This is a genomic window from Primorskyibacter sedentarius, from assembly GCF_004342065.1.
GTDB lineage: Bacteria > Pseudomonadota > Alphaproteobacteria > Rhodobacterales > Rhodobacteraceae > Primorskyibacter > Primorskyibacter sedentarius.
The window spans coordinates 1-57,671 of the sequence record NZ_SLZU01000013.1 but is presented as its reverse complement, the minus strand read 5'-3'; the positions used below and the strand labels follow the sequence as shown (position 1 = coordinate 57,671).

At 59.4% G+C, this 57,671-nt stretch carries 38 protein-coding genes and 1 tRNA gene (1 of these 39 running past the window's edge); 15 read left to right on the top strand and 24 right to left on the bottom strand.

Annotated elements, in window-relative coordinates; genetic code table 11:
* The 9 genes from EDD52_RS16240 to EDD52_RS16200 form a co-directional block, all read right to left on the bottom strand.
* A protein-coding gene (locus EDD52_RS16240) for a LacI family DNA-binding transcriptional regulator (RefSeq protein ID WP_132246890.1) crosses the window boundary here: on the bottom strand, positions 1-891 show its 5' portion. 123 nt of this gene lie to the left of the window's left edge; the window shows 891 of its 1,014 coding nt (coding positions 1-891); the start codon lies at positions 889-891; its stop codon lies beyond the left edge, outside the window.
* On the bottom strand, positions 888-1,652 hold the full coding sequence (locus tag EDD52_RS16235; protein ID WP_132246888.1) for an SDR family NAD(P)-dependent oxidoreductase: 765 nt from the start codon (positions 1,650-1,652) through the stop codon (positions 888-890). Before EDD52_RS16235 ends, EDD52_RS16240 begins: the two co-directional genes overlap by 4 nt.
* A gap of 1 nt (position 1,653) precedes the next feature.
* Positions 1,654-2,700, bottom strand: coding sequence for an ester cyclase (locus EDD52_RS16230; protein WP_243651973.1), 1,047 nt, complete (start codon positions 2,698-2,700; stop codon positions 1,654-1,656).
* On the bottom strand, positions 2,700-4,010 hold the full coding sequence (gene hisD / locus EDD52_RS16225; protein WP_132246886.1) for a histidinol dehydrogenase: 1,311 nt from the start codon (positions 4,008-4,010) through the stop codon (positions 2,700-2,702). The genes EDD52_RS16230 and hisD overlap by 1 nt, the downstream gene beginning before the upstream one ends.
* A gap of 10 nt (positions 4,011-4,020) precedes the next feature.
* Positions 4,021-4,551 carry an ester cyclase gene (locus EDD52_RS16220; protein WP_132246884.1) on the bottom strand — a complete coding sequence of 177 codons (531 nt, stop codon included), beginning with the start codon at positions 4,549-4,551 and terminating at the stop codon, positions 4,021-4,023.
* Between the two features lie 3 nt (positions 4,552-4,554).
* Positions 4,555-5,436 carry a carbohydrate ABC transporter permease gene (locus tag EDD52_RS16215; protein WP_132246882.1) on the bottom strand — a complete coding sequence of 294 codons (882 nt, stop codon included), beginning with the start codon at positions 5,434-5,436 and terminating at the stop codon, positions 4,555-4,557.
* A gap of 3 nt (positions 5,437-5,439) precedes the next feature.
* Positions 5,440-6,465 carry a carbohydrate ABC transporter permease gene (locus EDD52_RS16210; RefSeq protein ID WP_132246880.1) on the bottom strand — a complete coding sequence of 342 codons (1,026 nt, stop codon included), beginning with the start codon at positions 6,463-6,465 and terminating at the stop codon, positions 5,440-5,442.
* A 77-nt stretch (positions 6,466-6,542) separates the two neighbouring features.
* On the bottom strand, positions 6,543-7,769 hold the full coding sequence (locus tag EDD52_RS16205) for an ABC transporter substrate-binding protein (protein WP_132246878.1): 1,227 nt from the start codon (positions 7,767-7,769) through the stop codon (positions 6,543-6,545).
* Between the two features lie 81 nt (positions 7,770-7,850).
* Complete coding sequence (locus tag EDD52_RS16200; RefSeq protein ID WP_132246876.1) at positions 7,851-8,900, bottom strand: ABC transporter ATP-binding protein; 1,050 nt, start codon at positions 8,898-8,900, stop codon at positions 7,851-7,853.
* 137 nt (positions 8,901-9,037) lie between these two features.
* Between EDD52_RS16200 and EDD52_RS16195 the strand changes: the two genes are divergently transcribed.
* Positions 9,038-10,030 carry a nuclear transport factor 2 family protein gene (locus tag EDD52_RS16195; RefSeq protein WP_132246874.1) on the top strand — a complete coding sequence of 331 codons (993 nt, stop codon included), beginning with the start codon at positions 9,038-9,040 and terminating at the stop codon, positions 10,028-10,030.
* A gap of 26 nt (positions 10,031-10,056) precedes the next feature.
* Here EDD52_RS16195 and EDD52_RS16190 read toward each other — a convergent pair whose 3' ends face one another.
* From EDD52_RS16190 to EDD52_RS16170, 5 genes are all read right to left on the bottom strand, one after another.
* On the bottom strand, positions 10,057-11,754 hold the full coding sequence (locus EDD52_RS16190) for a dipeptide ABC transporter ATP-binding protein (protein WP_132246872.1): 1,698 nt from the start codon (positions 11,752-11,754) through the stop codon (positions 10,057-10,059).
* Positions 11,754-12,656: an ABC transporter permease gene (locus EDD52_RS16185; RefSeq protein WP_132246870.1), complete on the bottom strand. Its 903-nt coding sequence runs from the start codon at positions 12,654-12,656 to the stop codon at positions 11,754-11,756. Before EDD52_RS16185 ends, EDD52_RS16190 begins: the two co-directional genes overlap by 1 nt.
* Positions 12,656-13,630 (bottom strand): ABC transporter permease, encoded by a 975-nt coding sequence (locus EDD52_RS16180; RefSeq protein WP_132246868.1) that lies wholly within the window; start codon positions 13,628-13,630, stop codon positions 12,656-12,658. The genes EDD52_RS16185 and EDD52_RS16180 overlap by 1 nt, the downstream gene beginning before the upstream one ends.
* 22 nt (positions 13,631-13,652) lie before the next feature.
* On the bottom strand, positions 13,653-15,233 hold the full coding sequence (locus EDD52_RS16175) for an ABC transporter substrate-binding protein (RefSeq protein WP_132246866.1): 1,581 nt from the start codon (positions 15,231-15,233) through the stop codon (positions 13,653-13,655).
* A 178-nt stretch (positions 15,234-15,411) separates the two neighbouring features.
* A complete protein-coding gene (locus EDD52_RS16170; protein WP_165907569.1) occupies positions 15,412-16,017 on the bottom strand; it encodes a TetR/AcrR family transcriptional regulator in 606 nt (201 codons plus the stop codon).
* Between the two features lie 604 nt (positions 16,018-16,621).
* Here EDD52_RS16170 and EDD52_RS16165 point away from each other — a divergent pair.
* Entirely contained in the window at positions 16,622-17,395 is a 774-nt protein-coding gene (locus EDD52_RS16165) for a lysophospholipid acyltransferase family protein (RefSeq protein ID WP_165907568.1), read from the top strand.
* Positions 17,396-17,589: 194 nt separating this feature from the next.
* Here the strand turns inward: EDD52_RS16165 and EDD52_RS16160 are convergent, their stop codons facing one another.
* The 4 genes from EDD52_RS16160 to dgcN all read right to left on the bottom strand — a co-directional run bounded on the left by EDD52_RS16160 (position 17,590) and on the right by dgcN (position 21,575).
* On the bottom strand, positions 17,590-18,330 hold the full coding sequence (locus tag EDD52_RS16160; RefSeq protein WP_132246860.1) for an MIP family channel protein: 741 nt from the start codon (positions 18,328-18,330) through the stop codon (positions 17,590-17,592).
* 301 nt (positions 18,331-18,631) lie between these two features.
* Positions 18,632-19,495, bottom strand: coding sequence for a D-amino-acid transaminase (locus EDD52_RS16155; RefSeq protein WP_132246858.1), 864 nt, complete (start codon positions 19,493-19,495; stop codon positions 18,632-18,634).
* A 57-nt stretch (positions 19,496-19,552) separates the two neighbouring features.
* The gene (dgcA, locus tag EDD52_RS16150) at positions 19,553-20,518 is read right to left on the bottom strand and encodes an N-acetyl-D-Glu racemase DgcA (protein ID WP_132246856.1); all 966 of its coding nucleotides are present in this window, start codon (positions 20,516-20,518) and stop codon (positions 19,553-19,555) included.
* A 55-nt stretch (positions 20,519-20,573) separates the two neighbouring features.
* Complete coding sequence (dgcN, locus tag EDD52_RS16145; protein ID WP_132246854.1) at positions 20,574-21,575, bottom strand: N-acetyltransferase DgcN; 1,002 nt, start codon at positions 21,573-21,575, stop codon at positions 20,574-20,576.
* A 384-nt stretch (positions 21,576-21,959) separates the two neighbouring features.
* On the opposite strand from dgcN, the gene EDD52_RS16140 reads away from it, so the two are divergent.
* Entirely contained in the window at positions 21,960-22,922 is a 963-nt protein-coding gene (locus EDD52_RS16140; protein ID WP_132246852.1) for an L-malyl-CoA/beta-methylmalyl-CoA lyase, read from the top strand.
* 76 nt (positions 22,923-22,998) lie between these two features.
* Complete coding sequence (locus tag EDD52_RS16135; protein ID WP_132246850.1) at positions 22,999-24,186, top strand: LytS/YhcK type 5TM receptor domain-containing protein; 1,188 nt, start codon at positions 22,999-23,001, stop codon at positions 24,184-24,186.
* A gap of 15 nt (positions 24,187-24,201) precedes the next feature.
* Here EDD52_RS16135 and EDD52_RS16130 read toward each other — a convergent pair whose 3' ends face one another.
* Positions 24,202-24,645 (bottom strand): Lrp/AsnC family transcriptional regulator, encoded by a 444-nt coding sequence (locus EDD52_RS16130; RefSeq protein ID WP_424449925.1) that lies wholly within the window; start codon positions 24,643-24,645, stop codon positions 24,202-24,204.
* A gap of 82 nt (positions 24,646-24,727) precedes the next feature.
* Here EDD52_RS16130 and EDD52_RS16125 point away from each other — a divergent pair, with 82 nt between their 5' ends.
* The 4 genes from EDD52_RS16125 to EDD52_RS16110 all read left to right on the top strand — a co-directional run bounded on the left by EDD52_RS16125 (position 24,728) and on the right by EDD52_RS16110 (position 27,661).
* Positions 24,728-25,321: a LysE family translocator gene (locus EDD52_RS16125; RefSeq protein ID WP_132246846.1), complete on the top strand. Its 594-nt coding sequence runs from the start codon at positions 24,728-24,730 to the stop codon at positions 25,319-25,321.
* A gap of 111 nt (positions 25,322-25,432) precedes the next feature.
* Positions 25,433-26,395 carry an acetyl-CoA carboxylase carboxyltransferase subunit alpha gene (locus EDD52_RS16120; protein WP_132246844.1) on the top strand — a complete coding sequence of 321 codons (963 nt, stop codon included), beginning with the start codon at positions 25,433-25,435 and terminating at the stop codon, positions 26,393-26,395.
* A gap of 118 nt (positions 26,396-26,513) precedes the next feature.
* On the top strand, positions 26,514-27,227 hold the full coding sequence (locus tag EDD52_RS16115; RefSeq protein ID WP_132246842.1) for a cytochrome c biogenesis CcdA family protein: 714 nt from the start codon (positions 26,514-26,516) through the stop codon (positions 27,225-27,227).
* A 20-nt stretch (positions 27,228-27,247) separates the two neighbouring features.
* Positions 27,248-27,661, top strand: coding sequence for a thioredoxin family protein (locus tag EDD52_RS16110; RefSeq protein ID WP_132246840.1), 414 nt, complete (start codon positions 27,248-27,250; stop codon positions 27,659-27,661).
* Positions 27,662-27,743: 82 nt separating this feature from the next.
* Here EDD52_RS16110 and EDD52_RS16105 read toward each other — a convergent pair whose 3' ends face one another.
* The 3 genes from EDD52_RS16105 to EDD52_RS16095 are packed head-to-tail and all read right to left on the bottom strand — an operon-like array spanning position 27,744 to position 30,345.
* Entirely contained in the window at positions 27,744-28,955 is a 1,212-nt protein-coding gene (locus EDD52_RS16105; RefSeq protein WP_243651972.1) for a cation:proton antiporter, read from the bottom strand.
* A 9-nt stretch (positions 28,956-28,964) separates the two neighbouring features.
* Positions 28,965-29,618, bottom strand: a complete 654-nt coding sequence (locus EDD52_RS16100) for a GntR family transcriptional regulator (protein WP_132246838.1) — start codon at positions 29,616-29,618, stop codon at positions 28,965-28,967.
* Between the two features lie 34 nt (positions 29,619-29,652).
* A complete protein-coding gene (locus EDD52_RS16095; protein ID WP_132246836.1) occupies positions 29,653-30,345 on the bottom strand; it encodes a M48 family metallopeptidase in 693 nt (230 codons plus the stop codon).
* A 106-nt stretch (positions 30,346-30,451) separates the two neighbouring features.
* Here EDD52_RS16095 and EDD52_RS16090 point away from each other — a divergent pair, with 106 nt between their 5' ends.
* From EDD52_RS16090 to EDD52_RS16060, 7 genes are all read left to right on the top strand, one after another.
* Positions 30,452-30,778, top strand: a complete 327-nt coding sequence (locus EDD52_RS16090; protein ID WP_132246834.1) for a TIGR02300 family protein — start codon at positions 30,452-30,454, stop codon at positions 30,776-30,778.
* 97 nt (positions 30,779-30,875) lie between these two features.
* Positions 30,876-30,951: transfer RNA gene (locus tag EDD52_RS16085), tRNA-Ala, on the top strand.
* Between the two features lie 427 nt (positions 30,952-31,378).
* Positions 31,379-32,497, top strand: coding sequence for a glycosyltransferase (locus EDD52_RS16080; RefSeq protein ID WP_132246832.1), 1,119 nt, complete (start codon positions 31,379-31,381; stop codon positions 32,495-32,497).
* On the top strand, positions 32,494-33,843 hold the full coding sequence (locus EDD52_RS16075) for a lipopolysaccharide biosynthesis protein (protein ID WP_132246830.1): 1,350 nt from the start codon (positions 32,494-32,496) through the stop codon (positions 33,841-33,843). The genes EDD52_RS16080 and EDD52_RS16075 overlap by 4 nt, the downstream gene beginning before the upstream one ends.
* Positions 33,840-34,691, top strand: a complete 852-nt coding sequence (locus EDD52_RS16070) for a sulfotransferase family protein (RefSeq protein ID WP_132246828.1) — start codon at positions 33,840-33,842, stop codon at positions 34,689-34,691. The genes EDD52_RS16075 and EDD52_RS16070 overlap by 4 nt, the downstream gene beginning before the upstream one ends.
* On the top strand, positions 34,679-35,875 hold the full coding sequence (locus EDD52_RS16065; protein ID WP_132246826.1) for a polysaccharide pyruvyl transferase family protein: 1,197 nt from the start codon (positions 34,679-34,681) through the stop codon (positions 35,873-35,875). Before EDD52_RS16070 ends, EDD52_RS16065 begins: the two co-directional genes overlap by 13 nt.
* Positions 35,876-36,184: 309 nt before the next feature.
* The gene (locus EDD52_RS16060) at positions 36,185-36,850 is read left to right on the top strand and encodes a sugar transferase (RefSeq protein ID WP_132246824.1); all 666 of its coding nucleotides are present in this window, start codon (positions 36,185-36,187) and stop codon (positions 36,848-36,850) included.
* Positions 36,851-37,472: 622 nt separating this feature from the next.
* Here the strand turns inward: EDD52_RS16060 and EDD52_RS16055 are convergent.
* Together EDD52_RS16055 and EDD52_RS16050 are read right to left on the bottom strand one after the other, a co-directional pair.
* Positions 37,473-56,537, bottom strand: a complete 19,065-nt coding sequence (locus EDD52_RS16055; RefSeq protein WP_132246822.1) for a cadherin-like domain-containing protein — start codon at positions 56,535-56,537, stop codon at positions 37,473-37,475.
* A gap of 598 nt (positions 56,538-57,135) precedes the next feature.
* A partial coding sequence (locus tag EDD52_RS16050; protein ID WP_207906043.1) for a transposase occupies positions 57,136-57,671 on the bottom strand: 536 nt, incomplete at its 5' end.

The window sequence follows — 57,671 nt, the reverse complement described above, 5'->3', positions numbered from 1 at the left end:
CGCCACCATCCGGTTGGCAGGCTGGCGGACGGTTGTGAGGTCATAGGCAGGCCAGGCAGCGGTCGGCACATCGTCATAAGCCACGACAGAGACATCGTCGGGCACGTTCAGCCCAAGCTCTGAACGCAACACATCCATCACCGCAAAGGCCATGTGATCATTGGCGACAAAGACAGCATCTGGCGGGTCTTCGGCGAACATCGTGCGGGTGACCTCGGCCGCGGTTTGCATCTGAAAATTACCGACACCGCGGGCATGCAGTGCGACACCTGCCGCCTGCAACCGGGCAACGAATCCGCTTTCGCGATCGCGCTGCGTGGATGCACCTTCCCACCCGGCAATATAGGCGATCTTGCGGTGGCCACCGGCCAGCAGGAACTCTGCCACCTTGCGGCCCCCGGCGACATTGGCAGAGGCGACGGAAGAAACTTCTTCGGTATCCTGCGACCGGTTGAACAAGACGATGGGCACGCCTGCCTTGTGGCATCTTTCCGTCAGCTCCGACGACATGGCGACCGAAGCGGCGATGATCCCGTCGACCTGGTAATCAAGGATTTCCTCGACCACGCCACTCACATCCCCAGCCGTTTGGGATGCCATGAAAACCAGCAGGTGATACCCACGCTCCTGCAGGGCATTGGACAGCTTTTCGACCGCTTCGGGATAGAAATGATTTTCCAGATAGGCCACCACCAGCCCGATGATCCGGGATTTTCCAGACACCATCGCGCGGGCAAGAACGTTGGGCCGATACCCCAACTCCTCGGCTGCCTTGCGCACTTTTTCAGCCGTCTGTTTCGAAGCAGAGGCACCGGGCGTGAAAACCCGGCTGACGGCTGATTGCGACACACCCGCCCGCGCTGCCACTTCGGCTGAGGTGACCTTGCTCATTCTGCGGTCCACCCACCATCTACCAGCAGGGCGCTGCCGGTGATCATCGCTGACGCGTCCGATGCAAGAAAGACGACGGGGCCCATGATATCCTCGACCTCGCCCACGCGGGGCAGCTTGATCTTTTCCTCGATCCAGGCACGCTTTTCCGGCTGGTCGAATGTGACTTGCGTCAGCGCGGTCAGGATGAAGGTCGGGCAGATCGTGTTGACGCGAATGCCCTGCTTGCCCCATTCGATCGCCATCGCCTTGGTGAAGCCTTCGACCGCATGTTTGGTGGCGCAATAGACGGCACGGTCTATCCCGCCGACATGGGCCATTTGGGACGAGATATTGATGAGTGATCCGGGTTTGCCGGCCGCCACCAGACCCTTGGCCACGGCCTGCGTCAGGAAATAGGCCCCTTTCAGGTTCAGGTCTGAAACGAATTCGAAATCGGGCTCGCGCGTCTCAAGGGCGGGCGAGTGACGCGCAGCGCCAGCGGAATTGACAAGCACATCGAACGGCCCGTGCTTTGCCACATCCGCCTGCGTCTGTCCCACGTCAGAGACATCCATCGCCAGCGCGGTCGCCTTCAAGCCCCGTGCGGTCATCCCGGCCACCAGCGTGTCCAGCGCGTCCGCACGGCGCGCCGCGACCGTGACCTCTGCCCCCGCTTCGCCCAAAGCCACCGCAGCCGCCAACCCGATACCGGAGGAGGCCCCGGCGACAAGCGCGCGTTTTCCATCAAGGCGAAGGCTGGGTGTGGTGGGAAGGGTCATGTCATCTGTCTCCGACGGGAAAGGGTATCGCACCCGGCACACGCGACTTGTTCATCTCGCGAAGGCGGGCAAACACATCCAGCCCCAATTGCGCGCAAACGTCCAGCAGGTCGACCAGCACCCAGTTTTCGCGGATCTTGCCGCTTTCGACCCGCCAGAAATCGAGACTGCGCAGGGTGATCGTCTGACCCGTTGCAGGCAGGCCAAGCCACCCGCCCCCGGTCAGCGCCTGTTTCATATTCGGCCAACCCGTGACAGCGGCGTAATCGCCATCGGCGAAGAAATGGAAGGTAACCTCGTCATCGTGCTGACCACGGTCGGGCATGGCGTTGAGGAACGGGATCTGGTGCCAGTTGCGAAATCCCGAAATGCCCCGGCAAGTGCCGATGCCCGCAGGACCGTACCACGTCATGCGCTCGTGCCAGAAGCGATCCATCTCCATGACCTCGGGGCCGCCTTGCGAAGGGTGGCGGGTCATATGCGCCAGCATGTCGATAATCAGGCCGCAGGTCGCGGCCGATGATGCCTCGTCTCGCGGGCCCCTCAAAATCCCGTCTTGCGAAGACGGGCCGGGCACCAGCCCTTCGCGCCCAAGTGATGGGGCCAGCGGCCAGGCACCCGCCTGCATCATCAGCTCCGGGATGTCCCAGATCGCCTGCACTTCGATGACGCGGTCGTCTTCGATCCGGTAGAACTCGTGAAAGCGCATGTGACAGAACTGACCCGTGGGCGGGATATCCAGAAAAGGTGCAGCAAAGGTTCCGACATAGGTGCCGCCGCATCCGACCCACTGAACACCGTCGCCGTCAGTCCCTTCCATGACGATCCAGTCGCGCCGTTCAAGATCAGGGATGGCCGACAGAAGGGGGCTGTAGCAGGTGTCATACCAGTCTGCGCCGTCCAGATCACCGAACGGGTGGCACATCCGCACGACCGTGTCGCGGGTCAACAGCGTGGCAATGGCGTCGCGCACGGGCGTTTCGGAAAAATCCGCCATCGCACCGCGCAGCTGCGCCAGAAGCTTGCTGTTACGGATGCCAGCCTCCATTACTCGGCGGCCTCTCCATAGGCCACGTTTTGCCCGCCATAACGGCGGACGCGCAGGTTGCATTGCTCGGCATGGCCGACAAAGCCTTCGAGCAGGCACAGCCGAGAGCCGTAGGCGCCGATCCGGGTCGCCGCCTCATCCGTCGTGATCTTCTGGTAACTGTGCGTTTTCAGATATTTACCGACCCAGAGACCGCCCGTGTAGCGGCCCGCCTTCTTGGTGGGCAGCGTGTGGTTGGTGCCGATGACCTTGTCGCCATTGGCCACATTGGTGCGCGGACCAAGGAACAGCGCGCCGTAGCAGGTCATGTTTTGAAGGAACCAATCGTCGCGATCCGTCATGACCTGCACATGTTCGGACGCAATCTCGTCGGCGACCTGCAACATCTCGTCATAGCTGTCGCAAAGGATGACCTCGCCGTATTCTTCCCAGCTGACCCTCGCGGTGCCAGCGGTCGGCAGGATTTCCAGAATGCGGTCGATCTCGGACAGGGTCTCCATTGCCAGTTTGCGAGAGTTCGTCACCAGTACCGCGGGCGAGTTGTAGCCATGTTCGGCCTGTCCCAGCAGGTCGGTGGCACACATCTCGGCGTCAACGGTCTCGTCGGCAATAACCATCGTCTCGGTCGGGCCCGCGAAAAGGTCGATGCCGACGCGGCCGAAAAGCTGCCGCTTTGCCTCTGCGACGAATGCGTTTCCGGGACCGACCAGCAAATGCACGGGATCAATGGTCTCCGTCCCGATGGCCATGGCGCCAACGGCCTGAATGCCGCCCAGCACATAGATTTCATGCGCCCCACCCAGATGCATCGCGGCGATCACGGCCGGGTTCGGCTCACCGTTGAAGGGCGGCGTGCAGGCGATGATGCGCGGCACGCCTGCGACCTTCGCCGTGGCCACCGACATATGCGCCGAGGCGACCATCGGGAACTTGCCACCGGGCACGTAGCAGCCCACGGATTGCACCGGGATATTCTTGTGGCCAAGGATCACGCCGGGCAGCGTTTCCACCTCGATATCGCGCATGCTGTCGCGCTGCGCCTGGGCGAAGTTGACCACCTGTTCCTGCGCGAACTTGATGTCCTGCAGGTCGCGCGGGCTGACCTTGGCGATCAGCGCGTCAATCTCGTCCTGCGTCAGGCGATAGGATGTGCGATCATAGCCGTCAAATTTCACCGCCAACTCGCGGACGGCGGCATCGCCCCGCGTCTCAATTTCCTTGAGCGTTGAAGCGACCACGTTGGCTGTTTTCACGTCATCCTCTGCCCGGTCAGCATCAGGTTTGCCACGTTTGAGATATTCGATGGTCATGAGGAGGTCCTTATTGTTCAGGTCGTGGGGCGGGACGCTCGCCCCGATCGAAAGCTTCCCAGCCTTCGCCATTGAAAAGATCCACGCCAAGCTGCGCCGCGACATGGGCGAAATCGACATTCACCCAGTTGTCCACGATCTTGCCATCGACGACTTTCCAGAAATCCATGTAGCGGATCTCGACCCGCTTGCCGGTCGGCGCGATGCCAAGGAATGTCCCGGAATGGGTGGCCTCCTGCCGCCCGAAGGCTGCCGCCCACTCGCCCATGTAAAGCCGGGCTTCGTCGATGCAGGTCTTGTCTGAAAACGCGGCCTGAAACGGGCGCTGCCAATTGTCCTGGAATTCCTTCAGACCGGTCTTTGTGCCGCACCCCTGATTGCCCATCCAGCGAAACCCTCCGCTGAAGAACTCGCCGATATCTGCGATACGGTGATCGTTGAGCCCGTCCACCATCCCCTCGATCACCCGGCGGGTTTCGTCGGTTTTTGACATGTCCGTATCGCGGGTCAGAACCGCCTGCTCTGGACGCGAACCTTTCATGGGTCAGCCTTTCACTGCGCCTTGGGTCAGGCCCGAGACGATTTGACGTTGGAAGAACATCACGAGGATGAAGAGAGGCGCGGTGGCAGAGACAACCGCAGCCACGGCAAACATCACGTTACCTTCGGTCTGGGTGGTGCCAAGGAAGCTCGCAATCTTGGGGACCATTGTCTGGTTTTCCTTCGACAGCAGCATCGAGGTCACGGCGAAATCGTTATAGGCCAGCAGGAAGCTGAACAGCCCCGTGGTAATGACACCCGGCCACATCACCGGGATGATCACGTGCCGGAAGGCCTGAAACTGCGTGCAGCCGTCGACCTTGGCGCTTTCGTCCAACTCCTTGGGGATCTTCTGGAAAAAGCTGTGCAACATCCACAAGGTGAAGGGCTGGTTGATGGCCACCAGCACGATGATGGTCGTGGGCAGAATGCCCCAGAGGTTCCATTCAAAGAATGGCAGCAGGTAGCCTGCGACAAGCGTGATCGGCGGCATCGCCCGAAAGATCAGCGCCGTGATCAGCAGCCAGAACGTGTAGCGATAGCTGGAACGGGAGAGCGCATAGCCCCCAAGTGTTCCGATCGTCAGCGAAATCGTCACCGTGAAGAAGCAGACGATGGCGGTGTTCAGAACGGCACGCCAGAACTCCTCTTGCACCCAGGCACCTTCGTAACCGGTGCTGGTGAAGGCAGAGCCATGCTCCACCATCGTTCGGGCACCGGTCAGGGCGTTGCGCCAGTCGGCCTTGGAGAAGAAATCAAGCTCCACCTTGAAGCTGCCCCAGAGGGTCCAGAGAAACGGGAATGCGGCAACGATCAGCCAAAGCACCACGAAGATCGTGGAGAAGGTGCGCAAGGCGACGGGTTGCTTCATTGCTTTCGAAGACATGGCTCAGCCTTTCTCGTTGAAATCACGCCACGTGCGGATCAACACGGGAGACAGGAGGATGGCGACCCCGAGGATGGTCAGGACCGAAGAGGCGGAGGCAGAGGAGAGCAAGCGCGTCTCGCCGCCCAGATCATTGAAGATGAACCATGACAGTGACGTCGCATGCGCCGATGCGTTGAAGCCTACAATCGGCTCAAAGACCCGGAAATTGTCCATCAACTGGATCAGCGCCACAAAGGTCACCAGAGGCATGAGATGCGGAATGACGACATAGCGCGTCTGCTGCCAGCGTGTCGCCCCGTCGATCATCGAGCTTTCCAGCGTATCCTGCGGCAGCGTTTGCAGCCCGGCATAGAAGACCACGAAGGCAAAGGGGGCTGAATGCCAGACGCCGTAGACAATCAGCATGACCCAGGTCAGACCGGTCGACGCCTTGAGTGACAGGTTCGGATCAGCGAACAGCCATTGCAACGCCGTCCCCAGCACGCCCCGACTGTCGATCATCCAGAACAGCACGAGCGAGCCGATCAGCGGCGACACGATCATCGGCAGCAGGGAAAAGAAGATCACGAGCCCCTTGAGGTGCCGATGCAGGGAATTGACTGCAACGGCAATGGCGAAACCAAGGATGATCAGCAGCGGCGTGACCACGAATGTATAGGTCAGCGTGAAGGACATCGCGCGGTAGAAAGGCAGATTTCCCAGCTTGTTGAAGAAGTCCTTCAGCCCATCGCTCGACCGCCACGCCTCTGCCACTTCGGCTGTAGCGAGGTGCCCGCGATCAAGATAGATCGACAGACCCGCGAACCGGCCCAGAGGGCTTTCCTCGCGCAGCGCTTCGGTCGCCTCGGTATCGATGACCGTGGCCTCGGTACATTTGAAGGGCGTGCAGCTTTCCACCGTCTTGAACACTTGTTCATGCGGGGTAAAAAGCGATTGCGTGACCACGGATACGATGGGCAAGGCAATGAACAACAGCATCGCCAGAGCCGTGGGCAGGATAAACCAGAAGAATGTTCTGTGCTTCATGGGACGGGTCCGGGATGCGTGATGAGGTGTAAGGCCGGGGAGGAAGACCCCCTCCCCGCCGGGTTTTCAGGTCGCGCCTATTGCAGGAAGCCTTTTTCTTTCGCCGCTGCGACATAGGCCGCCTCGACATCGGCAAGCGCGCTGGCCGCGTCTTCCTTGCCCTGCATGAAGTCCGTCAGTTCGGCCCCGAGAGCCGTATGCAGCAGGCCCTGGAACGGCAGCATCGGGTATGGAACAGCGTTCGCAGTTGCTGCCTCGAACACGCCGGTGGCCGCAGCTGTCGGTTCATAGCCATCGATCAGCCAGACGGCTTGCAGCGACGTTTCTTCGTTCAGGATCTCAGGGCGGATCGCGTGGGTCAGGGCGATAAAGGTCGATGCGGCCTCTTCATCAGAGATGTTCTTGGCCACGGTCCAGCCATCCCACCAAAGGGTCGTTGCCGGAACCTCGCCCCCGCCGACAGTCATCGGACCGGCGATTGCGAACCCCGCCTTGACCTCGTCGCTGACACCTTCCGCTTCGGTCATGGTCGCGGCGCGTGAGCCCCACATATTCATCAGGGCAACATTGCCCGCGCGGAATTCGGCATTCGTGGCATTGGAGTCGTGCGTCAGGAAATCGGGGTTCATGTATTCCGACAGCGCCTTCATCATCTCCAGCGAGGCAATGCCCGCGTCATTGTTGATGGAGACTTCGGCCGTGCCGGGTTTGAAGAACTCACCGCCCATGCCGATATACATGTTGGTAAATTCCTGAGCCAGGTTCCAACCGCCCGCAAAGGCGCCGCCAATCGGGTGTTCCATGATACCCTGCTCGCGGATCATCTTGGCCGCGGCGAGCATGTCTTCATAGGTCTTGGGCGGCTCCACGCCGACCTGCTCCAGCACGTCAGCGCGGTAGACAAGGTGCTGGGCATTCGCCATGAACGCCACTGCCATGACCTTGCCGTCAATGGTGATCAGCTGGTTCTTCTTCAGGCCTTGCCCGTATTCAGCGACCAGATCGTCAAGCGGGCGAATGACATCGTCATTCATCAGCGCAACGATGGAGCTGTTGGCAACGATGGCAGAGGTGTATTCAGCCGGATTGCCAGTCATCCCGGCGAGGTTGATCTTCTGGTGGTCGGCGGTCAGGTTCGCCTCGACCTCGGCACCCGTGCATTCCTTGGCACCCGCGCCGATGGTCTGGATCGCGGGGAATTCATTGCCCACGATATTGACGCGCGCCGAAATTTCGCATTCCGCGAATGCGCCACCCGCCGTGAGCGCCAAGACGCTGGCCAAAGCCGCTTTCTTCAGAAACATTGTCTATTCTCCCTGTTTTGGCGGGTGCATCTTCGAAGGCTGCACCCTGTTGCCTGCCAGTTGGCAGGATTTCAGCGGGGATCACTCCCCGATACGTGCGCCCGTTTCCGCGTGAAACAGGTGGCAATGGTCCTTGTGGACATGGATTGAAACCGGATCACCAATCTCGGAGCGGAAGGTCTTGTCCGCCTTGACGGCGACAAGCTGCCCGCCGATCCGGACGGACACCATCGTGGCATCGCCCAAAAGCTCCAGCGTGTAGATGGGGGCGTTGATCTCTCCGCCCGCATTCGCAACGCTGGCATCTTCGGCGCGGAACCCCAGCGTTACCCGGCCATCAGGTCCGGCAAGACCAGCGATCTCGACATTTGGCGCGCGGAAGGTGCCACCGGTCATCTCTCCGTCGACAAGATTCATCGCCGGGTTACCGATGAAGCTGGCCACAAACGTATTGGCCGGCGTGTCGTAAATCTCTGTCGGCGAGCCCACCTGCTGAACCACGCCCTTCTTCATCACCACGACGCGATCGGCGAGCGTCATCGCCTCGATCTGGTCATGGGTGACGTAAATCGTCGTTGCCGCCAGATCATGCGACAGGTTCTTGATCTGCGCACGGGTAGAGACGCGCAGCTTTGCATCAAGGTTGGAAAGCGGTTCGTCCATCAGAAAGACCTTGGGCTTGCGGACGATGGCCCGCGCCAGGGCCACACGCTGACGCTGTCCACCCGACAAAGCGGCGGGCTTGCGATCAAGGAAATCGGTCAGCTCCACCCGCTCGGCTGCCTGCATCACGCGTTCGTCGTGCAATGCGGTGTCGACCCCACGCACCTTCAGCGGGAAGCGGATATTCTCGTAGACATTCATGTTGGGATAGAGCGCGTAGCTCTGAAAGACCATCGCGACATCGCGATCCTTGGGCTCCAGATCATTCACCCGCACGCCGTCAATCAGGATATCGCCATCTGTCGCATCCTCCAGACCGGCGATCATGCGCATCGTGGTGGTCTTGCCACAGCCCGACGGCCCGAGAAGGACCAGAAATTCCTTGTCCGCAATGGTCAGGTCGAAGTTATCGACACCCACAACATGGCCCCACCGCTTCTTGATATTGCGCAGTTGAATTTCCGCCATTCGGCAACCCCCATCGGAATCGGCATGCGCTTTGCATACGTTTGCAAAGATACTGGACTCCTTGGCGTCAATTTGGCAAGATTTTTCTTGAGACACCGATCGAAAACATCGCAATCCATTGGAAAGCAGGAAAAATCTTGGACAACTTCCAGAACGAAAAGGCGGTCATACGCGCCATGCATCGCGATTTGGATGGCTCTGGCAGCGATTTTGCCACCGTCCTTGGTGCCCACACCTCAGCCGGGTATCACTGGCGAGGGTATCATCCTTTCGGCGAAATTTTCGGCGCGCAGGAGGTCGCCGACACCTTCTGGGCGCCCCTACACAAAAGCCTGCGTCACCTGCAGCGGCGGGAGGATATTTTCTTTGCCGGGGCCAACCATATTGATGGCGGCGACAGCGTCTGGGTCGTGTCCATGGGGCACCTGATGGGCCTGTTCGATGCGCCGTGGCTTGGCATTCGCCCCACCGGAAAGATGGCTTTTCTGCGCTATTGCGAATTCTCCCGCGTCGAGGACGGTCAAGTCGCAGAGACGGCGATGTATTTTGATATCCCCCACCTGATGGTGCAGGCCGGACAGAACCCGTTTGGACCGCAGACCGCACAACATCTGATCCAGCCCGGGCCGATGACGCATGACAGTTTGCTTCTGGACCCGCAAGATCCGGCAGAGGGCAAGGCGACACTGGATCTGATCCACCGCATGATCGGCGATCTTGGCCAGTGGGACAGCGGCCTGAGCCTGGAGGACGAGCTGCGCCAGACCTGGGCCGAGGACATGATCTGGTGGGGGCCGGAAGGGATCGGGGCGACCTATACGATCGAACGCTATGCCAGACAGCATTCCGCGCCCTTCCGTGCAGGTTTCACCAATCGGTCCAAGACACAGCATGTGGCGCGCCTGTCCGAGGGGAGCTATGGCGGGTTCTTCGGATGGCCGAATTTCACCGCAACGCCGACAGGCGGGTTCATGGGCCTGCCGGGATCAGACAAACCTGCGGAGTTTCGCGTGATCGACATTTACCGCAGAGCGGGTGACAAGCTGGCCGAGAACTGGGTGTTCATCGACCTACTGCATTTCATGAAATGCCAGGGTGTCGATGTGCTGGAGCGCTGCAAGACGTTGTAAGCGGGGGCCGGTCGCCGCCACGAGGGTCAGGCGGCCGCGCCGGAAGTGAAGCCGGGCGTCAGCTGCAGCAGCTCGCGGGAATACGGCGCGTCTGGCTGGGTGAAGAATGCCTCCGACGCGCCGGTCTCTACCACCTTGCCACCTTTCAGCACGGTGACGTCATCGCACATCTGCCGCACGACCGCGAGGTTATGGCTGATGAACAGGATTGTCAGGCCAAAACGCGCCTGCAAGTCTTTGAGAAGGTTCAGGATCTGTGCCTGAATCGACACGTCCAGAGCCGAGGTCGGCTCGTCGCAGATCAGTACGCGTGGACGCGCAAGAAGCGAGCGGGCCACGGCAATCCGCTGGCGCTGACCACCCGAGAATTGATGCGGGAAGCGGTCGATCGCATCTGCCGACAGCCCGACAAGGTCCAGCATTGCAGCCGCGATATCGCGACGCTTGTCCGCGTCCGCCTCAAGCCCATAAAGCCAGAGGGGTTCGGCAAGAATATCCCCGATCCGGTGGCGACTGTTAAGGCTGGAATATGGGTCCTGAAACACCATCTGGATCAACCGGCGCGACGGGTCCTTGCGTCCGCGTTCTCGTGCCAATGGCAGATCGGTGCCGCCAAGGCACAGACGGCCCGCACTGGGTTGCACCAGCCCGGTTATCACCTTGGCCATGGTGGATTTTCCCGATCCGCTTTCACCGACCAGCCCCATGACAGTGCCGGGGCGCACGGACATCGACACGTCATCAAGCGCGGTGAAGGCCGGAGGTTTGCGGAAAAGGCTGGTCCGGTTGCCGGAAAAACGCACGGTCACATTCTCGACCAACAGCCCCTCGCCCAAGGCTTGCGTGCCCGAGGACAACCACGCCTCGGCATCCGCCGCGCTGCGCCCTGTCGGCGCCGCAAGATCCGGGGTGTCATCGTCCGGCACCAAGAAGCGGTCCAGCTTCCGATCCAGCGGCGGGACGGCGGCCATCAGCGCGCTTGTATAGGGGTGTTCGGGCCTGCGCAGCACCTTGTCGGTAGGGCCTGTTTCCATCACCTTGCCGTTTCGTAGCACCGTCACGTTATCGGTGATCTGCGCGATCACGCCAATGTCGTGGGTGATCAGCAGAAAGCCAATCCCGCGCGTATTGGCGAGCCTTTGAATGAGGTCCAGAACCTGGCTTTGCACCGCCACATCCAGCGCGGTCGTCGGTTCATCCGCGATGATCAGCTCTGGGTTTGTGCACAGCGCCAGGGCGATCACCACGCGTTGGCGCATCCCGCCCGAAAACTGATGCGGATAGGCTTTGATCCGGCTGGTCGCGTCGGTGATGCCGATCTCTTCCAGCAACGCGATCGCGCGCGCGCGGGCATCGGATGTGCTGATGTCCTCATGCGCCTGAATGGTCTCGATCAATTGATCTTCGATGGTCATCAACGGGTTCAGGCTGGTCTGCGGATCCTGAAAGATCATCGAGATACGTTCGCCGCGCAGGCGATGAGCCTCAACCGGGCCAAGGCTGCGCAGGTCCGTCTCGCCCAGCGTCATCGTTCCATTGGCAACGCGGCCCGGCACCTGTAGCAGGCCAATGATCGCGGCGCCGATGGTGGATTTGCCGGCGCCGCTTTCGCCAACCAGCCCGTGGATCTCTCCGGGTGCGATGGTCAGGCTGACATCCTCGATCGCGGTGAAGACGCCGAACCTGCCGGGGAACTCGACTGTGAGGTTTTCGACCGTCAGCATCAGCGCAGCCTCGGGTTGAAGACGTCGCGCAAAAAATCACCCAGCACGTTGATCGACACGACCAGCGCGACCAGGAACAGCGTGGGCACCCAAAGGATCCACCATTCGCCGGACAGCAGGAACTGCATCCCGATCCGGATCAGCGTGCCCAGAGAGGGGCTGTCAGCGGGCAAGCCGATGCCAAGGAAAGACAGCGTCGCCTCCAGCAAGATGGCCGACGCCAGATCGACGGTCATGATCACCAGAAGCGGCCCCATGATGTTGGGCAGGATATGCCGGACCATCACGCGCAGCGGGTGCTGCCCCATGATCATCGCGGCCTGCACGTAATCCTTGTTACGTTCGACAAAGACGCTGGCGCGCGCAGTGCGGGCAAAGTTCACCCACAAAGACAGGGCGATGGCAAGCGTCAGCACAGCGACGCGCAGGTCTTGTTGCATCTCGGGCGGCAAGAGACCCCGAGAGACCCCGTCGATCAGCAGTGCGGTCAGGATGGCGGGCAAGGCAAGCTGTACATCGGCGACCCGCATGACAATGGCATCAAAGACCCCGCCGAAATACCCGGCAGCAAGGCCAAGGCCCACGCCCAGCACAGTGGCAATCACCATCGCCATCAAGCCGATCATCAGCGAGAGCCGCGCGCCGTACAGGATCGCCGAGACCATGTCGCGCCCCTGATCGTCAGTGCCCAGCAGAAAACGCGGATCGCCGCCCTGCCAGACAGGCGGCAACAGCCCGTCCATCAACGAGAATGTGGACAGGTCGTAAGGGTCCGTGCGGGCCAGCCACGGCGCGCAAATCGCCCCGCCGATCACCAGAATGGCGACGACGGCGGCCAGCATCGCGGCAGGGCTGCGGAAAAACAGGTAAGCGGGCTCTGACCGGACGAGGCGAGCAAACATCACGCGTCCTCCCTGACCCGCAGGCGTGGGTCAATCGCGACATAGAGCAGATCGACAGCCATGTTCACCAGCACGAAGAAAAACGCAATCACAACGAGGTAGACGCCCATCACCGGGATATCGACAAAGCGGATGGATTCGAGAAACAGCAGCCCCATGCCGGGCCATTGAAACACGCTCTCGGTGACGATGGAAAAGGCGATCACCCCGCCGAATTGCAGCCCGATGATGGTGATGACGGGCACCATCGTGTTGGCAAGCGCATGGCGGAAATAGAGCGACCGGAACGGGATGCCCCGCGCCGTCGCAAAGCGGATGTAGTCAGAGCGCATGACCTCCATCATCTCGGCGCGCACCAGCCGCATGGTCAGGGTCAACTGGTAGACGCCCAGTGTCAGCGCGGGCAGGATCAGCGCCCGCCAGCCGTCACTCGTGAACAGCGACGAGGTCCAGCCGCCGATCTGCACGGTGCCGCCCCGCCCGAAGGTGGGCAGCCAGCCAAGCTGTACGCCAAACAGGAAGATCAGCATGATCCCGATCACGAAAGTGGGGATCGACACGCCGACCAGCGTTGTCATCAGAATGGTCTGACTGACAAAACCGCGCGGTCGAAGCGCTGTATAGACCCCAGCCGGGATACCCACGATCAACGATATCAGCAGCGCGACAGTCCCAAGTTCCAGCGTGGCGGGAATGCGCGTGGCGATCATCTCGGCCACTGGCTGACGGGTGCGGTAGGAATAGCCGAAGTCACCTTTCAGCATATCACCGGTGAACCGGGCGAATTGTACGATGAAAGCGTCGTTCAGGCCAAGCTCGTCCCGCAGGCGCTCGCGGTCTTGTTCAGAGGTTTCCACCCCTGTCATCTGACTGACCGGATCGCCGACGAAACGGAACAGCGAAAAGGCCAGAAAGGCGACGGCGAGCATCACAAAGACCGACTGGATCAGCCGCTTGAGAATGAAATACGCCATCGCCCGTTTTGTCCCGTTCGGATCAGTTGATCGTGACCCAGCGCAGCATGAAGAAGTTATCGGCGCGTTGCGTCAGGTCGATATTCTCCTTAGCGGCCCAGATCAGCGGCTGGGTGTAGAGCGGAATATACGCGACCTCGTCCTGCGTGATGCCGACCAACTCGTCGATCAGCGCCTGGCGGGCAGCGGGGTCAATCTCTTCCTGGATCAGCGGCAAGAGTTCATCGACACGGGCGTTGGAATAGTTGCCAAAGTTCCACGAGCCCAGTTTCTTCTCGTCGTCCTGGCTGTGCAGCAGGAAGCGGATCGGATGCTCTGCATCGAAGGTGCCCGGCGACCAGCCCAGCAGGTACATGTCGAAATCATCTTCGCGCAGTTGCGTCCAGTAATCCCGCACGGGGCCCGTGGTCAGCTCCGCCTTCAGATCCACGGCCGCAAACATCGAAGCCGCGGCACGGCACAGCGCCTCGTCGTTTATATAGCGGTCATTGGTGCATTTCAGCCCGAAGGAGAACCCGTCGGGATAGCCTGCCTCTGCCAGCAACTCCTTCGCACGCTCCGGGTCATAGGCCGGACGGTCTGCATTGGCCTCCGAATATCCGGAAATCCCCGCAGGGACCAACTGCGATGCCGCCTCGATCTTGCCGCGCATGATCACGCGGTCGATGGCGTCAATGTCGATCGCATGGGCCGCCGCCAGACGCACTTTGGGGTCCTGAAACGGGTTCGCATCCGTGACATCGGTGGAATAAAGCAGTTTCTCGTGTTCGTGCCCGAAGCCGAACATGATCACGCGGGTCTCTTCACCTTCAAGCACCTTGAAACCGTCGCGCGATTCCACCTGCGCCACATCCTGCAACGGGATCGGCTGGATGAAGTCGATCTCGCCCGACAAAAGCGCCGCCAAACCGGTGGCCGAATTGCCAATCGGGGTAAAGACGGCCTCGGTCACGTTGTGTTGTGCCTCGTCCCACCAGGTGGGGTTGGGCACAAGTCGGGTTTCCACGCCCGGATCGCGGCTCGACAGGCTAAAGGCGCCGGTGCCGTTCACGTTCATGGTGGCGAAGTTTTCGGCGTCCCGCGCAGGCAGGGCGGCGTCATTCGCCTCGGCCCAGCCTTTGTCGAGGATCATGAAATTGGCGATGCTGTCGGGAAAAAGCGGATTCGGCGCGGTGGTCACGAAATCAACCGTGTAGTCGTCCACGACCCGGACTTCGGACACTGGCGCAAACCATGACCGGACATCCGCCGCCTCGTCCGAGGCGCGCTGGTAAGAAAACAGAACATCTTCGGCATTGAATTCAGCGCCATCCTGAAAGGTCACGCCTTCGCGCAGGTGGAAGCGCCAGCCATTCTCTGCCTCCAGCGGCTCCCACGAGGTGGCGAGCGAGGGTTCGATCTGCATGTTCTGATTGCGACGCACCAGACCTTCGTAGATGTTGTTGAGGAAAGACAGCACGGGGGCCGCGTTGACCGCATGCGGGTCCATCGTCTGCGGATCGGTGGTAGAGGCCCAGCGGAACGTCTCGGCACTCGCGGCCTGCGCACCCAGCACGACCACGGACGCAAGCGCGCTGCTGCGAAGTAGCAATGAAAACGTCATGGTGTTCTCCCGGTTGTTGTTTTTTATGACAGTTCGTTCTGAAACCTGTTCAGACCAAGACCGACCGGCAAGGTCAAGCAAAGTTTCGTCTGGATCGGTGACAAGCATGCGAGGGCGAAATGCCGGGACACAGGCGAAACCGGTCGTGATGCCCACCCCCTTGGGCAGGCCCGGGCCCTCATCCGACGCCAAGCTCTGCAGCCGCGCGACCGACGCGCGACAGCTCTTGCGCAGTGGTGCCCGACCGCGCGCGCACCATGAGGCCACGGGCGACCGATGCAATCAGCAGTGCCTGAACATCCGGCGCGCCAGAGACATGCTCGCCGATTGTTGCTGCATGGCGAAGACGCGTCTCGATGCGCCGCTCCAGCAAGGAAAACCGCTTGGCAAGTTCCTGTCGAAAACCGGGATGCGTGCCTGCCGCATCGGCCAGAACGCAGGACACAAGGCAGCCTCTGGCGCGGTCATCTTCCGTTGCCAGGGTTACGACCGCGTCGAAGAACCGGGTCAGGTCGGCCTGAAGCGTCCCTTCGGGGCCAAGCCTTGCAAGCAGCGGCTTGATCCGGGTCGCTGCATAGTGGTCAAGAACGGCAAGAAAGAGCCCCTCCTTGCCGCCAAAGCGCTGATACAGCGTCGCACGCGGCATGGCTGTCTCGCGGCTGATCAGATCGACAGAGGCGCCAATATAGCCATGCTGCCAGAAGGTGCACATGGCTGCTTCAAGCGCCTGTTCGGGGTCGAACACGCTGGGACGTCCGCGTTTGCGGGATTCGCACTGGATCATCTGGGGTTCCATTCGTGCGAAACTAACCCGCGGTGCTGGCAAGTCAATTTCCCTCCAGCGAACGCAGGAAATTTGCCGCGATCCGCCAGAACCATGCACCGCGCGTCATCCACTGCGAAACGGTTGGCCACCTCGGCCAACGGGGCGAGTCCACGGCCACTTCATTCTGGCCAACAAGCGATGCATCGTTTTGGCTCGGATCATCATTTTCAAACTCCAACGTCAACTGAGCGATCCTGAGCTTGGCCTTCAGGCGTCCTTACCGCTTTGCGTGATTTGATTGGCCTTATTGCCTAGGCGGCAGGACAACGGGCGGAGCCCAGCGCCGGGGCCGAATGACAAGTACAGGGACTCCACCTGTTTACGCCCCTTCCGATTGCTCTGCTGATATTGGCGAAAAATCAAACCAACCCACAAGCCGGGCAACGCAACGTGAACCGGGATAAACATTGATTAATCGCAGCAATTCGCCCACAGAGGCGCGTTCGTGCTGTTTTCGACCGATGCATCCGAAACAAGCTGTGACGCCAAGCCGCTGGGTTCAGGCGCGTGCGGCTTGCATGGCCCAAGGCCCCCGGCGGGCATCAACATGCGGCATGGAGCCATGGCCAGACAAATGAACACGCGCGACAAAGCCACGGCTGCAATCGATCCCCTTCCCGTCAGGATCATCAAACGAACCGTGCTGGTTCTGCTGGGGCCGTTCTACTTCTTGTTCATTGCCTTGGCACCTTTGTTCTGCTCAAAACGCAAAGGGTTCAGTGGCTGGTACTGGCGGCTGGTAAAGCGGGCTTGCTCGCGGCTTTTGTGGCTGCTGAGCATTCGTGCGCAGATGTCGGATGCAGACAGGCAAGCATTGGGCGACGACACCGACAGCATCATCGTCATCAACCACCGCAGCCATCTGGACGGGTTCACCTTGATGGATGCAGTGCCGGACCAGAAATGGTTCACCTTCGCCGCCAAGAAAGAGCTGTTTGACGCCCCGCTGCTTCGCACAGGGTTTATCGGCGCGGGCTTGGTGGAAATCGACCGCAAAAGCGGCAACCTGGCTATGGCAACGCTAAGCGAGGCGGTGCGGCAGATGCCGACGCGCCGGTCTGTGGTGCTGTTTCCCGAAGGGACACGCGCAAAGACCAGCTCTTTGGGGGAGTTCAAGGCGGGGGCGGTTCTGGCCGCGCGTGAAACCGGCCGGACCATCCGCCCGATTGTCATTCACGATTCCGACCTGCTGTTGCCCCGTGGGCGGTTTGTGCCCGCAAGCGGCACGATCGCGATGGATGTCCTCCCGCCCTTCGTCTGCGATCTGAACGCATCGGTGGATGACGATGTCGCTCGTCTGCGCAGCTCCATGATGGCTGTGTTCGACCGGGGGTAAGTGCACTGCTACCGTACGATCGCCTGCGGCTGACCCTGCCACGGCGGCCCGGATCCCCATCGCTAGGTACATCTGCACCCCCGTCATAGGGCCCATGGGACACCACGTCACTGGACGCAAAGGACGGCTTTTCATGCAGAAATCGTGAAACCGACCGGGCGCATTTGCCCCCGGTCGGTCTTAGCAATCTGAACTCAGGCCTCAGGCCCAGAGGCGACTTCTTCGGTATTCGCCGGCGGCGAGGTCACCTTGAGCTTGTGCAGCATCCCGCCTGCGAACGCGCCCAGCAATGGCGCCACGATGAACAGCCACAACTGCGCAAGAGCGGTACCACCGGCAAACAGGGCAGGCCCGATAGAGCGCGCGGGGTTGACGGACGTGCCCGTAACGGTGATGCCCACAAGGTGGATCATTGTCAGCGTCAGGCCGATCACGAGGCCCGCAAACATCGGCGTTCCGGTCTTTTCTTCGGTCACGCCAAGGATCACGACGATGAAGACCATCGTGGCAATCACCTCGAAAAGGAACGCGCCGAGGACGTTGAACTCACCGCCATACCCTGCGCCATACCCGTTCTGGCCAATCCCATGGGCGGCGATGTCGAAGCCACCCGAACTGTTCTTGGCAATGATGAAGACTGCAAACGCGGCAAGGATGGCCCCCAGCGTCTGTGCAATCGAATAGCTGATGAAGGTTTTCTGGTCGATCCTGCCAGCCACCATCGCGCCCAGCGACACTGCCGGGTTGAGATGCGCACCGGACACCTGCCCGATGGAATAGGCCATCGCGACAACGGAAATCCCGAAGGCCAGGCTGATACCGGTGATGGAGATGGAGTCCGCAACGCCGATCCCCCCGCCGGCAAGAACGGCCGACCCCACACCAAAGAACACCAGAACGAAGGTTCCGAACGCTTCTGCAATTTCACGTTTCATAAAAGGTCCTCACTTTCTGGAAGGTGTTATGGCCCAAACACCTTTGCCAAGAAGGGGGAATATTGGCAGATTTGACGCGCTTACCCTAGGCGGGGTGCAGACTGCATTCGCCGGACAATGGTCAGAAACAGCGAAACACAATTGGAAGGAATGGGTTGCCCGTCACCTGCCAAAACGTGTTGCTCTGGCGAGGGCAGAGTGCGAATTTTCGCACCACTCAAGGGGGGATGCCGCGCAAAACGCTCGGCACCTCCAATTTTTCTGTACGATAACGCGGCCGCTCAAGGCCCCTTGGAAAGCCTCAGACTGCCGCTTTCCGGCTCTCGTCCAGGTAGATTTCCCGCAGCCGGAGCGCTTTCGGGCCCGGCGTGCCCTCGCCGATCGTCTCGCCGTCGATCTCGACCACTGGCATCACGAAAGTCGAGGCGGATGTGACGAAGGCTTCGTCGGCCTCTTTGGCCTCGTCAATGGTAAAGCTGCGCTCTTCCACGTCCATCTGCGCCTCGCGGGCAAACCGGAGTACTGCGGCGCGGGTAATGCCGTGCAGAATGTCGTTGGACAGTTGGCGGGTGATGATCTTGTTGCCCTTGACGATATAGGCGTTGTTCGAGGTCCCTTCGGTCACGAAGCCATCCTCGACCATCCAGGCGTCATCCGCCCCGGCCTTCTTGGCCATCATCTTGCCCATCGAAGGGTAGAGCAACTGGGTTGTCTTGACGTCGCGACGGCCCCAGCGGATATCCTCGATCGAGATGATCTTGATGCCCTTCCTCGCCGCAGGATTGTCGGCAAGTCCGGGCTTTGACTGGGTGAACAGCACCAGCGTCGGCTTCACGACCTCTGTGTCGGGGAAGGCGAAGTCGCGATCACCGGCAGACCCGCGCGAGACTTGCAGGTAGATCAGGCCTTCGTCGATGCCGTTCAGCTCAACCAGCTTGCGGTGAATCTCCAGCAGGTCATCGAATGCCTCTGGCTTGTTCATGTCCAGTTCGACCAGCGACCGTTCCAGCCGCGCCATATGGCCCGGAAAGTCGATCAGCTTGCCGCCCAGAACGCTGGTGACTTCATAGACGCCATCCGCCATCAGGAAGGACCGGTCGAAAATGGATACCGTCGCCTGATCTTCGGGCAGGTACTCTCCGTTCACGTATACGGTGCGGGTCATGTCATGGTCCTTTGTTCTGACAGGGTGCTGTGCCCCGGTATCGGCAAGCGGGGCGGGTCAGCCCCAAAGCGCGGCTTCGGACGGGTGAACCCCCGCCTCGTCGAAAACCAACGCGTTGTCACGGTCTTTAGCCAGCAGGAGCGGGCCGTCAAGGTCCGTTACCTCGGCGCCCTGCGCCAGCAGCACCGCAGGCGCCATCGCGAGAGAGCTGCCGACCATGCAGCCGATCATCAACTCAAAGCCCATCCGCCGCGCCCGTTCGCGCGTGGCAAGCGCCTCTGTCAGCCCACCGGTTTTGTCGAGCTTGATGTTCACCATGTCATAACGCCCCTGTAGGCGATCCAGATCATGGCGGTCATGGCAGCTTTCATCCGCGCAGACCGGCACGGGCCGGGCAATTCCGTCCAGCGCAGAATCGTCGCTTGCAGGCAGGGGCTGTTCAACCAGCGCCACGCCCAACCGATTGAGATGCGGCGCGAGATCGGCGTAGATCTCTGCGCTCCAGCCCTCATTGGCGTCTATGATGATGCGCGATTGCGGCGCGCCCGCGCGGACGGCCTCCAGCCTCGGCATGTCATCCGGGGTGCCAAGCTTGATCTTCAGCAGCGGCCGGTGCGCATTTTCCGCCGCAGAGGCCTGCATCGCCTCGGGCGCGTCCAACGACAGGGTATAGGCGGTGATCTCTGCGTGAGGTCGCGAGAGGCCAGCGAGTTCCCAGACCCGCTTTCCCGCCGCCTTGGCTTCAAGATCCCAAAGCGCGCAATCCACGGCGTTGCGGGCAGCCCCTGCTGGCAGAAGCTCTTGCAGCGCCATACGGTCAAACTCCGCAGGCAGGCCCGCGATCTGCGCCTCGACGCTCTCCAGCGTTTCGTCGTAGCGGGCATAGGGCACGCATTCGCCCCATCCCGTGACACCCTCCTTGGAGATGCGAACCGTCAGCACCTTGGCTTCGGTCCGCGCACCCCGGCTGATGCGGAACACCTGCGCCAAGGGAAAGGCATCGCGCGTCACATCTATCTGCACCGGTATCACTCCTCGTTGGCTGCCCGCAGCAACCTGCCACGGGCTAGACCGGAACTCAAATCGCGGCGAGCGCCTCGACCAGCTTTTGCGTGCTAAACCGGAACGGATCGGTCGCAGGCAGGCCCATGCGGGCCTCGACCTCTGCCAGATAGGTGCGGGCCTCATCCTCATCCATCGCCTGCGTGTTGATCGAAATGCCGATGACCTGACAAGCCGGATTGGCAACCTGCGCCAGCGGCAGGGCCATATCGCGCAACGCTTCGAGCGTGGGCAGCGTGTAGCCCGGCAGGCCGCGCATATGGGCGCGCGAGGGTTCGTGGCTGAGGATCAGCGCATCGGGCTGGCCGCCATGGATCAGCGCCATGGTCACACCCGAAAAGGACACGTGGAAGAGGCTGCCTTGCCCCTCGATCACATCCCAGTGGTCGTCATCATTGTCCGGCGTCAGCCACTCGACCGAACCTGCCATGAAATCGGCCACAACCGCATCCAGCGGAATGCCATCGCCGGTAATCAGGATCCCTGTCTGACCCGTGGCACGAAAGGTGGATTTCATCCCCGCCGCGCGCATGTCACGGTCCAGCGCAAGGCCCGTATACATCTTGCCGACGGAACAATCCGTGCCCACGGCCAGCACCCGCTTGCCGCGGCGCTTTACGCCATCCGCGATGGGATACTTGACGGAGGGCACCCGCACGTCGTGCAGCGTGCGGCCGGTCGCTTTGGCCACTGCGGCCAGATCAGGCTCGTCCCGCAGCAGGTTGTGCAGGCCGGACGCAAGATCAAAGCCTTCCTCAAGCGCCGTCACCAGCACCTTCTTCCATGCCTGAGAGATCACACCACCCCGGTTGGCCACGCCGATCACCAGCGTCTTGGCACCTGCCGCCTTCGCCTCTGCCAGCGTCATGTCGGGCAGCTTCATGTCGGCTTTGCAACCGTCCATCCGAAACTGGCCTACCGCGTTTTCGGGGCGCCAGTCACGAATGCCTTGGGCGACTTTTGCTGCAAGCGCATCAGGGGCGTCCCCGAGAAACAACAGGTATGGGGTCTGGATCATGGCGGCACCTCTGGTCGTGAATCATTGTTGGCCCGACCCTATCAAGGCCTTGGCTGGAGGAGTTGCGGAAGTCAGGTGCCCGACGCGGTACTTACGCAAGTTTCTTCGAGATTTCACGTGACATGCAGAAGAATTGTGCAAGGAAGACCATAAACTGAGCGGCTTTCTTCAAAGGGGATCTTTCGTCCCTTCCACCTGAGGATAGCCGGCGCGATCAGGCGCAGCCGTGCCTGACATGCTCGGAACAGCCAGCCTACTCTACACCAAGACGAAGGGTTTCTGCATTCTTATGCTGCGCGCGCAAATTCGCACTTGCAGCACAACGCGCAAGATTATACTACAATGGCCGAACAAAACGTAATTTCATTACTCAGAGGCCCGCGCATGTCCTTCCGCATCCAGCCCACCCCCGTCGCTCGCCCCAATCGCTGCCAGCTGTTCGGACCGGGTTCCCGCCCCGCCATTTTCGAAAAGATGGCCGCCAGTGCCGCCGACGTCATCAACCTTGATCTGGAGGATTCGGTGGCGCCCACCGACAAGGACTCGGCCCGCGCCAATATCATCGAGGCGATTGGCGACATCGACTGGGGCACCAAGACGCTGAGCGTGCGGATCAACGGGCTGGACACGCCCTATTGGTATCGCGACGTGGTGGGCCTGCTGGAGAAAGCAGGCGACCGTCTGGACCAGATCATGATCCCCAAGGTGGGATGCGGCGCGGACCTTTACGCGGTTGACGCGCTGGTCACAGCGGTGGAGCGCGCGAAGGGTCGGACCAAACCCATCAAGTTCGAAGTGATCATCGAATCCGCGGCCGGCATCGCGCATGTAGAAGAGATCGCCGCCGGCTCGCCGCGCCTGGAAGCGATGAGCCTCGGCGCGGCCGATTTCGCAGCGTCGATGGGGATGGCCACCACTGGCATCGGCGGGACGCAGGAAAACTACTACATGGCACGCGAAGGGCAGAAATACTGGTCCGATCCGTGGCACTGGGCGCAGGCGGCCATCGTCGCAGCCTGCCGGACGCATGGTGTTCTGCCGGTCGACGGCCCGTTCGGAGATTTCTCGGACGACGAAGGGTTCCGCGCGCAGGCTCTGCGGTCGGCAACGCTGGGCATGGTTGGCAAATGGGCGATCCACCCCAAACAGGTGGCGCTGGCCAACGAGGTATTTACCCCGTCAGAAACCGCCGTGGCCGAGGCCCGCGAAATCCTTGACGCGATGGAGCAAGCCAAGGCCAAGGGCGAAGGCGCCACGGTCTACAAGGGCCGACTTGTCGACATCGCGTCGATCAAGCAGGCCGAGGTGATTGTGAAACAGTCGGAAATGATCGCTACCTCTACGTAAAGCGGCTCCGTTTACCCTACATTAGGGCATTTCAGGGCTAGGTGGCAGGACTGCGCCACGCCTGGGAGCCTCAGCAATGTTGCAAGGGTACAACGTCATCGACTTCGCCGGGCCGCTCGGTTTGCTGTGCATCCTGATCGTCGGCGTCGGGGAAATCCGGCGCTGGCTCTCCAGTCCGAAGCAGGCGCAATACGTGCTGGGCGCTGTCTTTGGTCTGGTCGCTGTGATTGAAATGCACATGCCGATCACGCCATTCGATGGGGTGATCATTGACCTGCGAATTGTTCCTGTCGTTCTGGCTGGTGCCTTTCTGGGCTGGCGGGGGCTTGCCGCCTGCATGGGCATGGCGATTGCCGCCCGCCTGCAGATCGGCGGGGCAGGCGCGCTGGCAGGGGTCGCCGCCGTGCTGCTTGCCGGGGCTCTTGGCGCAACCTGGACCCGGCTGACACGGGCGCATCTGCGTCGCCGCATGGTGCATCTTGTCCAGCTTGGCCTGGCGTCCTGCGTCACTTTTGCCAGCGCCATTTTTCTGCCCGAAGGGATCGACATCTGGTTCCTGAAAAACGCAGCACCGATCATGTGGATGATATACCTCGTCACGATTCCGATTGTCGGTGCGCTTATTCAGCGCGAATTGCGGCGCATCGAATCCGAGCTTTACATGCGCGAGGGCACCTCGACCTGCCCCGAGACCGGTCTCTTGCGCCCCGCCTCTTTCAACCGCGAAACGATCCAGCTTTCAGTTAACGGCCCCCGGGGCACGGTGGGGGGGATCCTTGTCATCTGGCCGATCTACGCGAATTGGCTGGGCACGTTCTGGGGCAGCGGGCTGCGTGCCAGGGTTCAGGCGGCAATGGCGATGGTGCTTGTCGGCAGGGTGACACATGCCGACCTGATCGGCCTGTCGCGCAAGGGCCATCTTTTGGTTCCGCTGACTGCTGGGGAGGTCAAAGACCAGCTGGCCGTGACTGAAAACCTGACCCGTCCACTTAGCCAGACCGAACTTCGTCTTTCGTCCGGCCAAAGGTTCCGGGTCTGCGCCAAGCTGCGTGTGCTGGCCGCCGGGAGCGAGGCGGAACTGTTCGACCTTCTTCAGTCCGTTGACAGCATGGCCCCGATGCAGGCGCCGCTTGCCGAAAAGGAGGCCGCCATTTTCACCCCGCCGGAGGTGGAGACCGTCCCGCATGGCCGCGACTCTCTGTTTGCCAAGCTTGAAGCCACGCTGGCCGTTTCCAGAACCGATACCGTGCGGCTGAAAGACTAAGACCGCAATGCAGGCCTAGCCCCGTTCGTTCTTGGGAGAGCCCATCACAACATAGGATGTGATCGCAGCCACCTGGGGCAGCGTGCCCAGAACCTCGGTATGAAAGTGCTTGTAGGCAGCAAGGTCCGCCGCCTCGACCCGCAACAGATATTCTACCGCACCGGTGATATTGTGGCATTCCCGCACTTCTGGGCTTTGCGATATCGCGCGTTCAAACGCCTCTTGCGCGGCCTTCGTGTGCTGGCTGAGCCCCACAGTCACGTAAGCCACAAACCCTGCGCCCATCGCCTCGGGGTTCAAAACGGCACGGTAACCAGCAATCACCCCTGCCCTCTCCAGCGTGGTGACGCGCCGCAAACAGGCAGAGGGCGAAAGTCCCACCTCCTCCGCCAGTTCCAGGTTGCTGATCCGGCCATTGCGTGTCAGCGCGCGCAATATTCTGCGGTCTGTGGCGTCCATCTTCTTCATGGATTGCAGAAATACCTTCGAACCGCCAAAGATTGCAATTATTCCGCGCCATCTTTGCGCAATAGTTGCACACATGACTGAAAATATCCTCCTCGCACTGGCCGGGTTCGCGCTGGTCTCTTCGATCACGCCGGGGCCGAACAACCTGATGCTCATGGCCTCGGGCGCCAATTACGGTTTTCGCCGGACAATTCCGCATATGCTTGGCGTGGGCGTCGGCTTTGTGGTGATGGTGGTCCTTGTGGGCATCGGGCTGGTACAGATCTTCGACACATGGCCCGTCGCCCACACCGTCCTGACATGGGTCAGCGTGACCTACCTGCTTTGGCTGGCCTGGCGCATCGCTCATGCGGCGGCCCCCGGCACGGCCAGCGGCGCAGGAAGACCGATGCGATTCTATGAGGCAGCCGCGTTTCAGTGGGTCAACCCCAAGGCCTGGACCATGGCACTCAACGCAGTCACGCTTTACGCGCCCGAACGTAGCCTGACCTCGGTGCTTCTGGTGGCCGCGATCTTTGGCGCGATCAACCTGCCCAGCGTGTCAAGCTGGACGGTGATGGGACAGCAAATGCGCAAGGTGCTGAGCAATCCGCGCAGGCTCCGGCTTTTCAACTGGACGATGGCCGGTCTTCTGGTGGCCTCCGTCGTGCCGGTGCTGATGCAGTGAACCCAGGCTTTCGTGCCTTCGGCCTGCGGAAGAATGCTCTTGCTTTGTTGCATCTGGCCATGCACCACGCCATATAGCGGCAGGGCCCCGGGCCACAAAACGGAGCAAGACATGACCCACTACCTCGATTTCGAAAGGCCCCTGGCCGAGATTGAAGGCAAGGCCGAAGAACTGCGCGCCATGGCCCGGACCAACGAGGAAATGGATATCGAACAGGAAGCCGCGGCATTGGACCGCAAGGCCTCCGATATCCTCAAGGACCTTTACAAGGCCCTGACGCCCTGGCGGAAATGCCAGGTCGCCCGGCACCCGGACCGTCCGCATTGCAAGGACTATATCGAAGCCCTGTTCACCGAATACACGCCGCTCGCCGGTGACCGGAGTTTCGGCGACGACCACGCAGTGATGGGGGGTCTGGCGCGATTCAACGACCGGCCCGTGGTGGTGATCGGGCACGAAAAGGGCAATGATACGCAGTCGCGCATCGCGCGCAATTTTGGCATGGCGCGCCCCGAAGGATACCGCAAGGCAATCCGGCTGATGGACATGGCGGACCGGTTCGGCCTGCCGGTCGTCTCCCTGGTGGACACGCCCGGCGCCTACCCCGGCAAAGGCGCGGAAGAGCGCGGCCAATCCGAGGCGATTGCACGATCCACCGAAAAATGCCTGCAGATTTCTGTGCCGCTGGTGTCAGTGATCATCGGCGAGGGTGGATCCGGCGGGGCTGTGGCTTTTGCCACCGGGGACCGTCTGGCGATGCTGGAACACTCGGTCTATTCGGTGATCTCGCCCGAGGGCTGCGCATCGATCCTGTGGAAGGACGCCGAGAAAATGCGCGAGGCGGCCGAGGCGCTGCGCCTGACCGCGCAGGACCTGATCAAGCTGGGGGTCGCCGACCGGGTGATCCCGGAACCGCTGGGCGGGGCGCATCGGGACAGCGACGCAGCGATCACTTCGGTCGGCTCTATGATCGAGACCTTGCTGACAGAGCTGTCTGGACTCTCGGGCGAGGATCTGGTGGCCCAACGCCGGCGCAAATTCCTGACGATGGGTGCGCGCGGGCTGGCCGCCTGACGCTAGGTCAGGCACAAACGAACGCTAACCTTCTTGTTTCAAACAGCTTACGCGCATGTGAAGCGGCGTCAGGCTTTCGTTTGATGACGCCCTGCCATCGTGCGGGCATAGTCGCGGCATGGAGCTTTTGTTCGCATATGGCGCAGGACTTCTGACGCTGATCAACCCCTGCGTGGTGCCGGTCTTGCCGATCGTGATCGCCACCGCGTTGCAGGCAAGCCGGTTGGGCCCCCTCGCCATGGCCGCGGGGCTGAGCCTTTCGTTCGTCGCCCTTGGCGTTGGCATCACGGCATTCGGACAGTCCATCGGGCTGGGCATCGACACCGTGTCAAAGGCCAGCGCCGTACTGATGATCCTGTTTGGCCTTGCATTGTTGCTGCCACAGGCGGGCGCGGTCATGGCCAGCGCCACGGCAGGGCTGTCCGCACGGGCGGACGCGCAGATCGATCAGGTCGAACGCGGCAGCCTACGCGGGCAATTCCTGGGCGGCCTGCTTCTTGGCGCCGTCTGGAGCCCTTGCATCGGCCCGACACTGGGCGGTGCTATCTCGCTCGCCAGTCAGGGCGAAGGGTTGATACGCGCCACCTTGATCATGATCTTTTTCGCGCTCGGCGTGTCGACTTTGATCCTGGGGCTTGCCTATGGCACGCGGGGCGCGATCGGGCGGCACAATGCCCTGCTGCGCAGGCTGGCGGTGCAGGCCCGGCCCATCCTTGGCGCAACCTTCATCCTTGTCGGCACCGCGCTTCTGCTGCGCTGGCACCACTTTATCGAGGGCTGGTTGATCAATGTTTTGCCCCCGTGGCTGATCGACCTTTCCGTTTCCCTGTAATCTACCCGGAGGACTGACTTATGAACCGACGCGATTTCCTGATCCTGACCGCTGGCGCGGCCACCGCGCTGCCCCTTGCAGCCCATGCCAAACCGCTGGACTACATGCCGGGCCTCGTCACCAAACATCTGAAAGCGGGCGATACCGTCTTTCTGGATTTCAAGGCAAGCTGGTGCACGACCTGTGCCGCGCAGGAGCGCGTGATCAACGCGTTGAAGGCCGACAACCCGGCCTATGAAAATGCGATCACCTTCATCGATGTCGACTGGGACGAGTTCGGAAAATCGGAGCTTGTGAAGTCGCTGAACATTCCGCGCCGCTCCACCCTTGTCGTGCTGAAAGGCGAACAGGAACTTGGCCGCATCGTCGCGCAGACCTCCAAGGCGGACATCAAGGGACTGATGGACGCAGCGCTTGGCGCGGCCACTGCCTGACCCCCAGGTTGCGCGTCTCTGGGCCCCGGGACATGTGCGGGGTCGCGCGAAGCGCGCTGTGACGCCCCGAAGGCCGCGCCGTTCAGGGACCTTCCTCAGGTGGCTGCCCTGCCCCTGCGCGGCGGGCAGCCCACATCGTGGCGATTGGGCCAAGGACTTCGAACAGAACCGTTGTGGCGATGGTGATCGTCAGGATAAGCTCTGCATGCTCGGGCACAACGCGCGACGCCACCAGGGCCATGCCGACGGCCACGCCTGCCTGCGGCAAGAGCGCCATCCCGTATAACCGGCTATGCCCCGGATGGCTGCCGCCCAAGGCACCCCCCAGCCAGCCGCCAAAGAAGCGGCCGACGATCCGCATCACGACATAGATGGCCCCGATCACGCCGATTGCATATACGCCGTCAAGGTCCAGTGAGGCGCCCGCGAGGATGAAGAAAAGCGTCAGGAACGGTCCCTGCACGTTTTCGATCTCGTGGAAGGCAAGGTCGTGATGCAGGGCGCGGTTGACGATCACCGCACCGGCCGCCATTCCGGCCAGCAGGTAAGAGACGTCGAGCCACATCGCCGCCCCCGCTGTCAGGAACACCAGACACAAAGCCTCTGTCTGAAGGGGCTCTCCGGGGCTGAGGCGCCCAGTCAGCGGGGCCGCAACAAGGCCGATCCCAAGCCCCAACCCGAGTGCGCCGACGATGTCACGCGCGGCGTGCAGCAAATGCGCGGGATCAAGCGCGCCACCGTTCAGCGCGCCCGCCAATGCAAGTGCCAGCGCAAAGACGATCATCCCCCATGCATCGTCAAGCGCCACGACACCACGCAGAATATCGGCAAAATGTCCGCGAGCGCGCACCTGCCGTAGCGTTGCCTCTGTCGCGGCGGGATCTGTCGCCGTGGCGATGGCGCCAAGGATTAGTGACACCGCCGGATCAACGCCCAGAAGCCACAGCGCCCCCGCCACGCATGCCATGCTGATCAGCACGACCGACCCCGACACCCAAAAGATCGCGCGCCCGTTCTGGCGCAGCGAGGCGCCGCCCAGACTGCCCCCCAACAGGAAGGCGACCATGGTCAGCGCAACGATGGACAGCGCCTCGTACCATTCGGTGACTTCCGGCGGGATCAGGTCGAAACCGCTTTGTCCCGCCAATACGCCAACCAGCAACAGCGCAGTGACGCGTGGAATGCGGGTCCGTCGGCCAAAGCTGTCAGCGGCAAGCCCGGCCACGAAAAGCGCGCCGAAAACCAGAAAAACTTCTGGCAGGCCGAACACCTCGCTTTTCATGATCTGTTCCAACGGGCCTCCTCAGCCTGCCAGCAATTTCAATCCCTGTGTCACGTCCGAGCGCACCGCGAGGCGCAGCCCCGGCTCATCCCCCGCCTTCAGCGCGGCGATGATAAGCCTATGATAATGCGGCGGTTCTGTTCGGTTCAGCCGCCCGTATAGCGCACGCATCGTCGGGCCGAGTTGGAGCCAGACGGTCTCTGCCATGGCAAGCATGGCGGGCGCCTGGGCACGCAGGTACAGCGTGCGGTGAAATTCAAGATTGGTGCGGATATAGCCCACGGCATTGCGCGCCTCGACCATTTCACCGACGTTGGAATTGATGGCCTGCAATCGCTCAATAAGCGCCATATGGGCGCGCGGCAAGGCACGGCTGGCAAGCTCAACCTCGATCAGGGCACGCAAGGCGGCCAGTTCCTCGATCCGTTCGTTGGACAGCTCTGGTGTGGACACCCGGCCCGACGAAGACAGCGACAGCGCGCCCTCGGCGACAAGGCGGCGGACCGCTTCGCGCGCGGGCGTCATCGACACGCTGAACTCTCGCCCAATCCCGCGAAGGGTCAGCGCCTCGCCCGGGGAAATCTCTCCAGCCATGATGCGGGCCCGCAAACGGCGGTAAACACGGTCGTGGGCAACGGCCGGAATGGGCTCTGACTGGCGAGGAGATGTAAGCATGGTAGGCAAACTGTGATCAGAACCGACAACGGGGTCAATCTCCAAATCGGTAGCGGTGCAACTCTGCCCCGTGGTCGCGCAGCCAGGTCCGGGCCGGTTTCCAATCGCCATAGAGCCGGTTGACCTCGCGCCAGAAGGCCTGCGAATGGTTCATCTCGGCCAGGTGGGCCACCTCGTGGGCCGCGACATAATTAAGCACCTCCGGTGGCGCCATGACCAGTCGCCACGAATACATCAACCCGCCGTCATGGGTGCACGAACCCCAGCGCGACCGCGTGTCCCGCAGCGTGAGCCGCGCGTAGGGCCGACCAAGGGCTGCCGAGTGCCTGTCGGACGCCTCTGTCAGCCGGTCGCGTGCCAGCACCTTCAGATATCCTGCCAGACGCGCCCCGAATCGGTCCTCGGCCCCGGGGACCAGAATTTCGCCGTCCTGCGCACGCACGCTGCGCCCGGAGCCCGCGCCGATGCGATGCATACGGCCTTCTATGGGCAGCCACTCCCCTTCTTGCAGCGGGACTGTCGCGGGCTGTTCAGAGAGGTGTCCCCGCAGCCAGGCTTCCTTTTCCCGGGCAAAATCATGCGCCTCCCGCTCTGCCACGTGGCGGGGCAACGTCATGGTGACGCGCCCATCCAGACGCGACAGGCGAAGGCTGATCCGGCGCGCCCGCGCGGACCGTCGCATCACCACTTCGATCGGTGGGTTGCCTGGAAGAGTAAATTCGCCCATATGCATTCCTCGGTCGGGACCGCGTCAAAGCCTTTGACACGACGGTGGTGTTATGGCAGGTGGCCCGGATTGTCTTCAAGACCACAGAATATGAGAGGGAATGCCCATGCCCAAAGAAGAATGGGGCGTCAAGCGAGTTTGCCCGACAACTGGCAAGCGATTCTACGACATGAACCGTGATCCGATCGTCAGCCCCTATACTGGCGAAGTCGTCGAGCTCGACAGCACCAAGAGCCGCATGATCGCGGCCGACGCCGAAGATGCCTCCACAACCAAGGCGAAAGCCAAGGAAGCGGAAACCGAAGACGCGTTGGAGGATGACGAAGACGTCGATCTCGACCTCGGCGACGACGTGTTGGAAGATGATGACGACGATGACAACGTCTCGCTCGACGAGATCGCAGACGTGGCCAGCGACGACGACGATTCCTGAGCCTGAATGAATTTGCGCGGGGCTGGATTTTCCTCTTGATCCCGCCCCGCGCATCGCATACATCGCACCGCACAGCGTCGGAAGCGATGCTGCGGAAGGGGCCTTAGCTCAGCTGGGAGAGCGCCTGCATGGCATGCAGGAGGTCAGCGGTTCGATCCCGCTAGGCTCCACCAAACTCCTTTTGAAAGGCACCAGGTAGTTCTGCCTTTCTTGTCAGAGGATTTACCTCTGCCACGCAGACGGGTGGGCATTGCCAACTTTCTACCGCACCTTGATCATCGCGATGATATGCGCCTCGGTGAAACGGCTCTTTCGCATGTTTCTGCTCCTTCTGCGTTGGCGCAGACTCTGAATTAAGATGAGGGATTTCGCGGGGGGCAGGTCACCGAACCCAAAGTTTTGCTAGCCGCCTTCTGCAAATTTACAGCACCCTACCAGTAGCCTTTTGGTTTGTTCTATGGCAGGAATTCAAAAGAGAGATATGCCTGCAGAAACACTGTGGTGCTCCCAACTTCAGCCGTCGATTGAAAAGCAGGAAGATCATGCGCAACAGATCGGGATCATTTGCTGCGAACTCGACAGGGTGCAGAGCGTAATACGGTGAAGGTCGCATTGATCCACTACTGGCTTGTCGGCATGCGCGGGGGCGAAAAGGTTCTTGAAGAACTCTGCCGCATATTTCCGCAAGCCACCATTTTTACCCATGTTTGCGACCGATCTGCGTTGTCACCGACACTGCGCGCGATGAAGATCGTAGAGACCTCAATCGCCCGGTTGCCAATGGCACGTCGACTTTATCCCTCCTACTTGTCTTTTATGCCGCGCGCGCTGGAGGGCATCGATCTGTCTGGATTTGACCTTGTCATATCCAGCGAGGCTGGTCCGGCGAAGGGTGTCATCGCGCCACCGGACGCCTTGCACCTTTGTTACTGCCATTCCCCGATGCGCTATATCTGGGATCAATATCACATCTATCGTAACGAAGCGAACGCTGTCACGCGCATCGCGATGCCCTTTCTCGCGCACCGGTTGCGCCAGTGGGATGTCACATCAGCGGCGCGTGTTGACGGATTTATCGCGAACTCCGGACATGTCGCGCGTCGGATCAACAAGTACTGGCGGCGCGACGCATCGGTCGTTCATCCACCCGTTGATGTTGACCGCTTCTCCATAGGAGAGAAAGAGCCCGAAGACTACTATCTGTGGGTGGGAGAGCTCGCCTCTTACAAGAGACCGGATATCGCGATCCGGGCATTTGCGGAACTTGACCGGCGATTGCTTGTGGTCGGTGGACCAGAGAAGATGAAACGAAAACTGGCGCCAGCGAAGGGACCGAAAACAGAATTTCTGGGCGCAGTCAGTCAAGACCGCCTGGCCGAATTGATGCGCAATTGCAGGGCATTGATCTATCCCGGCGAAGAAGATTTTGGCATCATCCCTGTCGAGGTCATGGCATCCGGTCGCCCCGTTATCGCATTTGGCAGGGGTGGCGCTTGCGAAACAGTCGTGGATCGCAAAACCGGCCTGCTATTCGAAAAGCAAACATCCGAAGGTCTTGCAGATGCCGTAAAGACATTCGAAGCGGAGGGTCTGCACAACTTGGACCCGGCGTTGTTGCGGCAGCACGCAATGCGGTTCGCGCCAGGTGTTTTTCGGGACGGAATCCTGTCGGAATTATCTGCCCACGGCATTCGTCTGGCCGATGATCCGGCGCCGTGATCGCTCGACGGATTTCTTCGCAGCTCGACGCTGGTCTGGCTCATGTCTTCACCCAAGGTGCCGTCGCGTTCGTGGTAAAAGTGTTGGCCGCGCTTTTGTCGTTCCTCATGTTCATGGCGATTTCGCGCGTTCTGCCCGAAACTGCATTCGGACAATTCGGATTTGCCTTCTCACTTGTCACCATGCTCTCTCTGATCGGAAGCTTAGGGCAACGCAGCATGATATTGCGGTTTGCCGGCGCCTATCAGGCAGACGCATCGACCGAGCGGCTGAACGCTGTCATCCAGTTCGGATACAAGCTGGTGCTGGCGGGATGCGCGCTGACCGCTGCTTTGCTTTTGCTGCCCGCCTTCTTGATGCCGGGACTGCCTGATTATCTTTACGCATCTGCTGCCTTTACCCTCGTGCTCGGGTTTGCAGAATATCAGGCCCACGCGTTGCGCAGTTTTGGGTCGATGGCCCGGGCGTTGGTGCCCCGCGACCTGGTGTGGCGCGCCGGTGTCATCGGGGTGGCTTGGCTGAGTATCGCCGATGTGATCCCCATGCGATCTGCATCCGATGCTTTATGGGCCTGCGCCCTTGTCCTGCTGATCGTCGCCACCGCGCAAATGGTGCTGACACCCAGCTTGCGCGCAGCGATATCCGCGCGGAATATCCAACCCCTTCCAGAACGCAAGACTTGGCTGCACGCCGCCGCCGGGCTTTGGGGGACATCCATCGTGCTGGCCGCGGGACCAAATCTGTCAGTTGTTCTTCTCGGCCTCCAGCTCAGCCCCGACGAGGTAGGCCCGCTGTTTGCGGCGCTCAGGACATCTATGCTGCTTAGCCTTTTTCTTATGGCAGCCAATATGATAGCGGCCCCCCTCATCGCCCGTGATCTCGCCTTGGGAAACCTTCCGAAAGTGCAGCGTCTGTGTACCTTCATCGCGATTGCAGTCGGGATCCCGACACTTGCCGTGTATCTTGGTCTGTGCCTGTTTGGCAGCAATGTGCTTGAACTGTTCGGGCCGGAATTTGGCGAAGCACGGGCGGCTTTGATCGTTCTGTCGTCCGGCTATCTGGTCAGTGCTCTGGCGGGCCCCAACTCGCAAGTGATGGAAATGGCTGGAGCCGAGAGGAAGTATCTACGGATCCTCGCGATCACCACCCTGATATCACTGCTGTCTTTACCCCTCCTCGTCGCCATGTTCGGTGCAACGGGTGCCGCCATGGGGATCGCCGGCGGCATGATCGCCAGCAACATTTGGACGACGCGATATTGTGTTCGCCAACTGCATATTCGACCCGGCTTGCTGCCGGGCCGCGTCGTGCACCAAACCCCGAAAGAGCGCGGTGTCGACCTATGAAAGCGCCCGCGAACTTTCTCTATCTGGGTGGCGACAAATGCGGTTCGACCTGGATCCATCATATTCTGGACAAGCATCCGCAGGTGAGCCTCGCTCTGGCAAAGGAGCTGTTCTTTTTTGATCGGTTCTACGCCAAGGGCATGGACTGGTATTCCAATCAGTTTCCCCCTCCTGGCACGACGCGTCGACAGGGAGAAATTTGTCATGACTACCTCTATTCGGCAACGGCTCTGGCCCGGATCGCCACCGATCTGCCGACAGACTCTGTCTTTTTGATCTGTCTGCGTGATCCCGTAGCGCGCAGCATCTCCCACTACCGGTATCTTCTCAAGATCGGGCACGTGAAGGGTGATTTTCCAACCGCGATTGTAACGCACCCGCAGATCATTTCTCATAGCCTGTATTCTGAACACGTGACCCGCGCGCGTAACCTTTTGGGGAAGGAGCGGGTCAAGGTGCTGTGGTTTGACCAGCTTCAGTCCGATCCGGCGGGCTTTGGAAGCGCAATTTGCGAGGCACTTGGCATCGATTATCTGCCGCATCTGCCCTACTCTGATCGAATTCTGGACAGTGCCGGAGCGCGGTCGCCATTGCTGGTCAGGAACCTAAGATCCACTGGTTGGCTGGTGCGTCGCTTAGGATTTCCTGCGTTGGTCAGTCGCGTTAAGGACAGTCGCGCCATGCACAAGCTACTGTTCAAAAAGGCATCTTCGGCTCCGGTCCTGTCTGACCTTGCAGGCGAGCGTTCTGTTATGGACATGCTTTCCGACTTTCAGAAAGACTTCATAAAGATCCGCGATCTCTTGGGGCCGGATGTACCAGACTGGCCCTCAAAATGGCCAACATGAAGCTTGTATTGGCGGGCGTGATGCACAGCCCCAACTTGGGCGATGGTGTGATCGCAGCCTGCATCGACGAAGCCGCGCGGCAATATGGCCGGGACGTGACGCTTGACTGGCTTGATCTTGCTGGCCGCACGTCTCCGGTTCCGTCTCTCACACAGCAAAGTCGGCGCACCGCCATCCTCAATATACTGGATGCGATGCCTACATTTGCGCAGCAAATTTTGGCGCAGCCTCTTGTCAAAGCACAGGTTCGGCGAAAGCTCGCTCCACTGCTACCCGGTAAGTTTGAGAACGCGCGTGGTGTGATCATCGGCGGAGGCCAATTGCTATCCGATGTGCACCTCAATTTTCCGGTCAAAATCGCGCGCATCGTGGCAGAGGCAGAAGCGCGGGATTTGCCGATTGCGCTTCACGGTGTGGGTGTCGCGCAAGACTGGACAGCAAAGGGTACGCGGCTGTTCGGCCGCTTGCTGCACAGTCCAAAGCTACGCTTTGTCTCGGTGCGCGACGAGGCCTCGCGCTCGCATCTCACTCAACACTTGATTAACTTGAACACTCCGAAGCTACCGGAAATAAACGTTTTTCCCGACCCAGGCTTGCTTGCTGCCGACCTGTTTTCCAGCGGCGCTCCGGCAAATTCTTCTTCACGCCCGCGCGTCGGTCTCGGGATCACCCATCCCGTCGCGATCCGCGCGCATTCCTCGAACGCGGACAATGTGGCTCACCTCGATTGGGTAAAATGGTACAGAAATCTCGCCGCAGAACTGGCCAAGACGTATCAGGTCATATTGTTCACAAATGGCAGTCCGGAAGACGAAACCATGCTTGCCGAGGTCACCGCTCTCCCCTTACCGGACAACATTGAACGGCTTGCCCGGGTCGCAGACCCAATCGCTTTGATAAACTTCATCGGCGGTCTGGATGGGATCGCGGCACACCGACTTCACGCACTCATCGTTGCCTATTCACTCAATGTGCCCTCTCTCGGATTTCGCTGGGACGCCAAGGTCGACGCTTTTTTCAAGTTGACGAACAGCGAAAAGTTTCTCGTGGATGCACCCGAGTTACCTGTGAACGAGCTATCCGGTTTGATCGCAGCGGCAGGCCAGACCACCGATAGACGCGCGGAATTGCGTGCGGCGGCGCGTAACGGTGTTCACGAAGCAATCAGCGCCCTACTAAGCTGACAAGCCCATCCCGTCCGATCAGCAGACCTCAAGCAAGCCACGATAGCCCGCTCATCCATCCATGGGGCGGGCCCTGATTTCGCGTAGCCGGTGCCAAAAACAACCTTCACGCGGGCAGCAGCCGCCAAATTCAATTCAAGGCAGCGCCGGAAGAAGAAATTTTGTGCAAAACGCTCTCCTGTACAGATATTGTTGTTTATTCTCAATATTCTGCGTTGCTGAAATATATTTTACTCGTTAATCTTTTCAAAGGGTGCAGGTATTAGTTCGACTTTTTGATTTGCATTTTATTGAGACGATCGGCACATTATGAACGAGACTTTGCATTGCGATGCTGCATCTTCTGATGCGGCAAATGAAATTCCATCTCCAAAAAATGGAACGAAGCGCCTTTTCGACCTTGTGGTTGTCATATTTGTGCTTCCTGTTTTGTCACCGCTTATCGTGCTACTTTGGCTGATTGTACGTATGGACGGTGGCCCCGGTTTTTTTGGCCACGAACGCATAGGTCGAAACGGCGTCTCATTTCGGTGTTGGAAAATTAGGTCGATGGTTCCAAATTCTGAAGAGCGACTCAAAGATTACCTCGCGAACAATCCCGAAGCTGCACGAGAATGGTCTGAAAATTTCAAACTCAGGAACGACCCGCGGATCACTCCGATCGGAAAGTTCCTGCGAAAGTCCAGCCTGGACGAGTTACCGCAATTCTGGAATGTTCTTCTCGGAGAAATGAGCCTGGTCGGCCCAAGACCCGTCAGCCGCGACGAATTGCAGATGTATTCGATCCATCTGGAATCCTACCTCAGCATGTCTCCGGGGATCACCGGCCCATGGCAGGTTTCGGGGCGCAACAATCTGACATACGAGCAGAGAGTCGCGATCGATGTGGATTACAGCCGCCAGGCGCATCTTCGGTTGGACATAAAAATCCTTTTAAAAACAGCGTCTGTCGTGCTTCGGCGGACCGGACTTTAACATCCTGAAATCTGGCGGATCGGTAAAGGCTTTTCCCAGATATCGCTGACCGCGCTGCAATTTCAAACCGACCTGTTATGCTAACGGCCGAGCTTCTTGCCAGGCAACCCACGGATAGTCACGCGCCACTGTAAAACCGGTGTGCCGGAACACAACGCACTCGGAAAAACCAGTGTTTACCCTATTCCATATCGTCGCCAGGGATGGAGGCCGACCGGTTGGCCGGATCAAACGGACAGGTTAACAGGCATTCGAAATGCTTCATTCCCTGACGAGCGGCAAAGTGTTCAGCGTTTGATCAGCAGGGTGAGAATTCTTGGTGCGATGTCAATTTACCACCGGGTGCCGCGATAATCCTGACGATTGATGTGAAGGAAGCAGGGTCGCCGCATGCAGCGAAATTTAATATTTCCGCAAACCTCGCCCCTTGATGAAACAATCCCAATTCACATTATCAACTTGAGAACGGTAGTATCGCCGCCCCCTTTTTATACTTTCTCTATCAATATTTGAAAATAGGTTCGTGGTTGTATTCCGCCGCTTTAAGTTTGAATTTTTCATCTGCAAAAAAGATGGGGGCGCCATTGTCAGGCACCCCCAATTTTTATTTCAGACGATCTGGTCAGAGCAGAGCATCATCCTGAAGAATGATGACCAATTCGGGAGCATCTCCTCCAGCGGAGTCGAAGGAATGCGCAGCGCGTCCGCCCGAACCCGTGATCCTGAAGCCCAATGCGCCATCATCAATTCCATCCGAGCCAATAACGGATTCGATCAAATCGCTTATATCCGGCGAAGTATATTCGGCCCCATCCGTCCAGCTTTCGACATTGCTCCAGACAAAATCGTCAGCGTCGTAGTTCCGCGCATCGGGGTTAGATCCGGCCGAGTAGGTCGCGGCAACTTCGGTATCCTCAATCTCGATGACAAAGGACGCTGCGGAGGATGACGTTTCGTAGGCCTTGAACCTGATATACGCTTCCTCAATTACCGCACCATCAGGGATCGTGACACCGTCGAAGCGAAGACCGACACTTTGCGGATTGGACCCATTCAAACCAAATTCGAGATCTGAACTCCCGGCTCCGCCGAACTCTTCCCAGTCATCGGACGACGCGTCGATTGCATAGACCAGTTCGCTGCCCCCGCCCGTCACCGGATCATCGGTGACAAAGTCGGAATTCGCCGCGCCGCCGCCAGGGTTGGACCCTTTGTAGAGCTCGAAGTAATCGACATGATAGCCTTGGCTGCGGCCATCGATCTGGACGGTATAGAACCCTTCCTCTTCGATCAAAATGGATGCGCTGAAGTTGCCAGGCAGACCGTCGATGCTGGCAGCATTGCCCCAGGTCCCGTCGTTTGGCCCGCCGTAAACTTTGACGAACCCTCCCGAGACCGGCTCCGGTTCGTTGCTGCCATTGCCCGTCAGGAATTCTTCAATGTCGCCTGTTCCGGAGTCTTCGGCATGTTTGAAGTTCAGCCAGATATCGTTCTGCTGATCCGATGCCGCCTCGCCATCGCGCGAAACAACGAAGCTGAAGTTATAGGTTCCGACGGCTTCCTGGGGCACAAAGATGGTGTATTCGAGCATTTCGCTGCCACCGACGGCGTTGTCGATACCGGTCGAGGTGTTGGAACCGAACAGATAGTAACCGTCGCCCTGGAAGCCGGACTGGCGTCCTTCTTCGTCGACCGCAGTCTGATACGACCACTTGCCACCTGGATTGGTACCACCCGAGCCATTTTCGTCTTCGATCTGAATTTTGAAGAACGTGTTGTTCCCAGATCCGTTCATCTCGAAATAGCCATCCGGCGTTATGACAGGGTTGCCCTCTACCGGGCCACCGTTATTCGTCAGAACGATGGGCGCCGTGACGTTGCTGATCGGCAGATTACCGTTGTTGGTATCAATGACATTGGCCACGAAGGTGATTTGCGCAACGTCGTCGCCCGCAAAGGTGCCATCTGCCTTGTTGTTCGCAATGGCATCGTCATAGTCGAACATCCCGGTTGCATCAAAGGTCCCATCACTGCCGATCACGACATCGACGAACTGCGTGTCGAAGTTGTTCGAAACCTTGAAATCGTACCGATCCAGACGATTTTCGACCAGTTCGGCAATGCCGTTCGACGTTTCGGTCACAGGGTTGAAGCCTTTGGACAGCATGATCCGCACCGTATCACCCGGCGTACCAGTCACCAGGATCGTCGGCTGGGTTCCACCGTAGGTACCGGTCTCGCCGACGTTGGTCCCGTTGACCGAGAGTGTCGGCGTGACCGCAGGCGATACATCCTGGCTGGCCAACGCGACCGAACCTGATGCGCTGCCATCCGTGGCCAGTTGACCCGTGGCTGTCGTGCCATCGTCAAACAGAACCGTAAAGCTCGACCCGATCAGTTCATGGCCTGAGATACCGCCGACATCCCAGCTGTCGATGGCGGTTCCGTCAACAGAGGCCTTGGTCAGCCCTGCAATCGAGTTGGGATCCATGTCACCGGAGAACCCGACTGTTTCGCCGTTGGTGAACCCGCCGTCAGTTGTCGCGCTGAACTTGACGATTGCCCCCTTGTAGCCCCCGTTGGATGTGCCGCCGGTGCCTGTAGAGTTCGGCAATGGATCGACACCGGGCAGGAAGTATCCTCCGTCACCGCCTCCGATATATGCACCGGTGCCACCAGCCGAGTTTATCGCCCAAGGCTTGGCAACATTGTCGCCGCCCTGACCATCAGGGTCGAACACACTGTCGGGATAGATGGAGTCGCGGACATCAATAAAGACGGCAGAGATTTTCTTGTCGCCAACATTCGTGACCTGGAACGAATTGGCCCCGTAGTTCGAGCTTTCGATGTTGTCGTTCCCGGCCATGATTTCCAGAACGGCCGCCCCCGTCGTACCGCCAGCGTAGCTGGCAGATGTCGTGAGATCGGTTTGGTTCGAAAGGATTTCCAGAACATCCTCGGAACTTGGAGCACCCGTGACGGGGCCGCCCACATTCTCGAGATAGATTGGTGCGGTGACCGGGCTGATCGACAGGTCGTTGTTGGCAGGGTCGATGACGCTGGCCACGAAACCCAGCTGCGCAACATCGTCGCCGGGGAACGTTCCGTCGGCCTTGTTGTTCGCAACCGCGTTGTTGTAGTCAAACATCCCCGTGGCATCAAAGGTACCGTCGGCCCCGATCAATACATCGATCGATTGGCTGTCAAAGTTGTTCGACGCCTTGAAGTCATAGCGTTCCAGCCGGTTCTCGACCAGATCAGCGATCCCGTTCGACGCCTCGGTGACCGGGTTGAAGCCCTTGGTCAAGGTGACACGCACCGTATCGCCCGGCGTGCCCGTGACCGTGATCGTAGGCTGCGATACACCGTACGTACCGGTGCCCCCCGCGCTTACACCATTGACTGTCAGTGTCGGAGCCGCAGCGGTAAAGCCCGCTTCGGTTGCCATGGCCTGCGACCCGGAGGCACTGCCATCACTGGACAGTTGACCATAAGCCGTGGTGCCGTCATCGAACAGAACCGTGAAGGTCGACCCTATCATTTCGTGACCCGAGATGCCGCCGACATCCCAGCTGTCAATGGCCGACCCGTCCACGGATCCCTTGGTCAGCCCCGCAATCGAGTTGGGGTCCATGTCGCCGGAGAAGCCGACTGTTTCGCCATTTTCGAAGCCACCGTCAGAGCCATCAAATTTGACGATCGCCCCTTTGTAGCCTCCGTTGGACGGAATACCGGTTCCGGTGTTGTTCGGCAGCGGGTCTTGTCCCGGCAGGTAATAGCCGCCGTCACCGCCACCGATATAGGCTCCCGTGCCCCCATCGGAGTTGATCCCCCAGACCTTGTAGGCGTCATCGCCGCCGGCCCCGTCGGGATCAAAGACAATGTCCTGGTACAACGCATTGGAAACATCGACAAAGACCGCAGCGATCTTCTTGTCGCCGGTATTGGTAACCTGGAACGAATTGGCGCCGTAGTTTGACGATTCAATGTTGTTCTGGCCGGTCATGACCTCGAGCACCGCTGACCCGACCGCACCTGCACCATATGTGGCATTGGTGTTCAGATCGGTTTCACCGGCAAAGGCATTCAATGCATTTGTCGGATCACCGGTCACAGGTGGTGGCGTGATTTCGCCGCCAAGCTTGATGATCTCGATCGCGTTGATGATCGGGTTCTGGAGCGTGTCCTGCAGGAACCCGATGTTCAGCGTCCCGTCCGTAACCGTCACCTGCGCCGAGAGCACGCCAACGTCAGCGCCATAGAGCGCACCCGGATCGATGTCATTCCACGCGGCTGGCACGACGCCTTCCAGTGATGCATCGAAGTTCCGGAAGCCACCTTCCTGAGCCGTTGAACCCGTATAAAGTTCAGAAACGATCAGGCGCACTTCGTAGTCCTGGCCATTGCCCAGCACCGATGTCGGAATGTCATAGCTGAATGCCGCGTCGCTGGACCGCAGCGCATCGATCACTGCAACCGGCACCCCATCCGGGATCGCCCCCAGATCACCGCTATAGCCGAAGGTATCGCCGCGGTTGTCAATTCCGTTGTAGTACGAAATTGGCGCATCCAAGCTGTCTCCAAGCCAGTCGGGACCTTCGTCAATGGCTGCCACTGTCGACCCAAACGCATTGATCCGCAGGACCACTTCGTCTTCGACAATGATGACACCATCATCAGGCGCCGTGATCTCCAGGCTGTCCATTTGCGCGACAAAACCCGCCGAAGAGGCCGGAACGGCGTGGGTAAAGCCGACTGCCACACCTGTTTCGCTATCCGCCAGTGCGGCCGCAAGCGCGCCCCCGATCAGCGCAGCGCCCAGGTTCAGCGTTCCCACAACGGTTCCGTCATCCGCCAGGAATTCAATTGACCCGGTGATCGTCGCCGCGGTCGCGTCCGTGGAAACGACATCAAGCGTGATCTCGGCCGCGACAAAGTTGTCCAGCGTGACACCATCGGGAAGCGGGACATTTGCATTCGCTGTCGCACCGCCAAATTTGGTCCCGACATCTGCATCCTGCTTCTGGAATTCGACGACACCCGCAGTCTGGCCAAAGACCAGCTTGATCATATCCGCACTGTCGACACCCACGACCAGACCCAACTGATCATATCCAGCCGGGTTTGCAGCATCGCCGGCCCAGGGATTGAGAATAACCGCCTTCGCCGTGAAGTCGCCGTTCTTGACGCCAACCACGGTGTCGTCCTCGGGCGTATTCAAAGTACCCGTGTCACCCGTTGTCACCGGGCTGACAGACAACACACCACCAGAGACACTGGCCGCACCGGTGTTTTCGTCAAAGACACCGGCATTCGCCGTTCCTTGCAAGAAACCAGTCATTCCGTTTTCGAAAACGGTACCGTCAATGTCAAAGTCATAAAGGCGCGTTTCGCCTGCGGTAAGGGTCATGCCGTTCTCGGCATCATAGGCAAACGCATCATCCGCGTTGTCGATACCATCGCCATCCACATCGGTATCAAGCGCGTTGTCGATACCGTCGCCGTCCAGATCCTCATCCGGGGAAACAGCGCCATAATCGAAGGCCACGGTCAGTTCAAAGGTGGCAACCACCGGATCCGCAATGCCGTCAGAGGCTGTCACTTCGATTGTGAACACCCCTTCTTCGGTCGGCGACCCAACGAACGCGCCATCCTCTATCGTGACCCCGGCGGGCAGACCCGTTGCCGAGAGGGTCAGGACCGCGTCGGCATCCTGATCCTCGAACAGGGTCGCAAGACCGGGCAGCGTGATCGGCTGGTTCAGGCCGACCGTGGCATCAACCAGAAGGTCGGTCGGTTCCGGTGCGTCATTGGCATCGCCGACCGTGATTGTCATCTGCTGCGAGGTCATGACGTTGCCATCATCGGCGGTCACGACCAACTCGTAGACGTTGTCACCATCAGCATCGCCGGGCGTTTCGAAATCCGCCGGGGCAATGAAAGAGACCACACCCGTATCCGCATCAATATCGAACGCCGCCGCGTCCTCACCATCGGTGATGGCATAGATAACATCGACACCTTCAGGGTCGGTCGCCAGAACGGTCGCCGCCTGTACCTCTCCTTCAGCCACGGTCTGGTCGGCAGCCGAACTGAACTCTGGCGGGGCATTGTCCACTGGGTCGAAGCGAACCGCATCGATCCTGAGAACCTCACCCGATTCCGCCTGACCGCTCAGAACAAGGCGGGCGCCAACCGGGATATCAACCGATTCAAAGGTGAATTCCGTCAGGTTCCCGGCCTGGTTGCCGTTGCCTTGTCCCGGCAGGTCGGTGCGATCCATCAGGAACGTGCCAATCTCGACCAGCGGCGACCCATCGCCATAATCCAGCGATGCCGTCAGCGAGGCTACACCATCGTTTTCATCAAGGTGGATGATCGAAACGTCATAGAAACCCGGCACGACGCCCTTCGATTGAAGATCGGTCGAGATGCTGCCGGTCTTGTCCACGCTGACGCGGATAACCTGCTGCCCCGAGGCAGGAGCCGCAAAGCTCTTGTAAAAGCCTTCTACCGCATGATCTGGTTCGTTGAAGGCGCTGAAGTCTTCGGCCTCGATCAGGACAGTTTCACGCGGCGGACCGCTCGCAACGTCCAGTTCGAACGAGGTGAACGCCGATGCCTCACCATCGCTGGCCGTCACCGTCACCGTGAACACGCCGCTTTCAAGTGGTGTACCGGAAATCCGGCCGGTGGAAGCATCGATCGTAACGCCTTCGGGCAGTCCGATGGCCGAATATTCCAGAACGGTGCCCTCATCGACATCGGTGAACAATCCCACCGGCAGTTCCAGGATGAAGTCACCGTTCACGATGATCGATTGATCTTCGAAGATACCTGTCAGAACTGGCGCATCATTGGTGTTTTCGACCGTCAGTTCGAATACGCCGGTCGTTGAGTTGCCTTCTGGGTCGGTGGCTGTGACGCCGATCGTGTAAGTGCCGACATCATCATTGTCAGGCACGCCGACAAGGACGCCATCGACCATGCTGACAAAGTCGGGCTTGTTCACGAAGGTGAATGTCAGATCCTCGAACGGTGTATCGGTGTCAAAGAACGGCAGGTCGATTTCAAAAGCGGCGTCCTCGGACAGAACTTGATCAGGGATCACGTCGCCAAAGATTTCGGGTGCGGCAGTGCCCGATCCCCCTCCCGGAAGCGGCTCCACCAATTCTATGTTGGAAAAGACCACAGAGGATGTTGCGTTGCTATCGTCATCATTGATGAAGGCAAGCGAGGCAAAGGACTGGCCGGCAAAATCTCCGAGCGAAATCTCATAGCTGGTTGGTTGACCGACTTCTCCATATTGCCCCCGGTAGTCCTGGTTGGCAAAGGTCGAGAAATTCTGATTTCCAAAGAGTTGGAACAGGGCCTGAGTGCCGGACCGGAAGTTGCCGTCATTCTCCAGACCGATCGCGACCACTTCTCCCGTCGGGTTCAGCACGGTCAGCTCGAAACGCAACACCGTGTCTTCGCTGACAAGATAGTCTCCGTCGATGAAATCCGTCATTTTCCAGACGTTTCCGGTCAGGGTAAGGCTATCCCCAGTCTCCGATACGACATATCCCGTGCCCGGAGACGCATCCTGCCCGCCATAAGAGGCAATTGGACCGTCATTGAAGTTCACAGGCAGAGTGACATCAGCTGCGCCGGGTTCCAGCACATTGATCGAAACCGTCGAGACCGAAGTTTGACCCGAGCTGTCCATGATCGTGTATTCAAAGCTGGCCGGTCCAGTGTAGCCCTCTGTGGCGGCAAAGACGATCAGGCCGTTCTCCAGCGTGACGTCACCGTTCTTGGCGTTGGCAACGGCGGTAACGCTGATCTCATCGCCATCTGCATCCGTGTCATTCGCCAGCAGCGAACTTGCCTCGATGACCAGTTGGGCATCAGATTCCATGATCGCGCTATCCTCACCGGCGAGCGGTTTGGAATTGAACGGCGCGGGTTCAACAATGCGGATATCCGAGAAGACGCTGCTTGTTGACGTCGGATTCGCATCCTGATCGTGCATGAACACCAGGTACTCGAACGCCGTACCCGCGAAATCTCCCAAGGGGATCCGGAACGAAACAGTCTCGCCCGCGGTATCGTATGTCCGGAAATCCTGGTTGGCCTGTCGCAGGGTTCCCATGGTTCCGCCAAGCTGGAACAGGGCCTCGTTCCCGTTTGTAAAGGCGCTGTTGTTGTCCAGACCAATCCCCACCATCTCGGGTATCTCGGGAGATGTCAGTGTGACCCAAAGTTCGCTGTTTTCGGTGATGGTGACGTCTTCCGGCAGCTGGATCTTCTTCCAGGTGTTGCCTGACAAGGTGACGGATTGGTCCCCTTCATTTACCAAAGCAGCGCCATTTGATGAATCCTGCCCCGAGTACGAGCTGACCTGCGACTGCGCGACAAACAGCTCCGTCGCAATTCCGCCGACGTCGTTGCTCACGTCAATCACAACGGTGCTTGTCGTGACAGCGCCCCATTCATCGGTCACCGAATAGTCGAAGCTCGCGGTGCCATTGAAACCAGCCGTTGGCGTGAACGAAACAGTCCCAAGAACCGGGTCGAAAGCGACTTGCCCATTGATCGGGTTGTCGACGCCTACGAACGCGATGTCATCGCCTTCCGGATCGGCATCATTCATCATCAGCTCGGTGCGGGAAATCTCAAAGACAACACCCGGAGCCGTGGAACCGCCATCGGCCCCCAGGACCGGCCCGAGGTTGTCTTCGTCTATCTCGCCGTCCTGATCATTGTCCTTGCCATCGTTCAGTTCCGGCGCGTCAGGATAGATGGTGGCATCGGTATCGTCCGCGTCAGCCATATTGGTGACATAACCCGTGGGGGCCTCGTAGCCTTCTACACTGTCGGACGCGTCACCAAAGGAGTCTTCGTCGGCATCACGGTAGAAGGTGAAAGGACCATCAACGCCGCCCACCATGAGTGTCGAGCTGCGCGGCACAGATCCGCCGCCTGCCACATCGACGTCATAGGCGATGGTCACCTGAAGGCTCTCGCCACCCGAAAGGGCCGTGGCGAATTGTGCAGGGTCAATCGTGATGGTCGTAGCAACCTGCGCAAAGGTCACAGGATCGCCATTGGCATCAAAGACGGAAAGGCCGCTGACGCCCTCGGCGTCCACCTCACCCGCTAGAAGATCAATCTCGACGGGAGCAGCAGTTTCCAGCACGTCGTTTAGATCCGGGGCTGCCGCATCAAGCGTCAAGGTGGCGTCCGTTCCATCATCCGACAGAGTGACCGTTTGCCCGTCAATTTCGCCGGGAAGCGTAATTGTGGTATCGGTCAGCCCGTCGCCATCGGTATCCACACCGATTATGGCAGAGCCATTGGTGCGGCTGACGATGGTGCTGCCGCTGCCATTCTCAATGGTGATCGTGTCATCGTCGCCGAACCCGCCGAAGGTATCGCCGTCAAGCTCGCTCGCGGTGCCGGATACGGAATCTTCGCCGCCGCCCAGCTCAACAGTATGCGCGCCAAGGCCCGCTTCCACGTTGTTGCTGCCGGTATTGAGAGTAACTGTGCCGCCATCGTTTGCATTGCCCGACAGGTCCAGATCTTCCAGACCGGGATCGCTGAGATCCAGATCGCCGGGGCCATCGAATTGAACCACGTCAACCCCCTCGGTGGCGACCGGAGGGGTCGCAGGATCAGTGACAACAATCCGGTTCTCGACGTTCACGGTCACGATGCCAGTGCCTTCGCCGCCGTAGCCGTCAACAACCGTGTAGGTAAAGCTGGCTGTGCCCGTGAAATCGGGGGCCGGAGTAAACGTTACGATACCCGAAACAGCGTCAAGAACGGGCGTCCCACCTACGGACGCCGCGACGCTAGCTACGGTGAGCGTATCTTGGTTTACATCCGTATCGCCCATGAGCAGCGTGGACACCGCAATCTCGACCGGCGCGCCTTTCTGGATCGTAAAGGATTCGTCGTCGGCAACCGGATCGGCATTATCTTCGTCGATTTCGCCGTCCTGATCGTTGTCCTTGCCGTCGTTCAATTCGACCGCGTCTGGGTAGATCGTCGCATCGGTGTCGTCATCATCACCGAATTCGAGAGCGTGGAAATCAGGCTGTTCATAGGCGACGATCGTCGCGCCCGCGTCAACGCCATAGCCGTCGCCATCAGCATCCGGATACCAGGTGAACGGCCCGTCAACACCACCGACCAGCAAGGTCGCGGTGTTCGACAGTTCACCGCCAAGGTTGTCGGTAATCGTGTAATTGACGGTCAGCGCAACACTGTCCGCATCATCCAGCAGACCGGCGAATTGGGACGGATCGATCGTGAGTGTCTGACCGACGAGATCAAAGAGCACCGGATCACCACCGGCCGTCGTGACCGTGACGTTGATGACCCCCAGAACATCGCCGTCCTCGTCCGTTGCTGCCGCATCCGTCAGCAGGGCGATCGTGACCGGAGCAGCTGTTTCCAGAACGCTGGGCACCGAGATGGCTGTCGCAGTCGGGACATCGTTGACGTTTGCAATCTCGATGTCAAAGGCCGCCTCGGTAGGCGGATTTGTCCCGTCATCCGCCAGAACCTTTACGGAAATAAGCCCGACGTCACCTTGTGCGGGCGTTCCGCTGAAGGTGGTCCCGTCAAAGCTGAGCCATGCCGGCAGGGGGCCGTCATCGGCCAGTACCGCCGTCAGCGTAAGGTTCTCGACCCCGCCATCATCGGCAAAAGTTTCGGCAGGAACCGCAAAGCTGAACTCCGCATCTTCGTTGATCGCTTGCGCAGTGATTGCGTTGACAACCACGGGCGCATTGTCGGGCGCGGACAATTCAAGGTAATCCCATTCCCCGACAAAACGGTTGTTCGCCCCGTTGGACCAATCGGTGATGGTGATGCCGTAGGCGACCCCACCTTCGCCACCTGTCAGCGGGTTGGCACCATCCAGTGCATCGGCCAGGGATCCGGTGATTGTGCGGGTTGCCGTGGTGATCGTAGCGATCTCGGTGTCGGTGTCATCAAACAGGATTGCGGTGCCGACAAGGGTTGCCTCCTCGCCCGACTTGTCGACCTCAAGCCGGAACAGAACCGACGCGATGTCTTCTTCGACGATTTCCGGCGTCTGGTTTTGAAGAATGATGTTCTCTTCTTTGGCATCCGTCAGGCTGTTTTCCTGCGAAAGCTGAAGGCGCGGTGTAGTTTGAAATCCGCCGATCACGAACTTGATGTAGTCGTCGGTCCCACCGGCCCCAAGCGTAATGCCAAACGACGCATATTGCAGTGGAATGGTGCCCAGCCAGCCTCCCTTGACCAGACTTTCCACAACAAAATGATCCACGCCCGAGACATCCGCCGCAGAATGATAACTGTCTTTCAACGTATTGCTCGCGCCGGTGCCAGTGGCGTAGGCGTCGGTTTCACTGGACTCGACCTTCAGAACGCCCCCCTCGATCAGGGATGTCCCTTCGGTAGTGCGGTCGCCGTAGGGATCAGTCTCGGACGACCCTGCGGGAGAGTAGGCAGGGTTGACCATGATCCCGGAAAATCCACCATCCTCGCCGAACAGATCCGTCGTATCGACGTTGAAGTCCTGACGAATGCTGCCACCCAATGCCAGGACATTGCTCAGGCCGTTATCCTCGTCATAGGCGAACGGATCCGCCGCGTTGAGGATGCCATCACCATCGATGTCAGCCGGATCAATTGCGTCGTCATCCAGAATGGTGACCGTGGAAACACCATTGTCCAGTGATACCGGGCCCGTCGCGACGGCATCGGTGATGGTGACAGTGAATTCCACATCGCTGAGTTCCGCATCATCATCGATCAGCGTAATCGGCAGCGTCGCCGACGCCTCGCCTGCCGCGATCACGATAGTATTCGTGGCCGGTGCATCATAGTCAGTTCCGGCAATGGCCGTTCCGTCCGCGACGCTGAAGGTGACGGTCATTTCGTCCGTCAGATCGCCCGACCGGGTAAAGACGACTTCGGCAACCCCGTCGCCCTCTTCGACCGAAACATCGGAAACTGAAAGTGTTGTGGCACCAGACACCACCTCGACCGCTTCGCGCACGACGATCGCACTGACCTTGCCGCGGTCGGCACTCGCCAGGAACGACAGGTCGATTGTGCCATTCGCGCCCGGAGTAACCGGATCGGGCAATTCCAGAATGATCGGCGCGTTGATGTCGCCGCCATTGTAGGCCAGGGGGTCAAAATCATCCAACACGCTGCCTGCCGCAGGGGCTTCGCCCTCGACCAGGACATCAAAGACGCGTGCGCCGGCAACAGTGGCGTAAATCTCGGCGAAATAGAGGTCTACGTAGTAACTTTTTTCCGGGTCGATCCCCGGGAAACTGATTGCTGCGGCGAATTCGAAATCGCCATTGTCGTTGATTTCGGTTTCATAAACTGTTCCGTCAAACGCGGGCTGCGGGCCGTTGCCACCGTTCCCGTCAGCAAACGCCGTCCCCCCGGTGAACGGGGCACCATCAGTGCCGCTGGTTCCAGCAACAAAATCGATGCCATCTTGCGTCAGAGCAGGACCACCCGCATTGACGGCATAGAGAACGTCCCCGCGTTGATAGGTGGGCGAACCGGCCGCGTCGTCATCGAGCACCTGCGCCGTTGCCGCGGTCGTATCGACGGCAACGTCAAGCGTGCCACCGACATCGCTTGCACCTGTCAGCGTGACGGAAACGATGTCAGGACCGGTGTCGACATTGTCATTGGCCACGGCCAACACCAACGTGCCCACACCGCTGACAAAGGACACAACAGCAGTTTCCCCGACCGAGTCCGCCGTATCGTACGTTATCGTCAGATCGCCAGTGAAGGCATCGGTCGCCGTCAGTTCAAAGCCTACATTTGTGTCACCAAAATCACCCGCTTCAGTCACGTCGGCGGGGCTGGCCACGGAAACAATGACGTCCGCCGGGGCATCAGACAGCTGGAAGTTCAGCGTGGCAGTCGACGGGAAATTTCCGCCCTGGTTCAGCCAGATCGTATATGTACCGGCCTCCAGCGGCAGTGAAAATCCTGGGAAATCAACACCCTGCTGATTGCCCCCTGCGGCGAGTTCGGCCAGGATGTCGTTCCCGATCAGGCCATCGCCGTAGATCAGACCGCCCAGTAGATCGCCAACGTTTTCATAGGTGGTCGGGTTGGTCGTAACCGTGTCGCCCACCTGAATACCGATAAACCCGTTCGTATCGGTGCCACCGGCGACGTCGTACCCATCCAGGATGATCGAAGACAGCACCTGACCGTCGGGAACCTCGATAGTGAAATAGTCTCTGTCCCGTCCGCCATCAGCGGCATCACCCTGTTGGCTGGCGGTGACGATATTGTCGCCATTCTCCAGCGCAGGAAGGTCGGTGGGATCAAGCCCATCGTTCGAGAAGTCGCCAAATACGATGCCGTCTGCGGCATCCGTGCCTTCGATGATATCGACCTGTGGCGAGGTTACGCGCACATAGTCCCAAGTGGCGTCGAAACTGCCGATAGCAGACCCTGAGTCGAAGTCGGTCGAAGTGACACCCACAACAGTCGTGCCAGCATTGATCGCAGCAAGGACAGCAGGCGGAAGCGCCTGGGCCGCAGCAGTCGCAAAACCGTCGGTCGCGTCGGGACGGACTCCGCCCAGGACCGTTCCGGAATCATCGAAGAGGGTCACGAATTGCGCGATTGTCCCGGCCATCTTGTCGATCACCAGTGCCAGCTCGACAGATGCCACATCAAAGAGCGTAAATGGCGCAGCCGCGGCATCGCTGATCGCGGTCAGGGTGATCTTTTGATCGATTGGTGCCTGTGACCACATCTGGACTCCGTTGCCGCCGCCACCTCCCCAAATCAGCTTGGTGAATTGACCGGAATCCTGGTTGATTGCCTCATCATTGGTGGCAATGATGATCCCCTGCTGAAGGTAATTCGGAATAACGTCGCCGGTAACGCCCAGACGGGTCAGCTCTTCGGCCGTAAACGGATTATCAAATCGCGTGCTGATAAAGACTTCTTGCAGGGCAGCATCAGAGATATCGACGGTCTGGACCAGATCGTTCTTGGACGCTGTCTGCGCAGGCTGGGACAAGTCGCCATCTGACGTTGTAATCACCAGCTTTCCGTCCACCACGGTCACTTTCGCATCCTCAAGCGCGGCCGAACCGCCCAACACCGTTGCGAAACCGGTCGAAGCAATCCCGCTTCCAGCCGCATCAAATTCCAGACCGAGGATTTCGCCGCCGACCGGCAGATCGGTCCCAACATCGTTTGCAGCGATCGTTACAGTTGCATCGCTGTTCGCCGCATCCGCGACGGCGTCGCCAGACGTGTTGCTCACCGCGGTGATGGAAACGGTAAAGGTTTCAGTGCCTTCCGTCTCTTCATCATCAACGGTCGGAATTGTGATGGACGCGGTCGACTGGTTCGCAGCGATGGACACCGTGAAATCTGTCGGCGCTACAAAGTCAGCACTGCCTGCACTGTCCGGCGTGACGGAGAAGGTGACTTCGACCTCTTCGGTCAAATCGCCGATCCGCGTGAACGTGACAACGGCGTCGCTGCCCTCGGCCACTTCGACATCTGCAACCGAAATAGTGGGGGGCAGATCAGAGGGAACCGCATCATAGACGACGATCGCACTGTAACCCGCCTGCCCCGCAGAGCTGTCGACGTCGATCGTGATCGTACCGTCTGTAACCGTCACATTGTGCCGGAAGAAGGTAGGCGCATCAGCCCCGCCCGCATCCGTAAAGGCATCAAAACCGGCCTCGACCAGTTGGCCCTGAATGTAGAAGTCACCGACGCGCGTACCCGCACTTGTCTGGTAGAGTTCCGCGAAATGCAGTTCCACGACATAGGTTCCGTTGGCAAACCCGTCATAGGTCGCCGTCCAGGTGTCCGCGTTGCTGTCGCGATATGTGTGATAAGCCGACCCGTCCAGATCCACACCACCGGAATTGCTGCCGGTGCTGCCGGATTGGCCATCGACATTGGCATTCAATTGGCCATTGGTCTTGGGGCTGGTGTAATAGGTGTTGCTGTCAGCCTCGAACGCGATCGCAGTTCCAGTGGCATCCGTTATCAGCGTATCGGCCGCAATCGCCCCGCCATATCGGTTGTTGTCGGTTCCGCCTTCAACCAGGTCGGTACCAAGGTTCGTTGCGGCAGTCAGATCCGTCGTGCCGACGTTGATCGCACGTACGACATTGCCCCTGACGAGGTTTCCAAGGTTTGGCTCCAACACGAACGCGCCACTGGTTTCCGCCGAGGTATTTTCGGCGGCATCAGAATATGCGCCAGCGGCCACGGTGATCTGGCCTTCGCCAGCGGGCCAGGAGTTATCGTTGCGTGACAACGTGTAGGTCAGCGTTGCGATTGTGCCACCTGCGCTGAAGACCACGTCCGGGCCAGACACGGTGTCAGGAACAATACCGCTGAACACCAGTTCGGATCCGTCCAGAGCGGCGAAATCGCCGGCATCAAACCCGGTGTCATCGCTTAGCACAACTGTCGCAAAACGGTCCCCGTCCTGAACGCTTGCGGGATTATCGACATAGATCTCTTCGATAACCGGTGCGGTATCGTCAACCGGCGGTGCCACATATCCCAATTGGGTGATCTGGATCGCGTTGACCTTGGGGTTTTCGAATTCGTGCAGAAATTCAAGCGTCAGCGTATCGTCAGTTGCTTCATAGGTGAACTCTCGCTGGAAAGTCGTGCCATTGATCGCTGCCTTTTGCGCGGCGGACATGGCATTCGTTACCGTGCCATAGCCCAGCAGATCAGCTGCTTCCTGCGCCGGATTGAGGTCTTGGAATTCAGTCGGCACTTCGCCTTCGACCGAAACGTCAAATTGGCGGGTTTGACCGCCATTGGCGTCCGCAAAGCCGTAAATTCCGTTCCAGTTTTCGGTATAGAACAGCGTGATCTTGTAGGATGTGCCCGCTTCGACATCAAATTCGTATGTCAGTTTCGGATCGGCAGCGGCATTGTCACTCCGCTCGTTTGCAAAGACCTGCCAGGGAACCTCGGAAAGGTCGACGTTGCCCGAGTCAATTTCGCCTTCTGCATCGGTCCCGCCGTTAGAATATGTATTGGCCGTGCTACCGGTCACCCGTACCGTTCCGCTACCGTTGACAAGGCCAGCATCGCCGATCCAATCCGGTCCGCCATCAATGGCGGCAATCGTGCCTTGCGTGGCAGCTGGCCCTTTGTCTGACCCGGCATTCACGCGGTAAAGGACAGTCTCCGGAGCGACGAGGCGAAGTTCCAGTCCACCTTCAGTTTCGGTGAACTGGAACATGCCCGGACCCGTGAGTGGATCGAAATTTTCAAAGTCCGGCCCGGAAAATGTGAGCGTCATGTCGCCCATCGTGATGATGGCCGATCCGGCTGTATAAACCACGCCATTGGCGTCAGCCGCAGTGGCATCGGTAATCAGGATACGATCCGCCAGAGAAAAGTCCGTGATGTCATCTTGTGACAACGACGCAATTGTGCCGACAATCGTATCCTCACCCGCACCGGTCGTGATCGTGTTTTCCCCGCTCCCGACGACGATGATATTGTCGCTGTCGTTGCCCGTTACGGCGAAGTCCGCAGCGCTGCCGCTGCCATCGAAGTTCTCGACAGAAGCATCCAGCGGCGCAAGGGCCGTTTCATTCCCGGTGTAGATGATCGTGTCGAGACCGGCAGTCCCCGCCTGACCGACTTCGGCGCCTGTGGTTGCGTCGATTTCATTGCCGAACGCTTCGATATCCAGGTTGTTGAAATCGATTGCGAGCAGACCGTTGAAGCCCGCATCTTCGGTATCGTCGCCACCCGTGTCCTCCGCCAGGAAACCTATCGCAGCGCCGGAATTCAGTTCATTGGCCCCCGTGCCAATGGTGTGGTCCCCGGTCAAGACGTCCTGCAATACGCCGCTCGGCAATGAGAATCCGGGCGTGCCATCGTTCAGCGGCACATCAGTGAACCCAGTGTCCCCCTGCAGCCTGTAGGAGACCGAGACGGCAAAGCCATCGTCCATGTCGATCTCAAGCCGCAGGTCCAGAGTTTCAACCGATACGTTCGCCAGACCCGGCACAGCGACCTGCGCCAGCGTGACATAGTTGGCATCGCCAATTTCATACCCGACTTCGATGCCGGGTGCGCCATTGACCGAGCCAAAGACAGCACGAACAAAATTGGACTGGGTGCCATCAGAATAGATCAGCCCGGTCAACTGACCGTCCTGCTCGGCTCCCCCCATCGCAGGAATCCAGTTCTTCAGGTTCATCGTCGCAACAATCCGCTGAACATCGTCAGCTGGCCGAATACCTGTATGCAGGACATCACGTGCGGCATTTGCCGATCCCACAACCGACCCATCCTTGACGTTCTTGATTTGCAGGATGGGGGCGTTTCCGCCGGGCAACACGTTGCCGCCGATGTCATAAAGACCGTCCTGCTGCTGGTCGATCGAGAAGTTTTCTGCTGCCGTCTGCGCATCCTGGTTGGCGGTCACACCATCCAGTGCTGCCCCCAAGAGCCCGGTTCCCGCCAGTGAGGTCGGGAAATTCGTATTCTGGGGATTGAAGTCCAGCGTCAGAGTTTGGCCGGCATCAAGCGCATAGCCGTTTTCAAGGCTGTACTCGAACGGATCAGCCACGTCGCCCACGCCATCCAGATCATTATCGAGCGGATCAACGATATCCGAACCCGCAAGCGCGACAGTGCCATTCGCAGGTTGGAAGATTTCGATCAGCGGACCATTCTGGTTGTAGGTTGCGGCCCAGACCGATCCCTGGAACGGTGTTGTCAGCCCCATCGTGTTCACGTCATCGCCTAGTGCGGCCAAACCCAGCGGCCCGCCCCCGGCATCGAGGGTGGTGCGATCGGACGCGACGGCGTAACCGCCATTCAACCCGCTCTCAACCTGACCGTCCTCGTTACGGCCCATGATGATCAGGTTGCCCTGGTTCAACGAAGCGGCGAAAATCGCACCGGACATCTTGATACCGTTGGCTTCGTCATCCAGCAAAGTGGACGTATATTCGGTGAGGCCGTTGATCGACCCGTTACCGGTGTCCAGTGAACCATCGTGTTGGCCGGCTTCCAGATAGTTGCCTTCAATCGCGTTGGGGCTGACGACAATCTCTGCAATGTCAGCGGGCAATCCGGCGGTACCAACAAACGTACCGCCAGGCGAGGTGCCGCCGGTTTCCACAATCAGGGCCGAACCATCCGCCTGCGCGTAAATGTCATAGGCAATGCCGGGGGTGACCGCGATGACCTTCTTGGTCAGATCGCCCGTGTCCGCGCCGTAGATCCCGGTGGACGGAAAATCGGTATCGTTGTCCTCGACCTCAGTCAGCCATGCGATAACTTCATCATAATCGCTGCCACCGCCGTTTCCGTAGCTGTCCTGATTTGACACCAGCAAATAGGCATTGTCTGTCCCGGCCTCGGGCGAAAAGAGAATTCCAGCGCGGCTGCCTTCGGCCCGCGTCGGGTTCGGGTGGCCACCATAGACGACCGTCAGCCCTGCGTCGTTTTGATAGACCTGCGCGCCGCCTGCCCCTTGCGACAGTTCGCGCCCGTCCAGATCGTCAGACCGGGTGACCTCGTGAAAGTTGTCTTTGTTGGACGGATTCCACGCCTCGAGGTTTATGTCGTCGTTGCTGTTGCCTTCGCCGTTGTTCAGGTTGGTCGCGATGTACCCAAGTGCCTGAGCGAAATCCACGCTGCTGGTCGATCCGGCCTCGCCCACAGGACGCCCGCCCCAAGAGTTGTTGGCGCCATTGTCGTAGGTGAAAATCCGGCCATCGTCGGTGACTTCGACGTCATAGGCATTGCGATAGCCTGGCGAATAGATCTGAACCGGACTATCCGCGGTGATCTTCGCAGAATTCATACCATCGTTGCCACCATGCGGATCCCCGGCATCATCACTCCCGGCGCGGGTGGGATCGTCGAGTGTCGGAACATCGTAGACGTAGCTGCGCCCGCTGTCCGGGTCAGTCAGCACATCCATTTCGCCAATTGCGTCCAGATCAATCTCGAGGATTGCGCCGGAATAGGGCTGTTCCTGCTGACCGGCAAAGTTGTTTGACGGAGCGCCAGAATTGGCATTGCCGCCATTGGCAACGATCAGGCGTTCGGAGATCAACAAACCCTCAGAGTCAAACTCCTGAATGACTTCAAGCCCGTTGAGGGCGTGGTTTTCTTCGGACCGGGCCAGGCCGCGCACAATGTCGACCGCCTCCCAACTGTCAGGGCCGGTTTGCGTCAGTTTTGTAATCGTACCAGAATTGGTATCCAGACCTGCGTCATTGCCCGAACCACCGGCGCCGATCCGGCTGTCCGAAGAGGTCACATACATCGTAACTGCAGGTTTTCCGTCGATAAAAACCTGCTCACCTGAATCGTCATACTGTGCGGTCACATCTATTCCGGTGACCTGACGATTGGATTGCGCGCTATTCGTACCGTCGTCATTGAAATTGGGAATGGATTTTACCTGGCTCAGGGTGACCGAGTCTGTAACGTAAAAACTTGCCGTGGGATCCCCGTCAGTCGGGTCCGCATCTCCGAAGGCAATTGTCAGAACTTTCACATCGCCATCAACCTCGGTGACATAGAGCCGCCCATCAGCGCCCCAGACCAGTGCTGTTGGTTGAGAGAGGCTTACCTGTCCATTGAGATCGAGAGTGCTCGCAGCAAAGTTATTTGTTACAGCCATAACCGTATTCCCCTATTTGGGTCATAAAAACAGCGCTCGAAGCGCCAAAAAAAATCGAGTGAGATTGCGAATGGAACCGACTAGAAATTCGTCTTCTTAGATAAAACAATATCGCTCGCGCAACGCGGTAATTCCGCACTACGCCGCTCTGCATTTCCCATGATGCAACTATTCTTTAAACGTCCCTTACACTCACTCCCCTAACCGAAATGGAGCGCAATTGTGGATTTCAGGCAAGTGTTAATGTCTTGTTAACCTTGCGTAATCTCTTAATCGCCTAAATTAACATAAATATTTTATGAATCTTATCGCATGCTTTCAGTATCTTACGTTCTTCATTACTAGGCACCAAAAAAAGTGAGCATTTTTTTGGCACTAAAAATAAGTCGCAACCCATACATGACGCGCACAGTATTTCTCACCACCATAGCGATAGTTACATTCCGAATAACGAAGATATAGAACGTCAGAATCGTATCTATGTATGCAGGGTCGACACCAATTTCGCTTACGTTGCAGCCTGCAAACCGTGTAATTTTCCAAAACGTCCAACGTTGTATCCAATTTTCAGTTTCTTACGTCGTAGCAACTGTATCTCTCAAGCGGCTTTCGGTACCCATTCCTGACGTCGCTTGCACCTAGCGTTGGCAGTGACGACGAGCTTTCGCGCGACTGCAGTGATTGCGACTTTGTGCGGCTTTCCTGCTTTGCGAAGACGGTCTGCGAAGGCTTTCAGGTTGGGATTGTGATGTGATGCGACCAATGCGGCCTGGAACAGGACATGTCGCACAGCGCGCCGACCGCCGGTGATGGTGCGCTTTGCACGAAGCGTTCCACTGTCCTGCGCAATGGGTGCCAAGCCGGTCAATGCAGCGGCGCGCTCTCCCGAGAGAGTGCCGAGTTCAGGGAGCTCCGCGATCAGCGTCGAACTGGCCACCGGACCAATACCGGGCACGGATCGGAGGATCCGCGTGGTCTCCGTCAAGCGCGCATCGCTGCTTGGAAGCCGCGATATGCGGTTTTCCAGATCGGCGATCATCCTGTCCAGCCTGTCCTGGAGTTCCGCGTCCAGACCCACGAACAGCTCTGCGGTGCCTGACTTCCCGTGCGCCCGTATCTGCGCCAAAAGCCTTT

Coding starts and splice junctions, on each gene's coding strand:
- EDD52_RS16130 (WP_424449925.1), bottom strand. CDS start 24,645: ATGGACGCCACAGACCGCAGAATATTGCGCGCGCTGACACGCAATGGC.
- EDD52_RS16070 (WP_132246828.1), top strand. CDS start 33,840: ATGAAAGCGCCCGCGAACTTTCTCTATCTGGGTGGCGACAAATGCGGT.
- EDD52_RS16095 (WP_132246836.1), bottom strand. CDS start 30,345: ATGGGCGAATTTACTCTTCCAGGCAACCCACCGATCGAAGTGGTGATG.
- dgcN (WP_132246854.1), bottom strand. CDS start 21,575: ATGATCCAGACCCCATACCTGTTGTTTCTCGGGGACGCCCCTGATGCG.
- EDD52_RS16125 (WP_132246846.1), top strand. CDS start 24,728: ATGACTGAAAATATCCTCCTCGCACTGGCCGGGTTCGCGCTGGTCTCT.
- EDD52_RS16210 (WP_132246880.1), bottom strand. CDS start 6,465: ATGAAGCACAGAACATTCTTCTGGTTTATCCTGCCCACGGCTCTGGCG.
- EDD52_RS16135 (WP_132246850.1), top strand. CDS start 22,999: ATGTTGCAAGGGTACAACGTCATCGACTTCGCCGGGCCGCTCGGTTTG.
- EDD52_RS16220 (WP_132246884.1), bottom strand. CDS start 4,551: ATGAAAGGTTCGCGTCCAGAGCAGGCGGTTCTGACCCGCGATACGGAC.
- EDD52_RS16140 (WP_132246852.1), top strand. CDS start 21,960: ATGTCCTTCCGCATCCAGCCCACCCCCGTCGCTCGCCCCAATCGCTGC.
- EDD52_RS16115 (WP_132246842.1), top strand. CDS start 26,514: ATGGAGCTTTTGTTCGCATATGGCGCAGGACTTCTGACGCTGATCAAC.
- EDD52_RS16175 (WP_132246866.1), bottom strand. CDS start 15,233: ATGACGTTTTCATTGCTACTTCGCAGCAGCGCGCTTGCGTCCGTGGTC.
- EDD52_RS16205 (WP_132246878.1), bottom strand. CDS start 7,769: ATGTTTCTGAAGAAAGCGGCTTTGGCCAGCGTCTTGGCGCTCACGGCG.
- hisD (WP_132246886.1), bottom strand. CDS start 4,010: ATGACCATCGAATATCTCAAACGTGGCAAACCTGATGCTGACCGGGCA.
- EDD52_RS16090 (WP_132246834.1), top strand. CDS start 30,452: ATGCCCAAAGAAGAATGGGGCGTCAAGCGAGTTTGCCCGACAACTGGC.
- EDD52_RS16230 (WP_243651973.1), bottom strand. CDS start 2,700: ATGGAGGCTGGCATCCGTAACAGCAAGCTTCTGGCGCAGCTGCGCGGT.
- EDD52_RS16200 (WP_132246876.1), bottom strand. CDS start 8,900: ATGGCGGAAATTCAACTGCGCAATATCAAGAAGCGGTGGGGCCATGTT.
- EDD52_RS16180 (WP_132246868.1), bottom strand. CDS start 13,630: ATGGCGTATTTCATTCTCAAGCGGCTGATCCAGTCGGTCTTTGTGATG.
- EDD52_RS16185 (WP_132246870.1), bottom strand. CDS start 12,656: ATGTTTGCTCGCCTCGTCCGGTCAGAGCCCGCTTACCTGTTTTTCCGC.
- EDD52_RS16100 (WP_132246838.1), bottom strand. CDS start 29,618: ATGCTTACATCTCCTCGCCAGTCAGAGCCCATTCCGGCCGTTGCCCAC.
- EDD52_RS16065 (WP_132246826.1), top strand. CDS start 34,679: ATGGCCAACATGAAGCTTGTATTGGCGGGCGTGATGCACAGCCCCAAC.
- EDD52_RS16155 (WP_132246858.1), bottom strand. CDS start 19,495: ATGACCCGCACCGTATACGTGAACGGAGAGTACCTGCCCGAAGATCAG.
- EDD52_RS16120 (WP_132246844.1), top strand. CDS start 25,433: ATGACCCACTACCTCGATTTCGAAAGGCCCCTGGCCGAGATTGAAGGC.
- EDD52_RS16235 (WP_132246888.1), bottom strand. CDS start 1,652: ATGACCCTTCCCACCACACCCAGCCTTCGCCTTGATGGAAAACGCGCG.
- EDD52_RS16165 (WP_165907568.1), top strand. CDS start 16,622: ATGGCCAGACAAATGAACACGCGCGACAAAGCCACGGCTGCAATCGAT.
- EDD52_RS16160 (WP_132246860.1), bottom strand. CDS start 18,330: ATGAAACGTGAAATTGCAGAAGCGTTCGGAACCTTCGTTCTGGTGTTC.
- EDD52_RS16060 (WP_132246824.1), top strand. CDS start 36,185: ATGAACGAGACTTTGCATTGCGATGCTGCATCTTCTGATGCGGCAAAT.
- EDD52_RS16190 (WP_132246872.1), bottom strand. CDS start 11,754: ATGCTGACGGTCGAAAACCTCACAGTCGAGTTCCCCGGCAGGTTCGGC.
- EDD52_RS16215 (WP_132246882.1), bottom strand. CDS start 5,436: ATGTCTTCGAAAGCAATGAAGCAACCCGTCGCCTTGCGCACCTTCTCC.
- EDD52_RS16110 (WP_132246840.1), top strand. CDS start 27,248: ATGAACCGACGCGATTTCCTGATCCTGACCGCTGGCGCGGCCACCGCG.
- EDD52_RS16170 (WP_165907569.1), bottom strand. CDS start 16,017: ATGATCCAGTGCGAATCCCGCAAACGCGGACGTCCCAGCGTGTTCGAC.
- EDD52_RS16055 (WP_132246822.1), bottom strand. CDS start 56,537: ATGGCTGTAACAAATAACTTTGCTGCGAGCACTCTCGATCTCAATGGA.